The organism is Bacillus sp. FSL L8-0167, from assembly GCF_038630295.1.
Lineage (GTDB): Bacteria > Bacillota > Bacilli > Bacillales > Bacillaceae > Bacillus > Bacillus safensis.
Window position 1 is genome coordinate 3,281,990 of the sequence record NZ_CP152027.1, and the last position, 57,671, is coordinate 3,339,660.

64 protein-coding genes and 1 pseudogene (2 of these 65 running past the window's edge) are annotated in these 57,671 nt (G+C 41.7%); 19 read left to right on the forward strand and 46 right to left on the reverse strand.

What is annotated here, in order from left to right; genetic code table 11:
* Window positions 1-451 carry the end of a tetratricopeptide repeat protein gene (locus tag MHB66_RS16960; RefSeq protein WP_046313003.1) on the forward strand. Its footprint begins 605 nt before the window's first position, so only the last 451 of its 1,056 coding nucleotides appear in the window; the start codon falls outside the window, past its left edge; it ends in the stop codon at window positions 449-451.
* A 14-nt stretch (window positions 452-465) separates the two neighbouring features.
* Here the strand turns inward: MHB66_RS16960 and MHB66_RS16965 are convergent, their stop codons facing one another.
* The 4 genes from MHB66_RS16965 to spoIIID all read right to left on the reverse strand — a co-directional run bounded on the left by MHB66_RS16965 (window position 466) and on the right by spoIIID (window position 3,743).
* Entirely contained in the window at window positions 466-1,284 is an 819-nt protein-coding gene (locus MHB66_RS16965; protein ID WP_034281197.1) for a flagellar hook-basal body protein, read from the reverse strand.
* Between the two features lie 30 nt (window positions 1,285-1,314).
* Window positions 1,315-2,154, reverse strand: coding sequence for a flagellar hook-basal body protein (locus tag MHB66_RS16970; protein WP_034281198.1), 840 nt, complete (start codon window positions 2,152-2,154; stop codon window positions 1,315-1,317).
* Between the two features lie 124 nt (window positions 2,155-2,278).
* Entirely contained in the window at window positions 2,279-3,280 is a 1,002-nt protein-coding gene (gene mbl, locus MHB66_RS16975; RefSeq protein WP_007497573.1) for a cell shape-determining protein Mbl, read from the reverse strand.
* A gap of 184 nt (window positions 3,281-3,464) precedes the next feature.
* Window positions 3,465-3,743 (reverse strand): sporulation transcriptional regulator SpoIIID, encoded by a 279-nt coding sequence (spoIIID, locus tag MHB66_RS16980; RefSeq protein WP_008343327.1) that lies wholly within the window; start codon window positions 3,741-3,743, stop codon window positions 3,465-3,467.
* A 347-nt stretch (window positions 3,744-4,090) separates the two neighbouring features.
* Between spoIIID and MHB66_RS16985 the strand changes: the two genes are divergently transcribed.
* From MHB66_RS16985 to MHB66_RS16995, 3 genes are all read left to right on the forward strand, one after another.
* On the forward strand, window positions 4,091-4,504 hold the full coding sequence (locus tag MHB66_RS16985) for a MarR family transcriptional regulator (protein ID WP_024423697.1): 414 nt from the start codon (window positions 4,091-4,093) through the stop codon (window positions 4,502-4,504).
* A 15-nt stretch (window positions 4,505-4,519) separates the two neighbouring features.
* The gene (locus tag MHB66_RS16990) at window positions 4,520-5,707 is read left to right on the forward strand and encodes an MFS transporter (protein ID WP_041115530.1); all 1,188 of its coding nucleotides are present in this window, start codon (window positions 4,520-4,522) and stop codon (window positions 5,705-5,707) included.
* Window positions 5,708-5,821: 114 nt separating this feature from the next.
* Window positions 5,822-6,421, forward strand: coding sequence for an undecaprenyl-diphosphatase (locus MHB66_RS16995; protein WP_041115529.1), 600 nt, complete (start codon window positions 5,822-5,824; stop codon window positions 6,419-6,421).
* A gap of 38 nt (window positions 6,422-6,459) precedes the next feature.
* On the opposite strand, the gene MHB66_RS17000 is transcribed toward MHB66_RS16995, so the two are convergent.
* On the reverse strand, window positions 6,460-7,848 hold the full coding sequence (locus tag MHB66_RS17000; protein ID WP_046313000.1) for an MFS transporter: 1,389 nt from the start codon (window positions 7,846-7,848) through the stop codon (window positions 6,460-6,462).
* A 157-nt stretch (window positions 7,849-8,005) separates the two neighbouring features.
* On the opposite strand from MHB66_RS17000, the gene MHB66_RS17005 reads away from it, so the two are divergent.
* The 5 genes from MHB66_RS17005 (at window position 8,006) to MHB66_RS17025 (ending at window position 12,130) form a co-directional block, all read left to right on the forward strand.
* Window positions 8,006-8,893, forward strand: a complete 888-nt coding sequence (locus MHB66_RS17005; RefSeq protein ID WP_046312998.1) for a transporter substrate-binding domain-containing protein — start codon at window positions 8,006-8,008, stop codon at window positions 8,891-8,893.
* 42 nt (window positions 8,894-8,935) lie between these two features.
* Window positions 8,936-9,613 carry an amino acid ABC transporter permease gene (locus MHB66_RS17010; protein WP_080943481.1) on the forward strand — a complete coding sequence of 226 codons (678 nt, stop codon included), beginning with the start codon at window positions 8,936-8,938 and terminating at the stop codon, window positions 9,611-9,613.
* A gap of 10 nt (window positions 9,614-9,623) precedes the next feature.
* Window positions 9,624-10,364: an amino acid ABC transporter ATP-binding protein gene (locus MHB66_RS17015; RefSeq protein ID WP_046312994.1), complete on the forward strand. Its 741-nt coding sequence runs from the start codon at window positions 9,624-9,626 to the stop codon at window positions 10,362-10,364.
* 191 nt (window positions 10,365-10,555) lie between these two features.
* A complete protein-coding gene (locus MHB66_RS17020) occupies window positions 10,556-11,764 on the forward strand; it encodes an ammonium transporter (protein WP_024426325.1) in 1,209 nt (402 codons plus the stop codon).
* Window positions 11,765-11,782: 18 nt separating this feature from the next.
* Window positions 11,783-12,130, forward strand: a complete 348-nt coding sequence (locus tag MHB66_RS17025) for a P-II family nitrogen regulator (RefSeq protein ID WP_024423704.1) — start codon at window positions 11,783-11,785, stop codon at window positions 12,128-12,130.
* Window positions 12,131-12,214: 84 nt separating this feature from the next.
* On the opposite strand, the gene MHB66_RS17030 is transcribed toward MHB66_RS17025, so the two are convergent.
* Window positions 12,215-13,111: a peptidoglycan DD-metalloendopeptidase family protein gene (locus tag MHB66_RS17030; RefSeq protein ID WP_034281210.1), complete on the reverse strand. Its 897-nt coding sequence runs from the start codon at window positions 13,109-13,111 to the stop codon at window positions 12,215-12,217.
* Window positions 13,112-13,228: 117 nt separating this feature from the next.
* Between MHB66_RS17030 and MHB66_RS17035 the strand changes: the two genes are divergently transcribed.
* The 5 genes and pseudogenes from MHB66_RS17035 to rpsN all read left to right on the forward strand — a co-directional run bounded on the left by MHB66_RS17035 (window position 13,229) and on the right by rpsN (window position 16,183).
* Window positions 13,229-13,738 carry a GNAT family N-acetyltransferase gene (locus MHB66_RS17035; RefSeq protein ID WP_029706351.1) on the forward strand — a complete coding sequence of 170 codons (510 nt, stop codon included), beginning with the start codon at window positions 13,229-13,231 and terminating at the stop codon, window positions 13,736-13,738.
* A gap of 164 nt (window positions 13,739-13,902) precedes the next feature.
* Complete coding sequence (locus tag MHB66_RS17040; protein WP_046312992.1) at window positions 13,903-14,325, forward strand: hypothetical protein; 423 nt, start codon at window positions 13,903-13,905, stop codon at window positions 14,323-14,325.
* A 144-nt stretch (window positions 14,326-14,469) separates the two neighbouring features.
* Window positions 14,470-14,619, forward strand: a complete 150-nt coding sequence (gene rpmG, locus MHB66_RS17045) for a 50S ribosomal protein L33 (protein WP_024423713.1) — start codon at window positions 14,470-14,472, stop codon at window positions 14,617-14,619.
* An 82-nt stretch (window positions 14,620-14,701) separates the two neighbouring features.
* A complete protein-coding gene (locus MHB66_RS17050) occupies window positions 14,702-15,898 on the forward strand; it encodes a GTP-binding protein (protein WP_046312989.1) in 1,197 nt (398 codons plus the stop codon).
* 16 nt (window positions 15,899-15,914) lie between these two features.
* Window positions 15,915-16,183: pseudogene (gene rpsN / locus MHB66_RS17055) on the forward strand (30S ribosomal protein S14).
* Between the two features lie 254 nt (window positions 16,184-16,437).
* On the opposite strand, the gene moaA reads toward rpsN, so the two are convergent.
* Window positions 16,438-17,445, reverse strand: a complete 1,008-nt coding sequence (gene moaA / locus MHB66_RS17060) for a GTP 3',8-cyclase MoaA (RefSeq protein ID WP_046312984.1) — start codon at window positions 17,443-17,445, stop codon at window positions 16,438-16,440.
* Between the two features lie 10 nt (window positions 17,446-17,455).
* Window positions 17,456-18,244 carry a formate dehydrogenase accessory sulfurtransferase FdhD gene (gene fdhD, locus MHB66_RS17065; protein ID WP_034281213.1) on the reverse strand — a complete coding sequence of 263 codons (789 nt, stop codon included), beginning with the start codon at window positions 18,242-18,244 and terminating at the stop codon, window positions 17,456-17,458.
* Between the two features lie 134 nt (window positions 18,245-18,378).
* On the opposite strand from fdhD, the gene MHB66_RS17070 reads away from it, so the two are divergent.
* On the forward strand, window positions 18,379-19,644 hold the full coding sequence (locus MHB66_RS17070) for an OFA family MFS transporter (protein ID WP_046312982.1): 1,266 nt from the start codon (window positions 18,379-18,381) through the stop codon (window positions 19,642-19,644).
* A gap of 82 nt (window positions 19,645-19,726) precedes the next feature.
* Complete coding sequence (locus MHB66_RS17075) at window positions 19,727-22,075, forward strand: FdhF/YdeP family oxidoreductase (RefSeq protein ID WP_046312980.1); 2,349 nt, start codon at window positions 19,727-19,729, stop codon at window positions 22,073-22,075.
* Between the two features lie 51 nt (window positions 22,076-22,126).
* On the opposite strand, the gene MHB66_RS17080 is transcribed toward MHB66_RS17075, so the two are convergent.
* From MHB66_RS17080 to MHB66_RS17105, 6 genes are all read right to left on the reverse strand, one after another.
* Window positions 22,127-22,804: a VWA domain-containing protein gene (locus MHB66_RS17080; RefSeq protein ID WP_034281216.1), complete on the reverse strand. Its 678-nt coding sequence runs from the start codon at window positions 22,802-22,804 to the stop codon at window positions 22,127-22,129.
* 83 nt (window positions 22,805-22,887) lie between these two features.
* Window positions 22,888-23,586, reverse strand: a complete 699-nt coding sequence (locus MHB66_RS17085; protein ID WP_046312978.1) for a VWA domain-containing protein — start codon at window positions 23,584-23,586, stop codon at window positions 22,888-22,890.
* Window positions 23,587-23,908: 322 nt separating this feature from the next.
* Entirely contained in the window at window positions 23,909-24,934 is a 1,026-nt protein-coding gene (gene spoIID / locus MHB66_RS17090) for a stage II sporulation protein D (RefSeq protein ID WP_041115518.1), read from the reverse strand.
* A gap of 258 nt (window positions 24,935-25,192) precedes the next feature.
* Window positions 25,193-26,500, reverse strand: a complete 1,308-nt coding sequence (gene murA / locus MHB66_RS17095; RefSeq protein ID WP_024423722.1) for a UDP-N-acetylglucosamine 1-carboxyvinyltransferase — start codon at window positions 26,498-26,500, stop codon at window positions 25,193-25,195.
* 32 nt (window positions 26,501-26,532) lie between these two features.
* A complete protein-coding gene (locus MHB66_RS17100; protein WP_024423723.1) occupies window positions 26,533-27,267 on the reverse strand; it encodes a YwmB family TATA-box binding protein in 735 nt (244 codons plus the stop codon).
* Between the two features lie 129 nt (window positions 27,268-27,396).
* On the reverse strand, window positions 27,397-27,627 hold the full coding sequence (locus tag MHB66_RS17105) for a DUF1146 family protein (RefSeq protein WP_024423724.1): 231 nt from the start codon (window positions 27,625-27,627) through the stop codon (window positions 27,397-27,399).
* A 170-nt stretch (window positions 27,628-27,797) separates the two neighbouring features.
* On the opposite strand from MHB66_RS17105, the gene MHB66_RS17110 reads away from it, so the two are divergent.
* Window positions 27,798-28,274 carry a hypothetical protein gene (locus tag MHB66_RS17110; RefSeq protein ID WP_024426339.1) on the forward strand — a complete coding sequence of 159 codons (477 nt, stop codon included), beginning with the start codon at window positions 27,798-27,800 and terminating at the stop codon, window positions 28,272-28,274.
* 42 nt (window positions 28,275-28,316) lie between these two features.
* On the opposite strand, the gene MHB66_RS17115 is transcribed toward MHB66_RS17110, so the two are convergent.
* From MHB66_RS17115 to prfA, 21 genes are all read right to left on the reverse strand, one after another.
* Window positions 28,317-28,712, reverse strand: coding sequence for a F0F1 ATP synthase subunit epsilon (locus MHB66_RS17115; RefSeq protein WP_003214592.1), 396 nt, complete (start codon window positions 28,710-28,712; stop codon window positions 28,317-28,319).
* Window positions 28,713-28,736: 24 nt separating this feature from the next.
* Entirely contained in the window at window positions 28,737-30,158 is a 1,422-nt protein-coding gene (gene atpD, locus MHB66_RS17120) for a F0F1 ATP synthase subunit beta (protein ID WP_024423726.1), read from the reverse strand.
* A gap of 24 nt (window positions 30,159-30,182) precedes the next feature.
* On the reverse strand, window positions 30,183-31,049 hold the full coding sequence (locus MHB66_RS17125; RefSeq protein WP_024423727.1) for a F0F1 ATP synthase subunit gamma: 867 nt from the start codon (window positions 31,047-31,049) through the stop codon (window positions 30,183-30,185).
* Window positions 31,050-31,137: 88 nt separating this feature from the next.
* Window positions 31,138-32,646, reverse strand: a complete 1,509-nt coding sequence (gene atpA / locus MHB66_RS17130) for a F0F1 ATP synthase subunit alpha (protein WP_034281219.1) — start codon at window positions 32,644-32,646, stop codon at window positions 31,138-31,140.
* Window positions 32,647-32,662: 16 nt separating this feature from the next.
* Entirely contained in the window at window positions 32,663-33,208 is a 546-nt protein-coding gene (locus MHB66_RS17135) for a F0F1 ATP synthase subunit delta (protein WP_024426340.1), read from the reverse strand.
* Complete coding sequence (gene atpF / locus MHB66_RS17140) at window positions 33,205-33,726, reverse strand: F0F1 ATP synthase subunit B (RefSeq protein ID WP_034281220.1); 522 nt, start codon at window positions 33,724-33,726, stop codon at window positions 33,205-33,207. Before atpF ends, MHB66_RS17135 begins: the two co-directional genes overlap by 4 nt.
* Window positions 33,727-33,846: 120 nt before the next feature.
* The gene (atpE, locus tag MHB66_RS17145; RefSeq protein ID WP_003214968.1) at window positions 33,847-34,059 is read right to left on the reverse strand and encodes a F0F1 ATP synthase subunit C; all 213 of its coding nucleotides are present in this window, start codon (window positions 34,057-34,059) and stop codon (window positions 33,847-33,849) included.
* Window positions 34,060-34,107: 48 nt separating this feature from the next.
* Window positions 34,108-34,842 (reverse strand): F0F1 ATP synthase subunit A, encoded by a 735-nt coding sequence (gene atpB, locus MHB66_RS17150; protein ID WP_024423730.1) that lies wholly within the window; start codon window positions 34,840-34,842, stop codon window positions 34,108-34,110.
* A gap of 7 nt (window positions 34,843-34,849) precedes the next feature.
* Entirely contained in the window at window positions 34,850-35,233 is a 384-nt protein-coding gene (locus tag MHB66_RS17155) for an ATP synthase subunit I (protein WP_024423731.1), read from the reverse strand.
* Between the two features lie 497 nt (window positions 35,234-35,730).
* Window positions 35,731-36,360, reverse strand: coding sequence for a uracil phosphoribosyltransferase (gene upp / locus MHB66_RS17160; RefSeq protein WP_003214553.1), 630 nt, complete (start codon window positions 36,358-36,360; stop codon window positions 35,731-35,733).
* 146 nt (window positions 36,361-36,506) lie between these two features.
* Window positions 36,507-37,754: a serine hydroxymethyltransferase gene (glyA, locus tag MHB66_RS17165; protein ID WP_034281450.1), complete on the reverse strand. Its 1,248-nt coding sequence runs from the start codon at window positions 37,752-37,754 to the stop codon at window positions 36,507-36,509.
* 177 nt (window positions 37,755-37,931) lie between these two features.
* Window positions 37,932-38,471: a TIGR01440 family protein gene (locus MHB66_RS17170; protein WP_046312974.1), complete on the reverse strand. Its 540-nt coding sequence runs from the start codon at window positions 38,469-38,471 to the stop codon at window positions 37,932-37,934.
* A gap of 12 nt (window positions 38,472-38,483) precedes the next feature.
* Window positions 38,484-38,933: a ribose 5-phosphate isomerase B gene (gene rpiB / locus MHB66_RS17175; protein WP_003214714.1), complete on the reverse strand. Its 450-nt coding sequence runs from the start codon at window positions 38,931-38,933 to the stop codon at window positions 38,484-38,486.
* Window positions 38,934-39,066: 133 nt separating this feature from the next.
* Window positions 39,067-39,525, reverse strand: a complete 459-nt coding sequence (locus tag MHB66_RS17180; protein ID WP_024423734.1) for a low molecular weight protein arginine phosphatase — start codon at window positions 39,523-39,525, stop codon at window positions 39,067-39,069.
* A 63-nt stretch (window positions 39,526-39,588) separates the two neighbouring features.
* Window positions 39,589-40,143, reverse strand: a complete 555-nt coding sequence (locus MHB66_RS17185) for a manganese efflux pump (protein WP_024423735.1) — start codon at window positions 40,141-40,143, stop codon at window positions 39,589-39,591.
* A 60-nt stretch (window positions 40,144-40,203) separates the two neighbouring features.
* On the reverse strand, window positions 40,204-41,256 hold the full coding sequence (locus tag MHB66_RS17190; RefSeq protein WP_080943480.1) for an L-threonylcarbamoyladenylate synthase: 1,053 nt from the start codon (window positions 41,254-41,256) through the stop codon (window positions 40,204-40,206).
* A 162-nt stretch (window positions 41,257-41,418) separates the two neighbouring features.
* Window positions 41,419-41,862, reverse strand: a complete 444-nt coding sequence (locus tag MHB66_RS17195; RefSeq protein ID WP_046312969.1) for a general stress acyl- n-acyltransferase — start codon at window positions 41,860-41,862, stop codon at window positions 41,419-41,421.
* Between the two features lie 63 nt (window positions 41,863-41,925).
* A complete protein-coding gene (spoIIR, locus tag MHB66_RS17200; protein ID WP_046312968.1) occupies window positions 41,926-42,582 on the reverse strand; it encodes a stage II sporulation protein R in 657 nt (218 codons plus the stop codon).
* 120 nt (window positions 42,583-42,702) lie between these two features.
* Window positions 42,703-43,182, reverse strand: coding sequence for a hypothetical protein (locus tag MHB66_RS17205; protein ID WP_024423739.1), 480 nt, complete (start codon window positions 43,180-43,182; stop codon window positions 42,703-42,705).
* 141 nt (window positions 43,183-43,323) lie between these two features.
* Entirely contained in the window at window positions 43,324-44,208 is an 885-nt protein-coding gene (gene prmC / locus MHB66_RS17210) for a peptide chain release factor N(5)-glutamine methyltransferase (RefSeq protein ID WP_046312951.1), read from the reverse strand.
* A complete protein-coding gene (prfA, locus tag MHB66_RS17215; RefSeq protein WP_034281226.1) occupies window positions 44,198-45,265 on the reverse strand; it encodes a peptide chain release factor 1 in 1,068 nt (355 codons plus the stop codon). The genes prmC and prfA overlap by 11 nt, the downstream gene beginning before the upstream one ends.
* A 210-nt stretch (window positions 45,266-45,475) precedes the next feature.
* Here prfA and racA point away from each other — a divergent pair, with 210 nt between their 5' ends.
* A complete protein-coding gene (racA, locus tag MHB66_RS17220; protein WP_046312948.1) occupies window positions 45,476-46,024 on the forward strand; it encodes a chromosome-anchoring protein RacA in 549 nt (182 codons plus the stop codon).
* A gap of 35 nt (window positions 46,025-46,059) precedes the next feature.
* Here the strand turns inward: racA and MHB66_RS17225 are convergent, their stop codons facing one another.
* The 10 genes from MHB66_RS17225 to MHB66_RS17270 all read right to left on the reverse strand — a co-directional run bounded on the left by MHB66_RS17225 (window position 46,060) and on the right by MHB66_RS17270 (window position 56,453).
* Window positions 46,060-47,016, reverse strand: coding sequence for an AEC family transporter (locus MHB66_RS17225; RefSeq protein ID WP_024423743.1), 957 nt, complete (start codon window positions 47,014-47,016; stop codon window positions 46,060-46,062).
* 91 nt (window positions 47,017-47,107) lie between these two features.
* Window positions 47,108-48,808: an oxaloacetate-decarboxylating malate dehydrogenase gene (gene malS, locus MHB66_RS17230; RefSeq protein ID WP_046312945.1), complete on the reverse strand. Its 1,701-nt coding sequence runs from the start codon at window positions 48,806-48,808 to the stop codon at window positions 47,108-47,110.
* A 278-nt stretch (window positions 48,809-49,086) separates the two neighbouring features.
* The gene (locus MHB66_RS17235; RefSeq protein WP_024423745.1) at window positions 49,087-49,689 is read right to left on the reverse strand and encodes a thymidine kinase; all 603 of its coding nucleotides are present in this window, start codon (window positions 49,687-49,689) and stop codon (window positions 49,087-49,089) included.
* Window positions 49,690-49,776: 87 nt separating this feature from the next.
* On the reverse strand, window positions 49,777-49,977 hold the full coding sequence (gene rpmE, locus MHB66_RS17240; RefSeq protein WP_003215407.1) for a 50S ribosomal protein L31: 201 nt from the start codon (window positions 49,975-49,977) through the stop codon (window positions 49,777-49,779).
* 132 nt (window positions 49,978-50,109) lie between these two features.
* Window positions 50,110-51,393, reverse strand: a complete 1,284-nt coding sequence (gene rho / locus MHB66_RS17245; protein ID WP_008354975.1) for a transcription termination factor Rho — start codon at window positions 51,391-51,393, stop codon at window positions 50,110-50,112.
* Window positions 51,394-51,758: 365 nt separating this feature from the next.
* Window positions 51,759-52,724 (reverse strand): class II fructose-bisphosphatase, encoded by a 966-nt coding sequence (gene glpX, locus MHB66_RS17250; RefSeq protein ID WP_012011567.1) that lies wholly within the window; start codon window positions 52,722-52,724, stop codon window positions 51,759-51,761.
* A gap of 32 nt (window positions 52,725-52,756) precedes the next feature.
* A complete protein-coding gene (locus MHB66_RS17255; protein ID WP_024423746.1) occupies window positions 52,757-54,046 on the reverse strand; it encodes a UDP-N-acetylglucosamine 1-carboxyvinyltransferase in 1,290 nt (429 codons plus the stop codon).
* 246 nt (window positions 54,047-54,292) lie between these two features.
* Window positions 54,293-54,931, reverse strand: coding sequence for a fructose-6-phosphate aldolase (gene fsa / locus MHB66_RS17260; protein ID WP_024426351.1), 639 nt, complete (start codon window positions 54,929-54,931; stop codon window positions 54,293-54,295).
* 111 nt (window positions 54,932-55,042) lie between these two features.
* Window positions 55,043-55,900 (reverse strand): class II fructose-bisphosphate aldolase, encoded by an 858-nt coding sequence (locus MHB66_RS17265; protein ID WP_024423748.1) that lies wholly within the window; start codon window positions 55,898-55,900, stop codon window positions 55,043-55,045.
* Between the two features lie 178 nt (window positions 55,901-56,078).
* Window positions 56,079-56,453 carry a response regulator gene (locus tag MHB66_RS17270; RefSeq protein WP_003214681.1) on the reverse strand — a complete coding sequence of 125 codons (375 nt, stop codon included), beginning with the start codon at window positions 56,451-56,453 and terminating at the stop codon, window positions 56,079-56,081.
* A gap of 180 nt (window positions 56,454-56,633) precedes the next feature.
* Here MHB66_RS17270 and MHB66_RS17275 point away from each other — a divergent pair, with 180 nt between their 5' ends.
* Window positions 56,634-57,164 carry a DUF2529 domain-containing protein gene (locus MHB66_RS17275; RefSeq protein ID WP_046312941.1) on the forward strand — a complete coding sequence of 177 codons (531 nt, stop codon included), beginning with the start codon at window positions 56,634-56,636 and terminating at the stop codon, window positions 57,162-57,164.
* A 40-nt stretch (window positions 57,165-57,204) separates the two neighbouring features.
* On the opposite strand, the gene pyrG is transcribed toward MHB66_RS17275, so the two are convergent.
* Window positions 57,205-57,671, reverse strand: the end of a protein-coding gene (pyrG, locus tag MHB66_RS17280; protein ID WP_034281230.1) for a CTP synthase (glutamine hydrolyzing). Its footprint extends 1,141 nt past the window's final position; the window shows 467 of its 1,608 coding nt (coding positions 1,142-1,608); the start codon falls outside the window, past its right edge; its stop codon occupies window positions 57,205-57,207.

Here is a 57,671-nt window from a genome sequence, read left to right on the forward strand (position 1 = left end):
TGATGATCAAGAGCTGCTCGGTATCGTTTATTATGATGCTGGCTTTATTCAGTCAAGACAAAACCGTCATAAGGAAGCGCTGGAATACTTCAAAAAAGCGCTTCGTCTTCCAGCATACCGAAAGTCAGCACACTCCTATGTATCGTGCCTATACGAAACTGTGCGTTCCTGTTTTAAAGAAAATTTAACCGATGAAGGGATGAAGTATATTCAAAAAGGTCTGAAAGAAGCTGTTGCTTCCCAGTTTGATATATTAAGAATGAAGTTTCAAATCTTATCTCTTCTCTACAGCCAAACGCCAAAGGCAGATGAGCAGATCGCCACGCTCGTCACATGTCTTGAACGAAAAGAAGCCTGGATTGATCTTGAGGATCTTCTTGCTGATGTCTCAGATTTTTATAAAAAAAAGGGCGACTTTGAGCGAGCCGCCTTTTTTATCATGAGAGGCTGATACCAGCCTGCTGATTATCGAATTGTATTAATTAATCCCAGCATTTGATCGCCCATCGTAATTGTTCTTGAATTCATCTGATAGGAACGCTGTGTTGTCATGAGGTCTGTTAATTCTTTCGACATGTCCACATTTGATGTTTCCAGTGCACCTTGCTGAAGCTGAATCGCCTCTCGGTTTGCTCCATTTAGTGCTGTTAATGCACCTTGATAGGTTCCATCGACTGAGAACAAATTATCTCCTTCAGAGACAAGTGCTGACGAATTATTGACTTGTACAACGCCCAGATTCACTTGCTGATTGGGTTGATTGTCTCTTGAAATCGCCGTAAGCCGCCCATTTTTATCGATTGAAATATCACGGAAATTTGCATTTAAGACGATCGCATTTCCGTTTTCATCAAGAATCGGATAGCCTTCGCTCGTGACAAGCTGCACTTGATTACGATTATTGCCCGGCTGCAAGTAAAGTGAACCATCTCTTGTATAACGGATATTACCGCCGGCGTTGACCTGCAAATACTGCGACGGCGCTCCGAAGGCAACATCAAGATCACGTCCTGTTTCTTTAATAGAGCCTTGCAGCGAGTTAATGGAGGCATTAACCATTGTCCCCGTGCCAAGCCTTAACCCAGCAGGTGTCAGACGACTGTTTGCCACCTGCTCATTTTTTTCATCTACCTGATTAAACTGCTGTCTGATCAGCTCTGAGAAACGGGTGTTTTTCGCGCGGTACCCTGTTGTTTCACTGTTCGCGATGTTATTGCTGATGATGTCAAGCTGCTTTTGCACTTCATTCATCGATACAGCTGCGTTTATCATCGTTCTAAGCATGAGAATCCTCCTTTCTTTTTCATTTCTTGATTAGTACACTCTGCCAATTTCATTCACTGCTTTTTCTAAGCTTTTATCATACGCCTGAACCACTTTTTGATTTGTTTCAAATGCTCGGTAAGCCGTTGTCATATCTGTATATGATTTCGTCACATCCACGTTCGAGAGCTCCGATACGCCTTGGCTTAACGTATAGGACATTTGACCGTTATTGACTGCACTTGGCAGGGGCTGGTTATCAGCTGTACGGTATAAATCATTTCCTTCACGCGCTAGGTTTCTTGTATCCATCGCAACACGTACATCGATTTGACCAAGATTTTGCCCATTTTCAGACACAGTACCATCTGCATTCACTTTGAAATTCTCACTCTGAACCGTAATCGGCTGACCCGTCACGGAAAGAAGAGCACGGCCATTAATCGTCAATTGATTTTGTGCGTTCAATGTAATGGAGCTGCTTTTCGTATAACGAACGCCTTCTGGTGTGTTGACCGCATAAAATAGCGCTGATTTCTGATTGGTCTCTGGATTGATCGGCACATTATTTTCAACTAGTGCTATGTCTGTTGTTTGATCTGTTGTTTTTAAAGTTCCCTGTGTAAATTGAGGGATTAATTCCTGCATATATGTCCCGGTATTGATTCCACCAATCGGCGATTGCAGTGGAACGCTAAAGCCTTTGCCTGAGGATGTTTGGAAACGTCCTGATTCCATTCGGCTCAGCAGCATTTCTGGAAATGCACGCATTGCCCCTTCATCCGCTTTATAGCCTGGGGTATTCGCATTTGCGATATTATTTGAAAGCATTTCTGTCCGCCGCTCTTGAGCGATCATGGCAGATGTTGCGGTGTATAGTCCTTTTAACACGTGCTCACCTCATTCAAATTCTTTCACATGACCTAAACACAATCTTCTATGAAATATATCGGCTGATTAGCAGGGTTCTTTAATAAAAATCCCCCATTCTTTCTAAAAAGAATGAGGGAAATCATTAGCTGAGTTTACGCTTTGGCAGCTTGTCCATATTATCAAGCATCACGCCAGTACCAACTGCTACACAGTCCATTGGATTTTCAGCAACGAAAACTGGTACTTTCAGCTCTTCTGCAAGCAATTGATCAAGCCCGTTTAGAAGAGCTCCGCCACCTGTAATGATGACGCCGCGATCGATAATATCAGCTGATAATTCAGGCGGTGTTCTCTCAAGAACTTGCTTCGCAGCCTGAACAATCGCAGATACAGATTCACGCAATGCTTCTTCTACTTCTTTGCTTGTGACGGTAATCGTTCTTGGTAATCCTGTCACCATGTCTCGTCCACGAATCGAAATCTCTTCGTGACGTGCGTCTGGGAATACCGTTGCAACTTGGATCTTAATATCCTCAGCCGTGCGCTCACCGATCAACAGCTTGTACTCTTTTTTAATGTAGTTTAGAATTTCCAGATCAAATTTGTCTCCAGCCATTTTAATAGAAGAGGCGGTTACAATGTCACCCATTGAGATGACAGCGATATCTGTCGTTCCGCCTCCAATATCTACGACCATGTTTCCACTTGGCTGAAAAATATCCATACCAGCACCAATCGCTGCTACTTTTGGCTCTTCTTCAAGAAATACATGCTTACCACCGCTTTTTTCAGCAGCTTCCTTGATCGCCTTCTGCTCAACAGATGTAATATTTGTCGGGCAGCAGATGAGCATACGCGGCTTAGAGAACAGCCCTTTCACATTTAATTTGTTAATAAAATGCTTGAGCATCGCTTCAGTTACTTCAAAATCAGCGATTACGCCGTCTTTTAATGGACGAATCGCAACAATATTCCCAGGCGTACGTCCAACCATACGTCTAGCCTCTTCTCCAACAGCCAAAACTTTTCCGCTGTTTTTGTCAAGAGCTACCACAGATGGTTCATTTAACACAATTCCTTTTCCTTTGACATGAATCAGTACATTGGCAGTACCAAGATCAATTCCAATATCCCTAGCAAACATCTATATATATCCTCCTTGAAAATCTGTTTCCATAGCAAATACCACATTCTGCCCTAATTATATATTCTATCATAATTTGCAGAAAAAAAGATATTTCTTTACAAAAGTCTTTACAAAATTTGTGGTTAGAAACTACCGATATGAGGAAGATATATATATCATGTTTATGAACAAAGAACTAAGCTTACTGTTTCACAGGTTCGCCTTCTAAAATTTCTTCTTTTTTATACTTTAACTTGGTGGCTTCTCCTCCTCGCAAGTGGCGGATTGATTTATGATAATCCAGTATCTCCTTTACTTCATTAGCCAGATCTGGATTAATTTCTGGCAGTCTTTCTGTTAGATCCTTGTGTACAGTACTTTTAGAGACTCCAAATTCTTTCGCAATAACACGAACGGTTTTCTTTGTCTCCACGATATACTTTCCTATCTTGATTGTTCGCTCTTTGATGTAATCGTGCACACCACTCGACCTCCCTAAAATGGATGTGAGAAGTGTGAAATGAGATCCGTATGAAGATTATCCATTTTCAGCGGCGCTTGTTCGTCGTAATTTCTCATCCATTAGGTAGTAAATGCCAAACACGATCCCTCACCTCAAACACTCTCTTTGTCAGGTTTGTAACAGTGTATTAGCATTGAATAGGGAATATGCTAAAAATGAAGATGGGACAAGGGATTTATCAGAAAAGGCAAAACAAAAAATCATTTCGGGGCGCGAAAATTTTCACTTTACAAGAAAGAGTTCAGCACGTAAAATAGAAAAGGTGAATTTATTTACCTAGCTAAATATTTAAAAAAGGTGAGCATATGGATACGTTAAATAGAGAGTGTTTACATCAAATACATCAAGGCGCACGGCTGCTGTCTAAAAAGGCGAACGAAGCGCTTGCTGCTTATGACTTGTACATGTCCCAGTGGACTGTGCTTTTTTGTTTGGATACATTCGGCCCGAAAACCCAAAAAGACATCTGGACATATTTGAACGTCGAAGCACCGACCATCACCAGAACCGTCACCCGTTTAGAAGCAAACGGCTGGGTGAAACGTGTACAAGGAAAAGACAAACGTGAGAATCTGATCGTGATGACAGATGATGCAAAAGCCCGATTTGAAGAAATCAAACGCACGATGGAACAATTTGAAGAAGAATGTCTTTCAGATTTTACCTACGAAGAAAAACAACTCCTCCATACACTTTTACACAAATTATCAACTGAATAGGAAGTGACATACATCATGAACGAACGCATATGGACAAAAGACTTTATCATGATTGTCCTGGTGAATTTATTTACGTTCACCTCTTTTTATGCCCTTTTGACATTACTGCCCATTTACACAATGGATGAACTAAATGGAACAGAATCACAGGGCGGTCTCCTTGTGACGGTCTTCTTATTATCTGCTATTGTGACAAGACCGTTTTCTGGCGCCATTATTGAGAAATTTGGCAAAAAACGGATGGCGATTTTCTCTTCTACGGCCTTTGCCTTACTCACTTATTTATACATCCCGATTGATCAATTCCAAACGCTTCTTATGCTGCGTTTCGTACAAGGGATCTTTTTTAGTATTTTGACGACAGTCGCCAGTGCCATTGCGGCTGATATGATCCCGAAACATAAACGCGGGGAAGGACTCGGATACTTTGTGATGTCTATGAACCTCGCTGTTGTCATCGGTCCGTTTATCGCACTGAATCAAGTAGGAAAAATAGGATTTCATTCATTATTTCTTCTCTTTTCCATTATCGTGACCATCGGAGCCGCTTTTACGATGCTGATTAGACAGCCAGAGCCTGAAAACGGTGGAAGCATTGTCTTCCGATTCACGTTTTCTCACCTGTTTGAAAAAGGCGCATTAAAAACAGCGGCCGTCGGCATTATTATTTCCTTCTGTTATTCGCCGATTATTTCATTTATTTCAGTTTATGCCAATTCACTTCATTTAATGGGTGCAAGTAGTTATTTCTTTATTGTATTTGCGGCCGCAATGCTTGGATCACGTCCATTTACAGGCAGACTTTTTGACCGGGTTGGAGCTCACGTTGTGATCTATCCTTCGATTGCCCTTTTTGCCATTGGTTTATGGATGCTGACAGCGACACATTCAGCTACAATGCTTCTTCTATCAGGCGCTGTGATTGGACTTGGCTACGGTTCGCTCGTGCCATGTTTACAAACACTTGCGATTCAGCACTCACCAGCTCATCGTACGGGATATGCGACGGCTACTTTCTTCACCCTGTATGATACAGGTATTGCTGCCGGCTCATTTGTCTTTGGACTCCTTGTCAGTTTCACAGACTTTTCAAATGTGTACCTCATTGCGGGTATTGTGGTCTTACTGAGTATGGGCGTTTTTTATTGGAGCGAACGAAAACCTCAGGAAGCAAAAGCACAAAAGGTCTCCCTTTCAGAGTAAAAGGGTACTATTTTAAACTTCGCCGGAAACATGCTAAAATATAGGATATTCCAAATAGAGCATACAGGCTTTGTTGAAAAATAGTTAGCATTAAGCGAAAGTATAGGTGATGTTTTGAATTACGAATTGTTTAAAGTCATACACGGGATGGCTCACCATTCTGAGTTTTTAGATCAGGCCATGATCTTTATTACGAAAAAGGCCATTCTTGTGTACGCCCTTGTCTTATTGATTTGCTGGTTTTTAGGGAATCACAAATTTAAGAAGCATGTCTTCTTTTCCGGTGTAACAGGCATTGCAGCACTTATCGTCAACTTTGCCATTACATTGTTTCATTATGAAGAGCGGCCGTTTGTGGCGCATAAAGTCGACACACTCATCCCGCACTCAGCAGATGCTTCCTTCCCAAGTGACCATACAACAGGTGCATTGGCTCTTTCATTAGCCATTCGATCCCGTAATAAAAGGCTTGGCAACATCTTGCTCGTCTTTGGATTACTTACAGGATTCTCCCGCATCTGGGTCGGTCATCATTATCCATTTGATGTTTTAGGCAGCTTGGTCGTATCGATTGTGGTTGTCTTTATCATGAATAAATTATGGAAGTTCTTTGACTCTCCTATTGATCGTATCGTGACATTTTACGAGACAATTGTAGGGAAAATTTTCAGAAGGAAGACAAAGGATCAGGGCTCAGACCTGTCCAACTCTTAAGCGGACTTGCGATAACGTGATGAAGATTCTCCTTCCACTTATCGCGCCGCTTTTTTTATTGGCTTTCCCCCTCTAACCACACTCGAAAAATAAAGACTGACACCAATGCCAATAAGAGAAATGATGATCAATGTCCAGCCTAATTGCGCAAAGTGAGCACCAGCAATTTCATCCCCAAACAGCATACCAAGCACAGCAGACGACAGAATAGAACCAAGGTAGCGGCATGTTTGAAAAAGTCCAGAGGACGTGCCAATCATGTGCTGAGGACTTGCCTTGAGCATCGCAGCTTGGAGCGCAACACTCCCAATCCCATAACTGAGCCCAAGCAGAGCTAGAACCAATCCTTTCCCCCATAATGGCGCAGGAATAAAAAAGAAAGTCATGGCAGACGCTCCAGCCAGCATCAATACAGCACTCGCTAAAACTGGATGGCGTTCATCCCCGCGATCCACCCACTTTCCAGTCAGCGGTGACACAATAATACTCACCCCTGACATACACAGCATAAAAAGACCCGTCATCTCCACACGCCAGCCTAACTCATCCTGAAAATAACTCGGCAAACCAAAAAAGAGACAATAGAAAAAGATATTTAAAATGATAAATTGCACATACACAAGTGACAGCCGCTGCTTCTCCCTGAACATCCGTATTTGAATAAACGGTTCATCCACCTGATACTCCCACCAGATAAAAGCGCCTGCACTCAGGAGACAAAGAATACCTTGAACATATTGAATGCCATCACCCAGTGATAATAAAAATGAAAGCAGGAGAACAATGCAGACGGTAAAAAGAAGCATCCCTGGCAAATCGAGTGTTCGCACAGTTTCGCCTATGCGGAGCTTTTTCTTCTTCTGCTCCTTCGGAAACAAAAATAGGCCGAGAAAGAAACTGATCAAAATAAAAGGCAGATTCACTAAAAAGACAGCCGGCCAGCCGCCAATGGTCATCAAAAATCCGCCAAGCGTCGGCCCAAGCGCCGTCATCGCTGAAGCAAAAATGGATAATACCGCTAACGCCGAAGCCTGTCTTTCTTGAATATGATCCCGAATGAGTCCGACCCCAGAAGGATAAATGGCACTGCTTCCCATCGCCTGTAACAAACGGATCACAATCAGCACCGCAAACGTTGGGGCAAACGGCGCGCAAATGGCTGAGACTGCGACAAGAACCAGACCGAATAAAAATAAGGTTCTCCGGCTCATGACATGATCCCCAATCCGGCCGCTCACCGGCTGCGTCACTGCACTGGCTAAATAAAAAGAAGAAATAAGCCAAGATACGGTCGTAAACGACAAACCGAATTCATGCTGAATTTGATGCAAGGCCAAAGAAATCATTGATGAATTCAGTGGATTCAACATCGTTCCAAAGGCAATAGCGGTTAAAAAAACTTTTCGGTTGTCTCTCCACTTGTTCATACACTCACCTCCTTTTTGCAATCCTTTCGTTATTATGAGATTCATTTCCCTTTTTTACCCTAATCAATTCAAGTTCTCTCTTAGAAAAGCAAGACATACATTCTAAAAAGGACGATTGTTGGAATAACACATATAAAATTGAGAATATGAGGAACAAATGGTAAGATGCTACACATATTTAAAAGCCTACTTTCTCCTGATATGGAGAACGGCTGAAAAGGAGGAGAAGCTTATTATTAAAAAAAGACGGTTTTGGGTCCCAGCCCTTTTCTCGGTTGCAGTATTACTTCTGTCTTCGTGCGGTTCAAATGAAACAAATGGGAACGGAGATAAACGTAATTCTACAGCGAAAGGGTCGCCAATTTTGGAGGATGGAAAATTTATTTTTGCAGCATCAGGTGAATTTCATCCGTTTAGTTACATGGATGGAAATCAGATGTCCGGCTTTGATATCGACGTAGGCAATGCGATTAGTGACAAACTAGGTCTCGAACCTATACAGAAAAAATATAAATTCGCAGGCATCGTCGAAGGCGTGAAAGCAGGTAAATTTGATGCGGCAGTTGCAAGTCATACCATCAATGAGGAACGAAAAAAACACGTCCTTTTTTCTAAACCCTATTACTATTCTGGTCCGCAAATTTTCACAAGACCCGGATCAGACATTCAACATGCGGATGACTTAAAAGACAAAGAAATTGCTGTATCCAAAGGGTCGTCCTACGCTGATATTGCCAAGGAACATAGCGGGCAAGAACCAAAGTATTATGATAGTGATGTCGTCGCCTTAGAAGCACTGGCCAACGGAAAACACGATGCAGTCGTGACAGATTTCGCCACAGGCGCAGAAGCGATGAAGAAAAAATTGAAAATCACAGCGCAGGAAAGACTCGGACAAAGTGAGCAGGCAATTGCTGTTTCAAAAGAAAATGAACAGCTCATAAAAGAGATCAACGATGCGATTGACGCACTAAAAAAAGACGGAACATTAAAACAAATTAGCAAAAAGTACTTTGATGAAGACATCACGGTCAAACAAGATTAAAACCACGATTGTGCGCCCCTTTTATAGGCGCACTTTCTTCAAATGGAGATGATTGTTTTGCCTACCCTATCACACTTTTTTCAGACACTCATTGATTCAAGAAGTATTTTCTTAGAAGGAATGCTGATCACCTTACAGCTGACGGTGATCAGCATCTTCATCGGTATGTTCATCGGGCTTTTTTTTGCTTTATTGAAAATATCCCGCATAGCCGTTTTCGGTTATATCGCCAATGCTTATATCTTTCTTGTACGCGGAACACCACTTATTGTTCAGATTTTCATCCTATATTTCGGCCTCACAGAATTGAATATACCCGACTTCTGGGCTGCTTCCATTGCGCTCGCCTTTCATAATGGCGCCTATATAGCCGAAATATTCAGAGGCGCCATCCAATCCATCGATCAGGGGCAAAAAGAGGCAGGACGCTCTCTTGGTATGGGTCGTTTTTTAACAATGAGGCGTATCATTCTCCCTCAAGCGATGCGGCGTGCTCTTCCCCCTCTTGGCAACCAGTTCATTATCGGCTTAAAAGATTCATCACTCGCCGCCTTTATCAGTGTCAATGAACTATTTAACGTCGCCACCACGCAAGGCTCCAACAGCTTTGACAATATGACGTATTTACTTGTTGTAGCCGTCTATTACTTAGTTCTTGTCCTGCTGTTAACATTCGCTGTCCAAACCTTTGAGAAGAAACTATCAGCCAGTGACCAATAGGAGGAGAAGCATGACAGAATCAAAGGAAATCATTCGTGTTGAAAAACTCAATAAATACTTTGGAGAGCTTCATGTTTTAAAAGATATCGATCTCACCGTATATGAAAATGATGTGGTCGTCTTAATTGGTGCAAGCGGTTCTGGAAAAAGCACCTTGCTCCGCTGTATGAACTTTTTAGAAATAAAAAATGATGGAGATATTATCATTGATGGCAGCCCTGTTCATCCAAAGCGAGATCAATTAAACGAAATGAGACAAAAAATAGGAATGGTGTTTCAGCATTTTAATCTTTTCCCGCACAAAACTGTGCTTGAAAATATCATCGAAGCGCCTGTTATGGTGAAAAAAACAAAGAAAGCGCAAGCCATCGCTGAAGCCAGCACCTTGCTAGAAAAAGTCGGACTTGCGGATAAAGCCAACGTATATCCTTCTAAACTATCAGGCGGCCAAAAACAGCGTGTAGCCATAGCCAGATCTCTCGCCATGAAGCCTGATGTCATGTTATTTGACGAACCTACGTCTGCCCTTGACCCAGAACTTGTAGGCGAGGTGCTGCAAACGATGAAAAGCCTCGCAAAAGAAGGCATGACCATGGTCATTGTCACACACGAAATGGGCTTTGCGAAAGAAGTTGCCGATCGTGTCGTCTACATGCACGAAGGCCGCATCGTCGAAGAAGGCGTCCCTTCGGACTTGTTTGATTCTCCTAGGGAGGAACGTACAAAACTGTTTCTCAGCTCCATTTTATAGGTCAAACGCCCTTCATTTTTAGTGCTTAACTTACGTTTTTGCTCATTTTTTACGAACTTTTCATCCATTTATATTGAACTTAACCAAAAACCATGTCAGATAAACTTACACGTATATGTTATATATGACTTTTCTCTCTATAATGAAGAATTAAGAAAACAATAATTCTGAATGATTCGGGGGAATGCAGCATGCAAATGGGTGATACAGTATTTATGTTCTTCTGCGCACTACTCGTGTGGTTAATGACACCGGGTTTAGCTTTATTCTACGGAGGACTCGTGAGAAGTAAAAACGTGTTAAGCACAACCATGCACAGCTTAACGTCACTAGCGATCGTTTCAATCGTATGGATCGTATTCGGTTATTCCTTAGCTTTTGCACCAGGCAATGCATGGATTGGAGGATTAGACTGGGTGGGCCTGAAAGGCGTAGGCTTTGAGCCTGGTTCCTATAGTGAGACCATTCCACATTCATTGTTCATGATGTTTCAAATGACCTTTGCCGTCTTAACAACAGCCATCATCTCAGGGGCCTTTGCTGAACGGATTCGCTACTCAGCAGTCGTTGTATTTACACTCCTTTGGGTCACATTTGTATACGCTCCAGTCGCACACTGGGTATGGGGCGGCGGTTGGATTGGCGAGATGGGTGCGCTTGACTTCGCAGGCGGAAACGTGGTTCACATCTCATCCGGTGTTGCAGGTCTTGTCGTGGCAATTGTGCTCGGGAAGCGTAAAGAAGCAGCAAGCTCTTCTCCGCATAACTTGATCTACACCCTTCTTGGCGGAGCTGTCATCTGGTTTGGCTGGTTTGGTTTTAACGTGGGTAGTGCTCTTACATTAGACAGCGTGGCCATGTTTGCCTTTATTAACACCAATACAGCTGCTGCTGCAGGAATCATCGGCTGGCTGTTAGTAGAGTGGATGATCAACAAAAAACCGACCATGCTCGGCGCGATCTCTGGAGCCATCGCAGGTCTTGTCGCCATTACACCTGCCGCAGGCTTTGTTACACCGTTTGCTTCTATTATAATAGGAATCATTGGCGGGATCGTCTGTTTCTGGGGAGTCTTTTCACTCAAAGCCAAATTTGGCTATGATGACGCACTAGATGCATTCGGCCTTCACGGAATTGGCGGTACTTGGGGAGGAATTGCAACAGGACTTTTCGCCACAACTTCTGTCAATGACGGTGGAGCCAATGGCTTATTTTACGGAGATCCCAGCTTACTTTGGAAGCAAGTGGTCGCGATTGTTGCCACGTACGCTTTTGTTGCCGTTGTGACATACGTAATCATCAAAGTGGTCAATGTCTTCTTCAAAATTCGTGCAACCGAAGAAGAAGAATCAGTGGGTCTTGATTTAACCATGCACGGTGAAAAAGCTTATCAAGATTAAAGAAAAAGGGGTGTCTCTATGAGCAAAATGTATAAAGTGGAGATTGTCACACGTCCAGCTAATTTTGAAACATTAAAGGTGGAGCTTGGAAAGATTGGTGTCACCTCGATTACCTTTTCAAATGTACACGGCTGCGGCTTACAAAAGGGACATACAGAGCTATACCGCGGCGTCAAAAAGGAAAGCAACGTGTACGAACGATTAAAGATCGAAATCGTCCTAAGCAAAGTACCTGTCGAACAGGTCGTTGAAACAGCTCAAAAGGTACTTCGTACAGGCGAACCAGGGGATGGGAAAATTTTTATATATGAGGTAGCGAATACAATCAACATCCGGACAGGTGAAGAAGGACCTGCCGCCCTATAGTGTATCCTCCGCCGAGTGGCGGAGGATCTTTTTAAGCAGAAAAAACCTCTGCATATTTATATACACAGAGGACCTTGTAAAACATTAAGATTGTTTTGTTTCTTCTGACTGACTGCTGTCTTTAGAGGAATCAGAAGACTTTTCTTGATCAGAGGATTTCCCCTTCTCATCAGACTTTTCTTCAGATTTTTCTCCAGCTGGCTCTTTGGCTTTATCTTCAGCAGCAGGTTCCTTCGTTTTTTCCTCAGTCTTTGGCTGAGCAGGTTCTTTTGCTTGTTCCGTCACTTCTTGCGCTGCTTTTTCAATTGTAGAAACAGGCTTGTCAATGAAGCTAAGCGGATTAAGCGCTAAACCTTCCATACGAATTTCAAAATGTACATGGTTGCCGCTTTCAGCACCATATAGATTTTTACCAGAAGCACCAATGACATCATTCTGCTTGACTTCATCGCCTTCTTTGACACTCACTTGTGACAACGATTGATAAACAGTCGATAATCCATCTTCATGTTCAATTTCAACAACGTGACCGAGGACTGGATCTTTTTTCGCTTGAACCACTGTTCCACTAAGAGCAGCTGTGACATCAAACACTTTGCCATCTTTATCTGCAAGATCAATACCTTTGCTCAAGGTATAGGTGTTATTATAGTTTACAAGTGCTGCTTCTTTTTCTTTTTGGTCAGCATCTGCTTCATAGAACTTTTTCACGACAGAAACATTATCAGAATTCTGGACCGGCATTGCGACATTTTCAATTGGCTTTCCAACTTCAACGGCATCATCGCGCTGTTCTTGCCCTGTTTGATTTCCATCAGATAGTTGGTCTTTCACATCTTTTGATACAGCTTGATACCAAAGAACGGCTGTTAACACGACCGCTGCGCTGACCAAGTAAATAGCAGGGAATACCCAGCGCTTACGGAAAAATTGCTGAACTTTTGTGATTTTGGAAGTACGTTTCTTTTCTTCCTCTCTCATTTTTCATCACCTCAGCAACATTCTGAACACTTTTCAAAAAATATATACACACGAAATCATTTTTCTTTTTATTTTGCGCAATCGCATCAATAATATGTATGATAAATGAAAAAAAAGATGGGGGACTTAATTGTGAAAACTTTCAACCGTATAGCAACAGAAGATGACCTCAAAGCCATCGTTGATATCTACAATTCAACCATTGCTTCAAGAGAAGTGACCGCTGATACAGAACCAGTTTCTGTCGAGGACCGCCGGCAATGGTTTTTGAATCATTCCGAGAAAAGACCTCTCTATGTGAAAACAGATGAGGATGGAAATATCTACGGCTGGCTGAGCTTTGAAACGTTTTACGGAAGGCCTGCATACAACGGGACCGTTGAAATGAGTATCTATTTAAACCAAGACTATCGAGGAAAAGGCTTAGGATCACTTTTCTTGCAAGAAGCCATTGATTTAGCACCCTCATTAGGCATTCGAACGTTACTTGCCTTTATTTTCGGGCACAACGAAGCCAGCATTCGACTATTTAAAAAGCACGGCTTTGAGACATGGGGCCACCTGCCACGCATCGCAGAAATGGACGGCAGCAGATACGATTTAGATATCCTAGGAAAAGAATTATAAAACGAGCGTCTCCCTGAAAAAGAGACGCTTTTTATGACGCAAGTAACAGCTGTAAAAAAAGTGAAGTGAAGTGAGAAACAATTGAATCAATCAACATTCACTCTTCCTAAAGCACTACTTACTCAAGTATGATAAAGAGTGAATACATAAAGGAGTGAACACCATTGCAACAAACTGAGAAAATCATTCAATCTCTTCATTCAATCGTAAAGTGGGGAAAGGTTGGTAGTATCTTTCTCTATATTTCAGGCGGTCTGGCTATTCTTATTGGTTTTTGGCTTGTTCTTCCTGCAGCCCTTGGCGTCTTCCTCATTATGATGGGGATCCATGGACAAAAATCTGTAAAAGCAGCTGAACACTTGATTCAGGCTCCAGATACTTCTTACGAAGAATTATTAGAACAGTACGCTAAGATGATGAAAATGCAAACACTGTTTGCCATTTCAAGTATTGCCGCAGTTATTCTTTCATTCATTGCCATCGTTTTGATACTTATACTAGGCGGGTTAGCCTTCCTCCAAGAAATTCCTTATGATGTCCAGCAGTATGAGGGTGATTACGAACAAGAACTCGGTGACTTTTATTAATGGGGAGGGGTATCAATAGTCATTCGATACCCCTTTTGTTTTTATCATTTGACTTGGATCATTCTCCTATGCTTGACATTCAGTCTTGATCATTTTAAAATACAAATCGTAACTATTACGAATTAAAGGAGGATCCTATTACTTATGCGCGTGAATATTACGTTGGCCTGTACTGAAACAGGTGACAGAAACTACATCACAACAAAAAATAAAAGAACGAATCCTGACCGATTGGAGTTAAAAAAATATTCTCCTCGATTAAAGAAATATACCCTTCATAGAGAAACAAAATAAATTTTTTAGATCATAAATCGTAATGATTACTTTTTAAGTGAGGCGGAAAACAAAATGATCGTTTTCAAAAGGACAAAAACAAATGAATAAGCGTATACCTGTTACAGTATTAAGCGGCTTTTTAGGAGCAGGAAAAACAACGATATTAAATCATGTTCTTCAAAATCGCAAAGGATTAAAAGTGGCTGTGATCGTCAATGACATGAGCGAAATTAATATTGATGCAGAACTAGTCAAACAAGGCGGCGAGCTTTCTCGATCAGATGAGAAACTCATTGAATTATCTAACGGCTGTATTTGCTGCACTTTGAGAGAAGATTTGTTAATCGAAGTAGAACGCCTTTGTAAGGCGGGTAATATCGATTATATTGTCATTGAATCAACCGGTATTAGTGAACCAATTCCCGTCGCTCAAACGTTTTCTTATATTGATGAAGAAATGAACATAGATTTGACCCGCTTTTGCCGGCTAGATACGATGGTCACAGTAGTAGATGCAAATCGTTTCTGGACTGATTTCCAGTCAGGAGAGAGTTTATTAGATCGTAAAGAAGCGGTTTCCGATGACGACGTGCGAGAAATTTCCGATTTACTCATTGATCAAATTGAATTTTGTGACGTGCTTATTATCAATAAATGTGATCTAGTATCTCCCTCTGAATTAGATCGACTTGAGCATGTGCTGAACAAACTACAACCAGAAGCATCTATCATCAGAACCTCAAAAGGTATAGTACAGCCAGATGACATTTTGAATACTGGTTTATTCGACTTTGAAAAATCAAGTGCTTCTGCTGGGTGGATCAAAGAAATCAACGCAGGACATGGTCAGCATACACCGGAAACAGAGGAATACCAAATTTCATCTTTTGTTTACGAAAGAAGACTCCCTTTTCATACTGGCAGACTGAATGCTTGGTTAGATCAAATGCCTGAGCAGATCGTTCGTGCGAAAGGTTTTACTTGGCTTGCCACACATCATGATTTAACCATTTTAATTTCACAAGCTGGGAAATCTGTTGCGATTGAACCAATTGCATACTGGATTGCTGCTTTGCCTGAACAAGAAAAAGCACGGATATTAAATCAGGAACCAGAGCTTCTAGATGAGTGGGACGCAGAGTTTGGTGATCGCCATACAAAACTTGTGTTTATCGGTGTAGATTTACCTAAAGCAGAAATCATTCGTACTCTTGATCAATGCTTGCTTACACCTGAGGAATTTGATCAAGATTGGACTACATTTGAGGACCCCTTTCAATGGAAAATACAAAATTAGGCCAGGAGGGTTTTAATTGACAAAGAAATCTAAGATTGCTAAAGAAAAAAAACGACAGCAGCTTGTATTGAAATATGCAGAATTAAGAAAAGAGTTAATAGAAAAAGGTGACTATGAAGCTTTACGAAAATTACCTAGAGACTCTTCCCCTACCCGCTTAAAAAACCGCTGTGAATTAACGGCCGTCCCAGAGGTTATTTACGAAAATTCAAAATGTCTAGGATTGCTTTTCGTGAGCTTGCCTATAAGGGTCATATCCCTGGAGTGAAAAAGTCGAGCTGGTAAAGAATGATTTGATCTTATCACAGCACTCGTAAAAGTAAAGCCGCACACAATGAGGGAAAATCTATTTTCCAATCTTATCTCAATCTTTTTGAGGTGCAAAATAGCAATTTAAAAACCAGCAGAGATTCTGCTGGTTTTTTATAGTGACTGAGTTCATAAGATAAAAAGACCTGTTTTCAAGAAAGGATTTTCAACAACGATTATGACATTTTCTCTTCTTTTCAAAAATACAAGATCATGATACTTTATTGTCATTACCCACCGATGTATGACATCTCAACCTTTTTCTGATCTTTTTTCTGCTCTCTCTCGGCCGAATATTGGTCATGTCTGTTCGACCATAATTCCTTTAACCTGTTTGTTAATTCTTCATTATTTTTTGTCGTACGAATCATCTGTTTCAGATCAAAACCCGATGAAGCAAACAGACATGTAAACAATTCCCCCCGTGCAGACAGCCTTGCTCTGTTACATGTGCCACAAAAAGCATCTGAAACGGAAGAAATAATACCTATCTCTCCTGAACCATCTTTGTAAAAAAATCGTTTGGCTACTTCACCTGTATATTGAGGAGGTTCTGGTTTGATAGGATATGTTGAATCAATTAATTCAATTATTTCTTTCTTTGTCATGACATGTTCTAGATTCCATTTATTCGTATTACCGACATCCATAAATTCAATAAATCTGAGAACGTGTCCTTCTTTTTTGAAGTAAGCTGCCATTGGTAAGACATCCTGATCATTCACACCTTTTTGAACAACCATATTAATCTTGATAGCAAGTCCAGCCTTTTTTGCAGCCTCAATACCATCAAACACTTTTTGGATAGAAATATGCCTTCCGTTCATTTGCTTAAAACGGTCGGGATTTAATGAATCTAAACTAATGGTGACTCTATTGAGACCAGCTCTCTTCAACTGATCAGCATATAAAGGTAAAAGTGTTCCGTTGGTTGTCATCGCAATGTCTTCAATCCCTGGAATGTTTGTGAGCTTTTCTATTAAGACAGGCAGATCCTTCCGCATTAACGGTTCTCCGCCCGTGATGCGTATTTTTACCACACCTAGGTTCTTTACAAAAAGGGTAGCAAGTCGTTCAATTTCTTCGAAACTAAGCAGTTCTTCTTTTTTCAAGAAAGGATAATCCGGCCCAAAAATTTCAGCAGGCATACAGTACGTACATCTAAAGTTACAGCGATCAGTTACTGATATTCTTAAATCGCGCAATGGTCGATGTCTTTTATCTAAAATACTGACCATACTTTGCCTCCTATTCTGTAATACGATGAGGATGCGTGTAAATGTTAAAGGATTTTCCTCTGACGAATCCAACTGTCGTAATATTTAATTCTTCTGCCATTTTAAGCGCCAGCTCAGTAGGTGCTGATTTTGAAATGACGATAGACACTCCTAGTTTTGCTGCCTTCAATAGAACTTCTGACGATATCCGGCCGCTAAAAACAAGGATTTTATCTCTAAGTGGAATTCGCTGAAGTAAACAGTATCCATAAATTTTATCTAAAGCATTATGTCTTCCTATATCAGTTCTAGTGATGAATAGCTTCTCTGTGTCACACAGTCCAGCATTATGCACTCCGCCAGTATGTTGAAATAATTGGCTTTCTTCTTGCAAACACTTCATGAGATGCATACAGGTTTCAGCAGAAATACTGATTCGATCAATGGCTGTTTTTGCCGTCTTCACATCTTGAAGGAAATAAAAGTGTCTTCCTTTCCCGCAGCATGAACCAATCACTCGTTTTGTAAAATCTGATGAATCAAATCCACTTGAGTGAACTAAATCAACATAGGCAAAACCCATACTTTCATCTATTGTAAACCTTTTAATCTCTTTTTCAAATCGAATGACCCCTTCTGAAGCCAAAAAGCCGATAACCAATTCTTTCAAGTGCTCTGGTGAACAAACAAGGGTCACAAATTCTTCTCCATTTACCATCACAGTTAAAGGATATTCTTCTACAATTTCATCAGTTTTGCAGGTAAACTGGCCTTCATTGTATTGGTGTATGACTCGTTTCTTTTTAACAGAAGGATTCATTGTATGATCTTCCTTTCAATGCAAATTTAGTTATATGATCCAATCAAATTGTGATATTATTTTAAAAAGTCATAAAAATGTAACATATTTCTATCTTATCAAACTTCTTGACTGCTTTATATGGGGGGAACAAAATGAACAAATCGAAAAATCGCTGGCTCATCGCAGCAAGTGCTGTAGGAATTCATTTATCTATTGGGTCTGTTTATGCTTGGAGTGTTTTTACGAATCCTTTACATGAAGCCTTTCAGTGGTCATTAACAGAAATAAGTCTCACCTTCAGTATTGCTATTTTATTTTTAGGTTTATCTGCTGCTTTTATGGGACATTTTGTTGAAAGGTATGGTCCAAGGGCATCGGGGCTCTTCTCAGCTATTTTCTTCGGCATCGGAATGACTGGGTCAGGATTCGCTGTCCACATGTCATCACTGCCTCTCCTCTATTTATTTTATGGTGTACTCGCTGGAATAGGGTTAGGGGTAGGCTATATTGCACCTGTATCAACTCTAGTCAAATGGTTTCCGGATCGAAGAGGTCTTGCAACCGGCTTAGCCATTATGGGGTTTGGGTTTGCTTCTCTTATTTGCAGCCCAATTATTCAATATCTCATTGAAAAAGTGAATATCGCAAATACTTTTTATATTCTTGGAATCTCCTATTTTATTATCATGGTGATCTCATCTCTTTATTTATCACCACCAACACCTGATGACGTCAAACAATTTGATGTATTCAAAACAAAGAAAAGAAAAATCCCTCAAGATTTATCACAGCTTACAGCAAATGAAGCGATCAAAACAAGACGTTTTTATTATTTGTGGCTTATGCTTTTTATTAATATCACATGCGGAATCGCTATTATTTCAGTAGCGTCACCTCTTGCTCAAGAAAGTGTTGGGTTCACTGCAGGTGCTGCAGCTACTCTTGTGGGCATTTTAGGTGCTTTTAATGGTTTAGGACGCATTGGCTGGGCATCGTTTTCAGATTATATAGGAAGACCGAATACGTATACGATTTTTTTCAGTATCCAGCTCATTGCTTTTCCTTTACTCCCCTATTTAAAAGAACCGTTCATCTTTTCAATCGTCATGGCGATCATTTATACGTGCTATGGAGGAGGATTTGCTTCAATTCCAGCCTATATTGGGGATTTGTTTGGTACAAAGCAGCTTGGTGCCATACATGGTTATATTTTGACTGCTTGGGCCGCTGCGGGATTAGCAGGACCACTATTTTCATCCTTCATCCGAGATATAACAGGTAATTACACACAAAGCCTTATGGTGTTCTCTGGCTTATTTTTCATTGCTTTTATCATATCACTTCTGATTCGAAAGGATATTCAGCAGCTAAGAGAAAAAAACCTATCTGCTGCTTCCTCTGTCTCAGCCCGATCTTAATTTGAATTTGACAGAATCACAATCTAAAGGTAATTTTTAGATATGAAAACGCTTTACAAAGTATTAGGAGGGTGATGATCTCATGGGGAAAACAAAACATAAGGGGCCTGTTAAACTCAATAAAAAACCCTCACCAAAGCTATGGGCGTCTTTTGTACCAATGGGGCTTGGCAAAGTGAAACCGAAACACATTCGAGATACGATGAAAGTGGCATGGGAGAACAAAGATAACCTTCCCTACGCGTACCGTATTTTAACGCAGGGTGTTTGTGACGGCTGTGCCCTTGGCGTCTCAGGACTGTATGATCAAACGCTCGCAGGACCTCATATATGCACCACAAGACTAAATGTGCTTCGTCTTAACACAATGCCAGCTATTGATCCAAAATGGTTTGAAGATATTCATCAGCTAAAGCAAATGGACAGCACCTCTCTTCGCAAGCTTGGGCGGATTCCTTATCCATTGATTCGAAAAAAAGGTGACAATGCCTTTACACGTATTTCTTGGGATGATGCACTAGATCAAATCGCAGCTAAAATCCAATCAATTGATAAACGGCAGCTTGCTTTCTATTTAACCGCCAGAGGAATTACAAATGAAGTTTATTATACGGCTGCAAAGGCTGCTCGATTTATAGGGACGAATCATATTGATAATGCTTCTCGCATTTGCCATTCACCAAGTAAAACCGCTCTTAAACGGTCCCTTGGCATCGGTGCTTCCAGCTGTAATTACAGTGATTGGATTGGAACGGATGTATTAATTTTTTGGGGATCTGTCGCAGCAAACAATCAGCCTGTTTCCACTAAATATATGTACGCTGCTAAAAAGAAGGGAACAAAAATTATCGTCATCAATCCGTATAAAGAGCCTGCTATGGAAAAGTATTGGGTTCCTTCTATTCCAGAGAGTGCTTTATTCGGTACAAAAATTGCAGATGATTTTTACCAAGTCAATATAGGCGGAGATATTGCGTTTATGAACGGCGTCATCAAGCATTGGTTTGACATGGAGCAGCATGCTCCCCATTCGGCTCTTGATCACGAATTTATTCAAAGACATACAACAGGCATACAGGATTTAAAGCAGCATGTCGCACAATTGAAGTGGGAGGACCTAGAAGCATCATCAGGTTTATCAAAAGAAAGAATGAAGGAATTTGCGACACTGCTTGCCAATGCTAATTCAGGCGTTTTTATTTGGAGTATGGGCCTTACTCAGCACCGCTTTGCAACTGATAATATATCACAGGTTGCCAACCTTGCCATGCTGCGCGGATTTATCGGCAGAAAACATTGTGGTGTCATGCCAATTCGGGGGCATAGCGGCGTCCAAGGTTCTGGTGAAATGGGTGCTGATCCATTCGTTTTGCCGGGTAGTGATTTTGATGACGAGAATATTGAAAGAATCGAACGTATATGGGGGTTTGACATTCCTAAATGGCATGGTGACACCATTGGGCAATCCTTTGAGAAGATGGCTCTCCCAAAAGACCATCCACAAAAACTCAAAGTGCTGTTTACGAGTGGCGGAAACTTTTTAGAAACGATGCCAAATCCGGAAGCGATCGAAAAAGCATTATCTGAACTTGAACTCCGTGTTCACCAAGATATTATTTTGAATACCTCTACGCTGGTAGACGCTGAAGAGGCGGTGATTGTGCTGCCTGCTATGACAAGGTATGAACAACCAGGCGGCGGCACATCAACCAGTACGGAACGCATGGTATATTTCAGTCCAGAAATTGAAGGACCTCGTATTGAGGAAGCCAGAGCGGAATGGGACATTTATGTTGATCTTGCGAAAAGAGTCCGGCCAGAAGATGCCGAGCTGATACATTTTGAAACAGCTGAAGACATTCGTCGTGAGATTGCGGTCGCCAACCGAAATTATGATGGCATCCAGCATTTACGTCACAAGGGAGACGTTTTTCAATGGGGAGGCGCATGGCTTTGTGAAGATGGCGTGTGTCCAACACCAGACGGCAAGGGACATCTTCTTCCTGCCCAGCTGCCTCAATATCGAAAAACCGAAGGACATTTCAATATCACGACAAGAAGAGGAAAGCAATTCAACTCCATGATCTACAGTGAAAAGGATGCCTTTAATGGTGGAAAACGTCATTCTATCCTAATGAATGAAGAAGATGCAAAAGAGCTTTACGTCCAAGAAGGTGATCCAGTTGTTCTCTTTAATCAATATGGATCCTATCAAGGAGTGGCTCAATTCGGAGAGTTGAGACGCGGCAATATCGCAGTTTATTGGCCGGAAGGGAACGTTTTAATTCCTAAAGGTGTGTATGAGAGCTACTCACAGATTCCCGAGTATAATACGGCTGCCATATTAGAAAAAGCCGAAACCTTCCATGCAAGAAAGGATCAGCATTATGTGGAGAAACGAATTGATGAATTAGAAACGACTTTGAATTAATCATCAACTTAAAAACAGCTGGGGTTGTTTTCCCCAGCTGCCATTCACTCTCTACCGACCAAAAGCGCTCGCTTCCTGTTGAAGAATATGGTTCAATTCTTCGGCATTTGCAGCCGGTTGATATTGTCCTCCACCCGCTTTTGCAACAGATTTAAGACTTTTTGCTTCCTTTTCATTCACATCGAAGCCAATGATATTGACGATTGTATCTATTCCGTCTTCATGTAATTCCTTTGCTGCTTGTGAAGGGCTTCCACCACAAGTTTCTTCACCATCACTGACAACATAGACAATATTTTTCCCTTCAGCTTGGTGATCTTCAAAATCTTGTTTCGTATCCGTTAATGCTTTTGCAAGTGGTGTCCAGCCAGTTGGCTTATACACATTCAGTGCTTGCTGAAAGGTTGATGGCTCATATGATCCAAATCCGTAAACAGCTTCAGAACTTGAACAAGAAACAGCTTTCCCTGCATTTTTATTGGTTCCTTCATGACCAAACACACGAAGCAGAACTTGTGTATCTTCTGATAAAATGCTTGCAAAGCTTTGAATAGACCGTTTGGCGATTTCAATTTTCTTTTCACCTTCAACTGATTGTGCCATGCTCCCGCTTAAATCGAGTAATATCACCACATGCGCAGGCGGCTCCTGTTTTGTTACAGCATGAGCTGGTGAAGAAAGAAGCAGGACAAGACTAGCCAAAATGGTTAATACGATGTTTTTTTTCATCAATAAAAACCTCCCTTTTTTACTTTTGGACAGAAAAAGAGAAACGAAAGCATGAATCAATCGTTTCCCTTTTGTTCAGCAAGTTATTCGTGTAGTTTTAATGATTCTGCTGAAAAGATAGAACCCATTTCTTTACCAGTGCTTGCTTGGTAGTAATGGCCTTTACCAGCTTTGGCTACTTGCTTCAATTGACCTTCATAGCCATCGTTAAAGTCTAATCCGATCACATTTACAACAGTTGATCCTTTTGAGTTATGCAATTCTTTTGCTACTTTTACTGGATCTCCGCCACAAGTTTCCTCACCATCAGTGATTAAGTACACAATATGCTTTGTTCCTGCAGTAAGCTGCTCATCCGCTTGCTTTGCATTTTCAAGTGCACGTGCAATCGGTGTCCAGCCAGTTGGCCCAAGTCCGTTTAAAGAGTTTTCGAAGCTGTCCTTTTCATAAGGCTGTACGCCGTAAACGCCTCTAATGACTTCACATGATTGAGCTTTACCTGAATTTTTGTTGTTTCCTTCAGAACCAAACAAGCTCATTCGAATTTTAGCGTCTTTTGGAAGTGACTGAGCAAATTTAAATACCTCTTGTTTAGCGAGATCAAATTTGCGCTCTCCCTCTACTTTTCTTGCCATGCTTCCGCTTGCATCAAGTAAGATTGTCACTCTTACATCTTTATTATGTTTTTTGACTGTAGATGCTTCTGCAAATACTGGTGAAGAGATTGACATAGATAATGTCAATACAGCTAAGGTTACGAGTGAGATTACTTTTTTCAACATAATTTTCCTTCCTCCTTATGTATTTGATTGAAACATCTTAATCGTAAATTATTCTGTCTTGGAATGGTATAGGACTCGGTCCCTTTTTCTCTTTCATCAAAATCACTAAAATTCTGTCAGATGTCTAGATATTTTCACCTAACACACCCATTATTCTCTCGTTTTCTCTGTCTTTCGAGGGACTTTGTATCGGCCATCAGTTCTTGTCAGGACATAAATGTTTAAGATTTCCTGATCTGCGTCTTAAGTCGCGATTTGACACATTCTGTTCAAATCTCTTTGAACACACAAAAAAATGCCTCATTTCTGAGGCACCTTTGCTTTATTTTTTAGCCATATACGTGTTGAGAAAACGATCGGCTGATTCGATTTGAATTCCTTTATAATAATGCTTCACGATGGCATCTACTTTTTTGCCTGCCTGCGCCATATAATGCGCACCATATTGACTCATGCCTACACCATGACCATATCCTTTTGTTGTAATGACAATCTGCTGGCCTTGGCGTTCCCATGTGAAGTCCGCTGAATGAAGGCCTAGTGATTCTCGAATGTCTCGGCCTGACATTGTTTTTCCGTTGATCACGGCTTTCGCTACCTGATTTCCTGGTGTCCGTTCTACAATCTGTCCGACCTGAGCCTGCTGAGTGAGCGTCACACCTAATTTTTGCTGAAATTCACTGACCGAGATGGTTTTCTTATTTTGAAATTTTGGCGATTTTTCGTCCCATTTACTTGAGACACTTTTCAAATAAGGGATTTCGTTTTTCCAATAGGCTTCGGCATTTTCCGTTTTTCCGTTACTTGTTGAAAAGAATGAAGCATCAATTGGTTTCTCGTCATAAGTCAGCACTTTTCCTTGTGTGCTGGCGACAGCTTCCGTGACCTTTTTTAATTTCCAATTGTACGCTTTCCCCCAAATTTTCTTGAGTTCCTGTTTGTTTTTGTAAACTTGGAACATTTGGGTATCATCTACAAGAGAGCCCTTAGGTGATTTGACAGTCTTATCACTGATCATTTGTCTGACGATATACGTTCTTGCTGCGAGCGCCTGTGCCTTGAGTGCTTCCATTTCAAAATCAGCTGGCATTTCAGATGCTACGACACCGATCACATACTCTTCTAAGGGGATGTTTTCTACCTGCTGATGAGCTGAGCGATAGACGGGGATAGCGACGGGTGATTGCTTCAATTTGACTGAACCCTTCACTTCTTTTTTAACTGATGGTTCTGCTGCTACGTGCTGGCTGGCCGCCGGCTTCCCTTGGAACGTCGGCAACACAAGTAATGTTGGAATCATTAAAATGATGATGCATATTCCTGCGATTGTCCATATCATTGGTTTCATATTTGGCTGCCCCCATTTGTCATTGAATCTCTTTTATCCTATGGGCAGGGACAAGCTAATATGACAGCTTCTTTCATTTAGTGGACAAGTCTTTTATGAAGTTATGGGCCTGTTCTTAGAATGGATTTTACTGTTCGTCTGTATGAATAAAATTTAAGATGGTTGGATACACTAATGATAAGCTTCGTGAAATGAGGCATTCTATGATTCTAAAAAAAAATCAGCATGCCCCAATGGACACACTGATTTCTTTCATGATTAAGCGTTCAGATCTGATACAACTTGTTCTTGTGTCACATCTGCTGATTCATCGTTTACTCTTTCAATATCTGCACCGATTGCTGCAAGCTTTTGGTGGAAGTTCACATAACCACGGTCAATATGCTTCAACTCAGTGACACGTGTATGACCTTCTGCCACTAATCCAGCAAGTACAAGTGCTGCTCCTGCTCTTAAATCAGTCGCTGCCACTTCAGCACCTTGAAGTTGAACCGGCCCATTGATAATGACAGAGCGACCCTCAATTTTAATATCGCCATTCATGCGGCGGAATTCTTCAGCATGCATAAAGCGGTTTTCAAACACCGTTTCTGTGATCATGCTTGTTCCGTTCGCACGAAGCAATAGCGCCATCATCTGAGATTGCATATCCGTTGGGAACCCAGGATGCGGCATTGTTTTTAGATCGATTGGCTTGAGCTCAGATGGTCCAATGACTCTTAAACCTTCTTCTTCTTCAATGATCTGAATACCCATTTCTTCCATTTTTGCCACAAGTGATGTCATGTGCTCTGGCACTGCGCCTTTTACAAGAACATTTCCTTCTGTAATGGCTGCTGCCACCATGAAAGTACCTGCTTCAATTCTGTCAGGGATGATGTTGTGTTTTGCACCGTGAAGTGTTTCCACACCTTCGATTTTGATTGTACCAGTACCAGCACCGCGAACCTTACCGCCCATGGCATTGATGTAGTTTGCTAAATCAACAATTTCAGGTTCTTTTGCTACGTTTTCTAAAATCGTTGTTCCTTCAGCTAATGCTGCTGCCATGATGATGTTTTCAGTTGCCCCTACACTTGGGAAATCCAAATAGATTTTTGCACCTTTTAAACGGCCTTTTACTTCAGCCTCGATGAAACCATTACCTACTTGAATTTTAGCTCCCATTGCTTCAAAGCCTTTTAAATGCTGATCAATTGGTCTTGAACCAATCGCACAGCCTCCAGGTAATGCAACTCTTGCATGACCTGTTCTTGCTAAAAGTGGTCCCATGACAAGCACGGATGCTCGCATTTTACGGACATACTCAAACGGAGCCTCAGTTTCTAGTGCATGAGATGCATCAACTGATACTTCGTTATTTTCAAAATGTACTTCTGCTCCTAAATGACGTAACACTTCATTGATTGTATATACATCGGAGAGCGTAGGTACATCACAAATTACGCTTTTTTCTGTACTTGCTAACAAAGATGCAGCGATAACTGGTAAAACGGCATTTTTTGCGCCTTCTACTTTAACTGTGCCGTTTAACTTTTGACCGCCGCGGACGATGATTTTTTCCAAGGTCTTCCCCTCCGCGTCCCAAATTCTCTATATTAATATTCAGTCGTTACGATTGGTGTGCCAACCGTAATCGTATGATTTTCGTTCATTTCCGAACTTCTGATGGCAATTTGAACATTCATTTTATCATTTGAAGTCATAATGAACTGTTCCCACTTATCTGTGTAAGCGGAAAGCGACACAAAATTAGACTCAACGAGATACTCAACTGGTTTTGCTTGAAATTCATTTGCTAACATTTCAGCTTTTTTTTGCAAAACAACATCCATCATACCATTTACATGACCATCGAGACAAGTAAAAATTACAATTTTCTCTTGTAATATGCTTTTTGCATGACGTACGAACTGATCATATGTATGCTCCCAGGTATTCAGTGGGCGAGCACCTTTTTGCTCATATAATAAATACGACTTTTGATTGGATTTTGTGTCGGTCTTCACGAGTAAAATTTTCGATTCTGTATCATTTTTTTCATCTTTGTAAATTCCTGTGACTTTGGTGACATGTTGTTCTTTTTTTTCGGTCCACTCATACTGTCGTAGTTCGTCTTTCAAACGTTTCACTTTTTTTGAAAATTGTTCGGATGAAATATCTACATTTGTCTTGGCATGAAGGGTCCATCCATCGACTTCAATTTGCTGGTTTTTTAGACCTTCTGCTATTTGAGCGAGCGGGGAAGATTCTTCCGCACGAACACCTTGAATCATCAGAACAAAAAAAAGAATAAACGCAAATAATGGCCAACCTTTCAAATACTTTCTCACTTGTCATTCCCCCTTGCTACAAGTGTTGCCGCAAGGAGGTCAATGCATACGTGGAAAAGTCAACAAAAGGCGAGCCTTTTGACCCTTCTTTTTACGTTCCCGCAGAAGGCCGTGACCAAACCTTTTATGTTAGAACATATAAGGAATTTGTCTCGAGAAATTTAAGTAATCAAGGAAGAAATTGCTGACTGCAGATGCGATAGCAATGGTAATGAGCATCATCAGCAGCCTTGCTTGAACGATTTTCCCTTTTTTAATGAGTGGATCAATATTTACAGCAAGCAGTGCCCACCATGTAACCGCGATAAAAAATAGGTGGATCACAATGCCCACGATTGCTTGTTGTCCTACGTCTTCCATACAGTTGAATCCTCCTTTTATTTATTTCTGTAAAGGAAAACTCCCTTTCATTATATCCTCGAAAATCGGAAAGATGAATCATTTGGAAAAAAGAGCTACATTTAGTGTGAATCCCCTCTTATCCTGATGCCAAGGAGATGATATACTGCGTGTGGAAGGAGCTGAACACATTGAAAGATTCTTTTCCTGACTTTGTTGATTTGTACGGAGAATTGGTTCCCTCATTTGATCATGAATGGGAGGCCATTGCTTTCTACTTTGATTATAGACAGACACAGCTAGAAGAATTAGCACAATTGTGTCATTTTCATAACATTTCTTTGGATTACTCTGAGGAAAGCTTGTATCAGTTAGAATCACTATACTTTGATGCATTGACCAAGCAGCTGTTCGCTGAGTGGAAAATGCCGATAGATGCATTAGAAGCGATGATGAGTGTGTATATAGGAGAGGTTGTCATCCGTCATCATTCAGATGCTGACTGGGTGGTGCGGCCTTATATGGATTCTCCGCACAAATATACGCTTGGCTTACGCAGAAATAATAAAACATGGCATTGCAGTACGCAATTTTGCGAGCACTTATATCTAGAAAAGCAAGCATCTCATCCTTATGTGTCGATGTATCAATCTCTCATGTCATCCTAAAAAAAATCCTTCTTATCACAGTGATAAGAAGGATTTTCTGTTTTATTTCCCTGCTACATTTAAACGGTTTAACGCCCGTTTTAATGCGAGTTCCGCCCGGCGTACATCACTTTCATTCGGGTGGTTCAAATGCTCTTCAGCACGCTGCTTCGCTGATTTAGCACGATCGACATCAACTTTATCTGATGTTTCAGCGGCCTGAGCAAGAATCGTTACTTGTTCAGGGCGGACTTCAACAAATCCGCCACTTACTGCAACCAATTCAGTTGATCCACTATGTTTTAAGCGAACTGCACCGATTTTTAGCGGAGCAACCATTGGAACGTGGCCAGCTAAAATACCAAGCTCACCGCTTTCTGCTCTTACACTGACCATTTCCACATCCGCTTGATACACTGGGCCGTCGGGAGTAACGATATTGACTTGAACGGTCTTCATGCTTTTACCCTCCTAAGGACCAGATTAGGCCTCTACACCCATCTCTTTGGCTTTTTCAATCACTTCTTCAATGCGTCCAACTAAGCGGAATGCATCTTCTGGAAGGTGATCGTATTTACCAGACAAGATTTCCTTGAAGCCTTTAACAGTTTCTTTCAATGGCACATAAGAACCCTTTTGGCCAGTGAACTGCTCTGCTACGTGGAAGTTTTGAGATAGGAAGAATTGAATACGACGCGCTCTGTGTACCACAAGCTTATCGTCCTCAGATAATTCATCCATACCTAAAATGGCAATAATATCTTGAAGCTCTTTATAACGCTGCAATGTTTGCTGCACTTCACGCGCAATCGCATAATGCTCTTCACCAACGATCTCAGGTGCAAGTGCACGAGATGTTGAAGCAAGAGGATCAACCGCTGGGTAAATACCCATTTCAGTCAGCTTACGCTCAAGGTTTGTCGTTGCATCAAGGTGAGCGAATGTTGTTGCTGGAGCTGGATCCGTATAGTCATCCGCAGGTACATAGATCGCTTGAATCGATGTAACCGATCCTACGTTTGTAGACGTGATACGCTCTTGCAGCTGACCCATCTCTGTTGCAAGTGTTGGCTGATAACCTACCGCTGAAGGCATACGTCCAAGAAGGGCTGATACTTCAGAACCTGCTTGTGTAAAGCGATAGATATTATCGATGAAGAACAATACGTCTTGACCTTGTTCATCACGGAAATGCTCTGCCATTGTCAAACCAGTTAGGGCAACACGCATACGTGCACCTGGCGGCTCGTTCATTTGACCGAAGACCATGGCTGTTTTTTCGATAACGCCAGAATCTTTCATTTCGTAGTAAAGGTCGTTTCCTTCACGTGTACGCTCTCCAACACCAGCGAATACAGAAATACCGCCGTGTTCTTGTGCGATGTTGTTGATCAATTCTTGAATCAGAACGGTTTTACCTACACCAGCTCCACCGAATAGACCGATCTTTCCACCTTTGATGTAAGGAGCAAGCAGGTCAACAACTTTGATACCTGTTTCAAGAATTTCAACTTCTGTAGAAAGTTGATCAAAAGAAGGCGCTTGTCTGTGGATTGGATCTCTTTGAGCTTCCACACCAAGTGGCTCATCTAAGTCAATGTTATCTCCCAGTACGTTGAATACACGTCCAAGTGTTACGTTACCAACTGGTACTGAAATTGGTTTTCCAAGGTCTACAGCTTCCATACCGCGCTTCACACCGTCTGTTGATGCCATTGCGATGGTTCTCACTGTATCGTCACCTAAATGTAGTGCTACTTCTAAAGTTAAGTCGATATCAACTTCACTTTCGCTTTCCGCTTTATGCGAAACTTTGATCGCATTATAAATCTCAGGCAAGTGACCGTCTTCAAAACGAACGTCTACGACTGGTCCCATGATCTGACTGATGCGTCCTGTTTTCATTGCATTCCCTCCTGACAATTATTTCTATTCTAAGGCAGCTGCTCCGCCGACAATTTCTGTAATCTCTTGTGTAATCGCTGCTTGACGAGCACGGTTGTAAGAGAGTGTCAGGCTGTCGATCAATTCTTTTGCGTTGTCTGTTGCACTCTTCATTGCTGTCATTCTTGCAGCATGTTCACTTGCTTTGCTGTCAAGAAGCGCACCGAAAATCAAACTCTCTGCATATTGAGGAAGGAGAACTTCAAGAATTTCTTCTTCAGAAGGCTCAAACTCATAAGATGCGGAACGTTTATTTGGTGTCGCTGCGGCCGAAAGGTCCGTTAGCGGCAATAATTTCTTCTCTGTTACTTCTTGTGAAATCGCACTGACAAAGTGGTTGTAGAACATATAAAGTTCGTCAAACGCTTCATCAGAGAACATTTGAACTGTACTGCTTGCTAATTCTTTAATATCAGCAAACGCTACTTCGTCTCCAAGCCCTGTTACTTCAGAAATAACTGGAATACCACGCTTTTTGAAGAAGTCGCGTCCGATTTTACCAATGACAATCACCGCATATTCATCAGCGGATTGATGACGAGATTGAATGGTTTGGTAAGCGGCACGCAAAATCGAGCTGTTAAAAGGTCCTGCAAGCCCTCGATCAGATGTAATGACGAGATACCCTGTTTTCTTGACAGGTCTTGAAAGAAGCATTGGGTGCTTAGCACTTGTTCCAGTTGCGATTGCAGCAACCACTTCCTGGATTTTCTCCATGTAAGGAACAAAAGACTTCGCATTGTTTTCAGCACGATTCAGTTTCGCAGCTGATACCATTTGCATCGCTTTTGTGATCTGACTCGATTTTTTCGTTGACGTGATCCTTGACTTTATATCGCGTAATGAGGCCAAAGATTTCACCACCTTTTTTCAGGAATCCGTGTTCATTTACGTGAAAAGAGAGAAAAAGAGAATCTTTTTCTCTCGGAAAGATTACTAATTAGTTGCTTGGTGCAAACGTACGTTTAAAGCCTTCGATTGCTGTCTTCCACTCTTCATCAGCAGGCATATTTCCTGTTTGAGAGATTGTGTCAAACAAGCCTTTATGGTTTTCTTCAATGTACAAGAATAACTCAGCTTCAAAACGTTTAACATCAGCAATGGCTACATCGTCTAAATATCCTCTTGTTAGTGCGTAAAGAATCGCTACTTGTTTTTCAACTTTAAGCGGTTTGTTCAAGTCTTGTTTTAAGACTTCAACTGTTCTTGCACCACGGTTTAATTTCGCTTGAGTGGCTTGGTCTAGATCAGATCCAAACTGAGCGAATGCTTCAAGCTCACGATAAGAAGCAAGATCCAGACGAAGTGTACCTGCTACCTTTTTCATCGCTTTGATTTGTGCAGAACCACCTACACGGGATACAGACAATCCTGCGTTTACCGCTGGACGTACGCCTGAGAAGAAGAGGTCAGATTGTAAGAAAATCTGTCCATCTGTGATTGAAATAACGTTTGTTGGGATATATGCAGAGATATCGCCAGCCTGCGTTTCTACGAAAGGCAATGCTGTGATAGAACCGCCACCCTTTGCGTCACTAAGCTTCGCTGCACGTTCTAATAAACGAGAGTGAAGATAGAAAACATCACCAGGGAATGCCTCACGACCTGGAGGACGACGAAGCAATAATGAAAGCTCACGGTAAGCTGCCGCTTGTTTAGAAAGGTCATCATAGACAACAAGTACATGCTTGCCGTTATACATGAATTCCTCACCCATCGTTACACCTGCATAAGGAGCAAGGTAAAGAAGTGGAGCCGGCTGTGATGCAGAAGCTGTGACAACGATTGTGTAGTCAAGCGCACCATGCTTACGAAGTGTTTCAACAACACCACGAACCGTAGATTCTTTTTGTCCGATAGCTACATAAATACAGATCATGTCTTGATCTTTTTGGTTTAGAATTGTATCGATTGCAACAGATGTTTTACCTGTTTGACGGTCACCAATGATCAATTCACGCTGTCCGCGGCCGATTGGAATCAAGGCATCAATTGCTTTAATTCCTGTTTGAAGCGGCTCATGTACAGATTTACGATCCATAACGCCAGGTGCTTCACTTTCGATTGGACGTGTTTTGCTTGTTAAGATTGGACCTAGTCCATCAACAGGCTGACCAAGCGGGTTCACAATACGTCCGATTAACTCTTCACCTACTGGAACCTCCATGATACGACCTGTACGTTTTACGTCGTCACCTTCGCGGATATCTTTGTAAGGTCCTAAAATAACGATACCTACGTTAGACTCCTCAAGGTTTTGAGCCATACCCATTACACCGTTAGAGAACTCAACCAGCTCTCCTGCCATAATGTTGTCAAGGCCATGTACACGCGCGATACCGTCCCCTACTTGAATGACTGTACCGACATCTTTTACTTCAATTTCTGATTGATAGTTTTGGATTTGCTGCTTTATCAGCGCGCTAATCTCTTCAGCTTTGATACTCACTAAGGTTTCACCCCTTCTAACGATTTTCGCCTGCAAGCTGACGTTCAATGCGGGAAAGCTTTCCGCTGACACTGCCGTCATAAATGCGGTTTCCGATACGGATTTTCACTCCGCCTATTAGATCCTTGTCAATCACATTTTCAACACGCAGTGATGTGACTCCGGCTTTTTTGGCAAATACTTCAGATAAAGATTGAATTTCAGCACCGCTCAGCGGCTTCACTGAATACACGACCGCATCGTCAATTTGTTTCGTGCGGTTTGCAAGTTTCACAAACTCAGACGTCATTTCAGAGAAAATATTCGTGCGTCCGCGGTCAATCAGTAAATACATTGTGTGCAATACATAAGTAGAAACACCTTTGAAAGCTTCTGCAATCAACTGTTTCTTTTTGTCTGCCGTAATCTTTGGATGAACAAGGAAGTCATTAAGTTCTTGATCAGCCTTTAGAACTTTTTTGATCTCATTCAGCTCTTTTTCAGTTTCGTCTACTGCCGAAGAAGCAAGAACGATGTCAAAAAGAGCAGAAGCGTAACGCTTAGAGACAATAGTTACGCTCATCGGCTTTCGCCTGCCTCTTTAAGGTACTCTTGAATCAATTTCTCTTGTGCCTGCTCATCAAGTTCTTTTTCAATCACTTTAGATGCAATCAGCACAGATAGTGATGCAACCTGCTCACGCAGTGCAGCCACAGCTTGTTCTTTTTCTTTCACGATTTCAGTTCTAGCAGACTCTTTCAAGCGCTCTGATTCTTGACGTGCTGCTTGAATGATCTCTTCTTTTTGTTTCTCACCAATCTTTTTCGCATTTTCGATGAGTGTATGTGATTCTTCGCGTGCTTCTTTCAATAAAACACGTTGTTCTTCAAGAAGCTTTTCAGCTTGAACGTGCTTTTCTTCAGCACTTGAAATTTCATTTCCTATATAATCTTCACGCTGTTTCATAATCCCTAATAAAGGCTTAAGCGCAAATTTCTTTAAAAGTGCAAGCAAGATGAGCATAGCGATAAGCTGGAATAACATATCACCGGCGTTGAAGCTTAAGCCCCCTGCTCCTAAAACCACTGGTAACTGAGACATTTAGTACGGCAACTCCCTTCTTTAAATAATATGTTAAGAAACAAAACATAAAGGAATGGCGAAGTTTCGAACTAATCTGATCTTCGCCATTAAAATTCATATTAGAACGCTTCTCACATATTAACCAAAGAATGCCAAGAATGCGATAACGACAGCGATAATTGGAAGTGCCTCAACTAAAGCGACCCCGATGAACATAAGTGTTCTTAGTTCTCTACCAGCTTCTGGCTGACGAGCGATTCCTTCAACTGTTTTAGATACGATTAGACCGTTACCAATACCTGCTCCTAGTGCTCCTAAACCGATTGCAATTGCTGCTGCTATTAAATTCATTAAAAAGCTCCTCCTTTAAAATAACGTCCTTTTTGGACTCTCAATTTTTTAGTGTTCGTCGCTGACTTTATGGGAAATGTACACCATTGTCAGCATGGTGAAGATAAATGCCTGGATTGTTCCGACAAACAAACTGAATGCCTGCCATACAATCATCGGCACGATGGCACCTAATGTACCAACGATACCAAGCGCAATATTTTGCGTGTAGAAATTGGTCGCAAGTCCTGCAAGTAACCCAAGAAGAATCTCTCCAGCGAAAATATTTCCGTAAAGACGCAAACCAAGTGTTAGCGTGTTTGCAAATTCTTCAATGATTTTCAGCGGCACTAAATATGGGATTGGCTTGAAGAAGTCTTTCGTATATTCCTTGACTCCTTTTGCCTTGACACCGTAGAAGTGTGTAAGTCCCATGACCATAATTGCTAGTGTCATTGTGATTGCAGGATCAGCAGTTGGTGATTTCCACCACAAGTTGTGATCGACCGTAATCGAGAACGGCAGTCCAAGCATGTTTGAAACAAATATGTACATGAGTAATGTAACGCCAAGCGCTAGAAATGGGGCTCCTGTTTTCATGTCCATCGAACTACCTATGATATTTCGAACAAAATCAACGATCCATTCCATGAAGTTCTGCGCCTTAGTCGGACGAATAGACAGAACACGAGTAGTCAGCACCGCTATGAGAAGAACGATGATACTAGCAATCGTAATCATGAGAACATTGGATAAGTTGAACGTTAACCCTAAAAATTCTGTAGTTTTTGAACTGTGACCCAAAGAGTATTCACCTCTCTTCCATAGTAGAACGTTTAAGTTGAATGAAGGAATCTATCATAATGACAGGATATATTGTCATTAATCCTATAACAACACCTGCCAGATGAACTTCATTAGGGTAACGCCAAGCAATCGCTACTGCGAGAATCGCGTTGGCCCACCTGGCTGTACTTCCCATTGAACGAATGGATTTTCCTTTTTTAACCGCTCGATCAAAAGCGTGCATTCTCCGTATAAGTAGGAATAAATTAAAGAAAGCAAAAATTGTGCCGATAATGAAACCAAGAAACAGTGGTTTAAAACCAGGCATGGCATAGCCAAACACAAAAATTGCCAATAGATAGAACATGTATTTACTCTGTCTGCGGAAAATCGCGTTTGGATCGTTCATTCATCTGACTCCCGATGAAAAGTATTGTAAAAAAGGTGATAAATGGTGATGAAAACTGCGTAGAAGACGCTTATGATAAGCCGTCCTATTCGAAAAAAATCAATCACCCATCGGTCTAATTGCACAATCAGACTTGAAATCTTTAGATCTATGGGATGCTGCTTCATTCGTTGATACAAACCCTGATTATTAAAGGGTTCACAATGAGGATTAGTAGAGTGCTATAGGCTATGAAAACCTTACCATAATACCCTCGTTTAGCATACAATAGCGTCTATGATGTGTCAATCGGTTGAAAGTTAAAAAACTTTTCTATAGTGATAGAGCACACAAAATGTTCACAATTTCATCAAACTTTAGGAGAGATGTGACAATCATTGAAAAAAACAGCCAATGTTCAGTATACATTGATTTTTCTAAGAACGGTATCAACCGTTTGTCATATATTTCAAAAAGCCCACATGCACGTTTGCATGTGGGCTTTTATTAAGACTTTCTTATTTCGTTCCGTACATACGGTCACCAGCATCACCAAGACCTGGGATGATGTAACCTTTTTCGTTTAGTTTCTCATCTAATGCTGCAATGTAGATATCAACATCTGGATGATGCTTTTGCATTTCCTCTACACCTTCAGGGGCAGCAATCAGACACATAAAGCGAATGTTTTTCGCACCGCGTTTTTTCAAGCTGTTTAACGCTTCGACTGCAGAGCCGCCAGTTGCAAGCATTGGGTCTACTACGATAAATTCACGTTCTTCCACATCAGATGGAAGCTTCACATAATATTCAACAGGCTTTAATGTTTTCGGATCACGGTATAAACCAACATGTCCCACTTTAGCAGCTGGAATGAGTTTCAAAATCCCGTCTACCATTCCAAGACCTGCTCTTAAAATTGGCACAACACCGAGTTTCTTCCCTGAGATCACGTTTGATTTCGCTACTTGTACAGGTGTTTCTACATCTACCTCTTCAAGCGGTAAATCTCTTGTGATTTCAAATGCCATTAATGTTGCAACTTCATCCACTAGCTCTCTAAATTCTTTAGTTCCTGTATGAACGTCACGAATATATGTAAGTTTGTGCTGAATAAGCGGGTGATCAAATACATAAACCTTTGCCATTGCTTGCTACAACTCCTTTTCTGTCATCTTCCGGTGAACTTTGCACACTTCCTACAATTCTACATAAAAAGACATCATCTTTCAATATGATTCGCAAATCCTACAAAAAAACCCACATGCCAAATATAGGCAAATGGGTCTGTTTTTTAATAATCTAATTCGTTATATAGAGGGAAACGGGCCGTAAGATCAGATACACGCTTTTTCGCCTCTTCTAATTTCGCTTCATCTTCATGATGTTTTAGCGCAAGTGCAATAATGGAACCGACTTCTTTCATCGCTTCTTGATCAAAACCGCGGCTTGTTACTGCTGCTGTACCTACACGTACACCACTTGTGACAAATGGTTTCTCTGGATCATAAGGAATTGCATTTTTGTTCACTGTAATACCGATTTCATCAAGAACGTTTTCTGCAATTTTTCCTGTGATGCCAAGAGAACGCAAGTCGATGAGAACAAGATGGTTATCTGTTCCGCCAGATACAAGCTGAATATCTTCAGATAAAAGAGTTTCAGCTAGTTGTTTTGCATTATCAATGACGTTTTGTGCATATGTTTTGAAATCTCCGTTCAATACTTCACCGAAAGAAACAGCTTTTGCAGAGATGACATGCATCAGTGGTCCACCTTGAATACCAGGGAAAATCGATTTGTCGATCTTTTTACCAAACTCTTCACGGCATAGAATCATTCCGCCGCGAGGTCCGCGTAATGTTTTGTGAGTTGTCGTTGTCACAAAATCTGCGTAAGGAACTGGATTTGGATGAAGACCTGCTGCAACAAGACCAGCAATGTGAGCCATGTCGACCATAAAGTAAGCACCGACTTCATCAGCAATCTCACGGAACTTTTTGAAATCAATTTGACGTGGGTATGCACTTGCACCCGCAACGATAAGTTTCGGCTTATGTTCACGTGCTTTTTCAAGTACATCTTGATAGTCGATATGCTGAGTTTCTTTATCTACACCATATTCTACAAAGTTGTACTGTACACCACTAAAGTTTACAGGGCTTCCGTGTGTTAAATGCCCGCCATGTGATAAGTTCATGCCCAGTACTGTATCGCCATGCTCAAGAATTGTAAAGTATACGGCCATGTTCGCTTGAGCACCTGAGTGAGGCTGTACGTTCACATACTCAGCGCCAAAAATTTCTTTTGCGCGGTCACGTGCGATATCTTCCACAACGTCTACATGTTCACAGCCGCCATAGTAGCGTTTACCAGGATAGCCCTCAGCGTATTTGTTAGTTAATACAGAGCCCTGTGCTTCCATGACTGCTTCGCTTACGAAGTTTTCTGATGCAATTAATTCGATTTTGTCCTGCTGGCGTTTCCGCTCTAGTTGAATTGCTTTGAATACTTGTGCGTCTTGCTCAGGTAAATGTTTCATCAGCGAAATCCTCTCCAATCTATTTCCATTCGATGTTTTCACCATCTCATTGTACACGGTTTTTGAGTAAAATGTAAAAGTTTTTTTTGGAAAATCGACTTCTTTTTTATGAAAACCCGAATATTCAAGTGGTAAAGCGTCTTCATCATTCAACATTATATTAGAAATATATCGAAGCTATGATCTTGTATAAACGGCTCGTTCTCCGCCAATCAGCTTCGGACGCGTTTTCGCAAAAGTCACATGTGCATGTCCTAATCGATGACGACTGAGGCGGACAGGTACAGCGACTCTCTTTAAGTGCATCCCAATTAACGTATCGCCGATATCAATTCCAGCATGTGCCTCAATGCATTCGACCAATACAGGATGTTCCATTTGCTGATACGCATGAGCCGCCATCGAACCACCTGCCTTACGGACAGGTACTGCAGCTACGATCTCCAGGTTAAAACGGAAAGCCGCTTCTTCTTCAACAACAAGGGCACGATTTAGATGTTCACAGCATTGAAAGGCGAGCTCGATGCCGGTCTCTCGTCTTAACTGATCCAATTCTTGATAGATAGAGGCAGCAATTTGCTCACTTCCTGCAGTACCAATATGCTCACCAGCCACTTCTGACGTACTGCAGCCAATGACTAAGATTTGCCCGGCATGCAATTCAACTGTTTGATGAAACTCTTTTAACATTTCAAGCCAATCTTGACCAATGTTCATGTTAAGCGCTCCTTATAGGTGCTTTTCTTCGTAATCAGCAATTTTGCCAATCCGCACAGCATGGCGTCCTGCTGTAAACTCTGTCGTCAGCCAAATGTGCGCAATCTCACGTGCTAATCCTGGTCCAATCACTCGCTCTCCCATTGCAAGAACGTTCGTATCATTATGTTCTCTCGTTGCTTTCGCACTAAATGTATCATGAGCCAATGCACAGCGAATTCCTTTTACTTTATTTGCTGAGATGCTCATGCCGATGCCTGTCCCACAAATTAAAATGCCGCGGTCGACTTCTCCGTTTGCCACCATATTGGCTACAGGAAAAGCATAATCTGGGTAGTCTACAGAACCTGATCCGCATTCACAACCCATATCAATGTATTCAATCTTCAATTCATCCATCAGTTGTTTGATTTCTTCACGAATATTCGTTCCGCCGTGATCGGATGCAATGGCTACTTTCATCGGGCAATTCCTCCTAAGGGTGAGTTGATCTGTTATGTCTTACATTCATTCTTTATTTACAGTTATATTTTAACCTCTGCCTAGTGATTTGCAAACAATAGCAGAAAAACCGTTGAGGCAACGGTTTTACAAGTTATCTATTATGATGATCTTTTTTCAGCTTCTCAGCGAGCTGATACAGCAAGGCTTCTAGTTCATCTCGAGTTTCCTGATAAACAGAAAGACTTCCTCCAAACGGATCGGATACATCGCCTTCTGTTCCTGTCGCAAATTCCTTTAAAGTGAAGACCTTGCCTTTTGCATGCGCATATTGCTCTGCAATCAACTGTTTATGCTGCATCGTCATCGTGAAGACGTAATGAGCTTCGCGCAGAAGATCCTCTGTCAATTTTGATGATGAGTGATTTAGTGGAATGCTTTTCTCAAATAATGCTTCGATCGCTTGAGGAGAAGCCTTCCCTTCATCGGAGGCAAAAATGCCCGCTGATTTTACAGTGACCTCTAAACCTTTTTCATCTGCAATGGAAGCAAAAAGGGCTTGAGCCATTGGACTTCTGCATGTATTACCCGTACAAACAAATAAGATTTTCATCTTTCGCCCTCCTTTTCTTCTATTATATAGCATTTCATTCTACATGTTATGTAAGGAGATTGGCTAGAGCGGAAATAATAATTTGATACCAAAGGCTAGTAAAATGATTCCGCCAAGCGCGCCGCTATATGAACCAACCCATGACCGAACCTGTTTACCGAGTAATAATCCGAGCCATGTGAGGAGCATACTAAAAAAACCAAACAATAATATAGTCATCCACACCTGGGAACCGTAAATCCCAAGACTTAAACCAACGGAGAAGCTGTCTAGGCTTACACTTGTAGCAAAAAGAACGAGACCAGCCCCAACAGGTGCGATAAAGGGCTTATCCTCTTTGCGGATAGAAGCAACAATCATTTGCAGTCCCAGCACCAAAAGCAGCGCCCCGCCGATATAGGTGGCAAGTAGACCGAGCCATCCGGATAAGAGCTGACCTGTCAGCATGCCAAAAAGCGGCATAAACATATGAAATATCCCAATGACAAGTCCTATATAAATGATCTGGCGGAACCTCAGCTGAATCATCCCCATACCAAGTCCAACCGAAAAAGCATCCATCCCAAGTGCAAAAGCCATGATGCTGAGTGTCAGCAATTCGCCAGCTAGTTCGTTCATGTAAATCCCCCTTGGACACACATTCTTCTTTAACCTATGTTTGTCCAAGAAAGGTTAGAACTATTGGAACGAAGGGAGTGTACGCCCTCCTGCGGCTTTTTGCAGACGGTTCATAATGGCAGAACCAACTCCCTGCTCTGAAAAGGCTTCTGAAATAATCAAGTCTACATCTGTTTCATCAAATTGTCTCAGTACACGATAGAGGTTTGCAGCAACCGTTTCAGGTTTTTCTCTATATCCACAGCTGTACACAACATCTGCCGCAAACAGCGATTTCTTTTCTTCTGTTGTCAGCACTCCGACTTTTAGACCTTCAGCTTTGTATTTCTGAATGTGACGCTGCATTTCTTCATCACTTCCATGAAAGATATACATCTGGGCTTCAGGTGCATAATGTGTGTATTTCATTCCCGGCGATACAGGCGCTTCGTCCTTTTTTGTCAGCCCTGGGTCCACACTCACCGTCCCCACGACCTCTTCTAATGCTTCTTTTGTAATTCCGCCTGGTCTTAAAATCACTGGGGTCTCACCTGCACAGGATACAACCGTTGACTCAACGCCAATTCCAGTTGAACCGCCATCCACAATCCCAGCGATTCTCCCTTCGAGATCACTCGCTACATGGTCAGCTTGTGTTGGTGAAGGTTTTCCCGAACGATTGGCACTTGGTGCAGCAATTGGCAGACCAGCTGCTCGAATCAGCTCAAGCGCAATGGGATGGTCAGGCATTCTCACACCTACTGTGGATAAACCTGCTGTAACCTGCTTTGATAAAGTGCCCGGCTTACACGGAAGAACGATGGTTAAGGCGCCCGGCCAAAAGGCATCCATCAGCGCCTTCGCTTTTTCGCTTTCTATTTGTGCAAATTCGTGAAGCTGCTGAACCTCCGCAATGTGAACAATCAACGGATTATCACTCGGACGCCCTTTCGCTTCATAAATTTTCATAACGGCTTCTGTCTCTTTCGCATTTGCCCCGAGTCCGTAAACGGTCTCTGTCGGGAACGCAACCACTTCATTTTGCTGCAGCAGATCGGCCGCCTGTTTAATTTGTGGATAGTATGTGGATAAATCCTTTTCTACATCCACAGACCACCTTTTTGTATTTAACATCATACAAACTCCTTTTAAAAAAAGATAAAACTGTTGATATATCTCAATTATCCTTTTGAAAGTATAAAAGATGATGATCAATAAAACAAGCGTTGTCCACAATTTGTGGATAACGCTTGTTTAGTAGTGGATAAGTATGTGTATAAGTCCATCATTTTGTGATTAACTGCCTTTTTTTTGCAGGACCACAGCCTGTTCTTCCCCCAATGTCTCTTTTGCATGTGCTGAGCTCCATATGCTTTCTGGAATTTCCTCTAAAGGCGTAAAGCCCATTAATGCCAAAAAATCATGGGAAGAGGAATGGTTTGCGACGACATAAAAAGTATCCACACCCATCTTTTCACCGAGCGTTTGAACACTTTGGAACAAAGAGACAATGTGTCCCTGACCGAGCTTATCTGATATGACAAGAGACCGCAGCAATCCCTCTTGTTCATTGAGCTGTTCAAGACCTAAGCAGCCTGCCAGCTGACCATCCGCATCTTCCATCACTACAAATGCCGTTCGCTCCGCAAGCGTTACTCCGCCTTTTGCTTGTCCCTTTTCAAGAAAAGCATTGATCGCCGGGACATCTTGTTCTGTGGCTATTCTTAATTGATAATACATGCTTTCACCTCTTTTTGTTCTCTTACTTCAACTCTATGAGGCAAAAACCGATTTATACCTTTTTTAAGAGAAAAGACTAGAGACCCATTCAAACAAAAAGAACTTCACTTCACCTGTCTCTTCTTCCTCTTCTTTCACCACTTCATTAACAGACTCTTTCGTTTGCTGCGCTGTCACTTGTTTATCATCCTCCCCTTCTGGTGAGGCGATGGCTTCTCCGTTTGAAAAATCGATAAAGCAGAGCGGCGGAAATAACACACACCACCAGTTGGCTCCGTCTCCTTCTCCAAGCGTAATTAAAATGGCTTCATATTTCCCAGCAGGGTAGACGAAATTTCCATAGAGCTTTGTTGGAAATGAAGCTTTTTGAAAACTGACCGATACGGATTGATCTATGTGCTGTTCCTTCAATTTCGCTTTGGCGATACGATTGATTTCTGGCAGCTTTGATCGAATGACACGTCTTGCATCTTCAATGGATGTGAGGTCTTTGACCCACTCTGTCATACTCGCATTGACCTCGTCACGAATACTTCTTTTCACATCCTGATCCGCTGAACGATCACTATTTGCTAAAATGCGTAATCGAATCGCTTCATCTGGTATGACAACGGGCTGATTTGCAGAAGCAGCCGCTGTCTCCTCTCTGCCAAGATTTGCAAAAGCACCGCATAATAATAGAAACATATAAAGACAAATCATCGTTTTACTTTTTAACATTGTGTGTTCCCCCCACTTTTTCTCTTCGCTACAAACATTGTGTCCAGGAAACCCATCTCATAAACAGTCAACATGTTTTTTTTAATAGATTATGAGTCAAAAACAAAAAAGCCGTTCTCATTAAGAACGACTTTTGAGTGAGGATTGGTAGTCAGAAGGGTATAGTCTCCCATCCCAATCTCTGCTGATTTTTAAACCAGATTCTGTTTTGATGACAGTCATGGCTCCTTTTTTCTCGATTTCTTTTTTGACTTTTCCTTTTTGATCGATAAATTGGATCACCATTTCATAATTAAATTCAATTCTGTCATCGCTTTCATCTGAAGGCGTAAACATAATTTTCTTCAGCTTGATTTGACAATCTTGATCCTTTGCCGCTTCTAATATGCTCGGGAACATGCTGTCTTGTGTATATTCTTGATATTCATGTTCGGTTAAATAAACCTTCAGCTTCTCTTTCATGTCAGATAGGTCATCCGTTCGATTCACTGTGTATTGTGCTTTTTTATAGCTTTCTCCAAATGCTGCTGCCTCTTTTTTAAAGCTCGGTTTACCACAAGCACTCACAATCAATAGTACACTGACGATGACCAACACCATCGCATACCTTTTGTTCACACCATTCGCTCCTTCAAAACAAATTTATGTAAAAAATCATGATCAGAATGTTCATTCTTCTATATATACGTTTCTCTTTTACCATAAGTTTCATCTTTACATAATAAAATAGTCCGGCTTTCTTCAGCCGGACTTTCCGTTTTGAATGTGTGCACAAACAGCTCGATCTTTTCCGTTAATATCTTTGACGATACAGACATCCGCTTTAGGAAATGCCTGCTCAAGAAGCGCTGTGACATCTTGACCTTGCGTATGTCCAATTTCAAAGACAACAACTGCCTGATCACTCAGCACGCTGGGAAGATCATGAACGAGACGCTGATAAAACCACAAGCCATCACGTCCGTCCGTCAGCGCATTCACCGGCTCATGCTTCGTCACAACCTCAGATAGACTATCCATTTCTTCCGCCGCAATATAAGGTGGATTGGAAATAAATACATCTACTTTAATGCCTTGAGCTATAACCGGTTCAAGCAAATCTCCATGTAAAAAATGAACGTCTGCACCGAGCGCTTGTTGATTCCGTTTTGCTACCGCAAGCGCTTCTTGCGAGATATCAGTCGCTGTGACAGATAGTGATTTTTTTTCAAGAGCCAGCGTAATCGCAATGGCCCCGCTTCCTGTGCCAACGTCAACTGCTTTGAGCGGCTGATCGGGCGGGAAAACGTCACCTACTAAATGGAGCGCCGCCAAAACAACTTCTTCTGTTTCAGGACGAGGGATGAGAACATGCTTGTTCACCTCGAAAGGACGTCCGTAAAAGAATTCAACTCCCGTTAAATGCTGAATAGGAACACCAGCCTTGTGCTGCGTCACAAATTTGCTGAACAGGTGATCTTGCTCCTCAGGCAGCGAATCATGAAAACGTGCAAGAAGCTCACTTCTGCTCCAGCCAAGTACATGCATCAAAAGAAGCTCTGCTGCATTTTGGTCTCTTCCAGCTTCCGTTAACAAAGAAGAAGCCCATTTAAGGGCTTCAAAAATTGTTCGCTCTTTATTTTGCATTTTGAAGCTTTCTTGCTTGGTCTTCCATAATTAATGCATCAATGACCTCGTCAAGTTTTCCTTCTAAAATTTGATCAAGCTTTTGAATCGTCAACCCGATACGGTGATCTGTTACACGGTTTTGCGGGAAGTTGTACGTACGGATACGCTCTGAACGATCCCCTGTTCCAACCGCAGATTTACGCGTTTGATCATATTCAGCCTGTGCTTCACGCTGGAATTTATCATAAATTCTCGCACGCAGTACTTTCATGGCTTTTTCTTTGTTTTTGATTTGCGACTTCTCATCCTGACAGGATACAACCACACCTGTTGGAAGGTGAGTTAATCGAACTGCAGACATGGTCGTATTGACACTTTGTCCGCCAGGTCCGCTAGATGTGAAAGTATCTACACGGATGTCTTTTTCATGGATATCAATTTCTACTTCTTCAGCCTCAGGCAATACAGCAACTGTCGCTGTTGATGTATGAATTCGTCCGCCTGATTCCGTTTCCGGAACACGCTGCACGCGGTGTGCGCCGTTTTCAAATTTCAGTTTGGAGTACGCGCCTTTCCCGCTGATCATAAAGATAATCTCTTTATAACCGCCTGTGCCTGTGACACTCGCTTCCATCACTTCCGTTTTCCAGCCTTGCATTTCAGCATAACGACTGTACATGCGGTAAAGGTTTCCGGCAAAAAGAGCAGCTTCTTCTCCACCCGCTGCACCACGAACCTCCACAATAACGTTTTTGTTGTCATTCGGATCTTTCGGGATCAGCAAGATTTTCAGCTCGTCTTCTAAACGTTCCGTTTCCTCTGTGAGCTCTGAAATTTCTTCTTTGACCATGTCGCGCATCTCGGCATCCAGCTTCTCTTCCAGCATTGCTTTCGCGTCATTCAGCTGGTCGTATGCCGCACGATATTGTCTATATACCTCAACAGTTTCTTGAATATCGGATTGCTCCTTTGAATATTCACGAAGCTTCGTAGGGTCGTTCACCACTTCAGGGTCACTTAAATATTCATTTAGCTTTTCATAGCGTTCTTCAATTGATTTTAAACGGTCTAACATGGTCTTCACCTCTGTTTTGTGCGTAACAGTCTAATTATAGTATAGCGGGGTATGACAGTCAAAAAAATTTCCAAAACAATTGATTTCCTGCAATTTTTCGCTAGAAAACACGATCTTTGGCGATTGGTTACTTGTTTTGTCTAACGTGAAGGAACAGGTCCTCCTTAAAGAGAATGGTACTTGTAATTGAAAAAAGGGAGGGCATTTGGTTTGAATACAAATGAGGTTGCAAAGGAAATTGGTGTTTCTTCAAAGACGATTCAGCGTTGGGTCAAACAGCTCAACATCCCTGTCGCCCGGAATGAACTTGGACATTATGAATTTCATGAAGACATTGTACAGCTGCTCAAAGAGGTCAAACACCAGATGAGTGAAGGTGTAATCCTCCAAGACATTCAACTGCCAATCCATAAGGAAACCGTCCGTCAATCAGCACCTGCTGCCCAAACTGATGTCTCCATACAACGGATTGAAGCATTAGAAAAACAGGTGAAAGAGCTTATTCAGCAGCAATTACACGTCAATGATGCAGAAGACCGCCTGCAAGAGCTTGAACGGAAATTGGCTAAAAAAGCAGATGAAGGTGTATCGTATCAGCTGCTTCAGCACCGCAGAGAAATTGAAGATTTATCCACTAAATTTGACCGCCTCACCGCAACCTTGAAACAACCATCACAAGTAGAAGAAAAAAAGGAAATCGCACACCCTGACATCAAAAAAAAGCGTGTACTCTTCCCTCTGTTTCATTCATTTCGTTAAGAAAGGCTGCCTCGATAGGCAGCCTTTCTACTATATTATACGGTAAGTGCAATAATGATCGGTAATGTGATGAGTGACATGATGGCACTGATCACAAATGCGGATGCAGTTTCCGCCTCTTGTTTTTCAAATCGTGTTGCGATCATCGCTGCAACAGCTGAACCTGGGAAGGCAACAAGTAATACAGCTTTTGTAATTTCATCAGCTGAAAGACCCATAAGAACGGCAATAAAATACATAAGTAATGGTTGTACAGCTACTTTTAGCAATGCAATACTGAAGGCTGGCAAGCTTAATTTAATTTTTCGGATACCAACAGTGACACCGACTGCAAATAGCGCAACCCCTGATGTAACGCTGCCAATTTCCTCTAACATTTCATGTCCGATTGCAGGAAGTTTAAATCCTAAAAGAACAAGAATGATACTGGCTAACGGCGCAAGTGCAAGCGGCTCTGATAAACCGTGCAAAATTGCTTTTGTCGTCATTTTTAGGAAACTTTCGCCTTCTTTGGCTTTTCCTTTTGTTTTTTCACCGACAGTTGACACAATAATAGCAATTGGATCAAGCAATGCATTTACAACTATTCCGGTAATCGCAATCGGAATTGCGACTTCTTGAGCCCCAAATAAACTGCCCAAGACCGGAATCCCCATAAATGCAAAGGTCGGTTGTGCTGAGTTTAATGAGAAAACAGAAGAATCTGTTAAATCATATTTAAAAGCAAATTTTGTAACTAAAAGGATAATGATATAAAAACCAACGATTCCGAAAATCAATGCAACGAAAAATGGAATTTGACTATAGAATTTATCTTTTGGTGTTGACAGAATACTGGCGATAAAGTGCGCTGGTAAAGCATACTTTGTAACAAGTGTACTTACACCTTTTGCAGATTTAGCGTCATAGCTGCCGAAGTTCCCTGCGAACCAACCCAGCGCGATAACGAAAAAAATCGGTGCTAGGAGGATCAAAATATTTAAAAAGTCCACCTTACTCTTCCTCCTTAAATCCTTTACGTGTTTCTTTTTTTATTGCGGCATTGCTTAAATTACCCGAAGCAATGCCGCGTTACACATTTTATTATGCTCTTACAATTTTTTTATATTCAGGAATCCACATTGCGTCTTTCACAGCTTGTTCGATGTTATCAGGTGTTCTTCTAGCGACACCATCTTTAATTGCTGCTTTCGCTACTTCAACAGCCACATGAATTGACACTTCTTGCAATTTATCAATACTTGGAAGAAGACCAGCACCTGGTTTCTCATGATCAACCATTTCAGCAATTGCATTCGCAGAAGCAACGAACATGCCTTTTGTGATGATTTTTGATTCTGTTACGATTGAACCAAGACCAAGTCCAGGGAAAACGAACGCATTGTTGGATTGTCCGATTTCATGTTCAATTCCGTTATACTCAACGTTTTCGAACGGGCTTCCTGTTGCAACAAGCGCACGGCCGTCAGTCCATTTGAATAGATCCTCTGGCACAGCTTCAGCAAGCGGTGTTGGGTTAGACATTGGCATGATCACTGGACGCTCTGTATGAGCTGCCATTTCTTTAATGATTTCTTCAGTGAATGCGCCGCCTTGACCTGATGTACCGATAAGGATTGTCGGCTTCACCCTGCGAACAGTTTCAGCAAATGAGATTTGTCCTTTTTCATCGCGTGCCCAGCCTTCTACTTCATCAGAAGTACGAAGGTATGGTTTTTGGAAATCAAGAACTTCATCCTCAAATTGATCTGTTAGCAATCCTCTGTAGTCTAATGTCCAGAATGCATTGTTTGCTTCTTCTTCTGTTAGACCTTCAAGAACCATTGTGTCACGCATTTGATCTGCAATTCCGATACCAGCTGATCCAGCTCCGAAGATGACAACACGGTGATCTTTCAATTGAGTACCAGTTTTCTTGACAGCTGCAAGAACACCCGCTAAAGTAATGGCACCAGTACCTTGAATATCATCGTTGAACGTTAAGATGTTATCGTTGTATTTTTTCATGATGTTACGCGCATTTTTGTTTCCAAGGTCTTCCCAGTGAAGCAATGCTTTCGGGAAGAATTTAAGTGCTGCTTTCACATAAGCATCAATGAATTCTTCGTATTTTTCACCTTGTACACGTTTGTGATGGTTCCCGATGTATAATGGATCATTCAATAATTTTTCATTGTTTGTTCCAACATCTAATACAACTGGAATCACGCGGCTAGGATCAATACCTGCTGCAGCCGTGTAAACAGCTAATTTACCGATTGCGATATTGATACCACCAACACCCCAGTCACCAATTCCAAGAATACTCTCAGAGTCAGTTGCAACGATGAGGTCAATATCTCCAGCAGTTGCGTGCAAGTTTTCAAATGCTTTCTCGATTCCGTCAATATCGTCGATTGAAAGATAGACACCATGAGGTCTTCTGTATTCATGGCTGTATTCTTGAATCGCTTCACCAACAGTTGGTGTGTACACAACTGGAAGCATTTCACGAAGCTTTTCTGTTAGAAGCTTGTAGAACAATACTTCGTTACGGTTTTGTAAATCACTTAAGTATACGTTTTGACGAAGACGATCCGGCTGAGCTAGAAACTGCTTGTACGCTCTTTCCGCTTGCTGTTCTAAAGTTAGAACCGTTGGAGGTAGTAAGCCTTCTAGTCCAAGCTCTTGTCTTTCTTCTTCAGAGAAAGCAACGCCTTTGTTCAACGTTGGAATCGATAATACATCTTTACCTGTCAAAGTGGTTTCGAGGTACCCTTCTTTTGTTTTCTTCACGTTGTTCATCAAAAACTACCCTCTTTCTAAAATATAAATAAAGTGAACTATTAATCCAAAGAACGATTAAGGAGAAAAATCCTTAATCAAAAAAATTATGACAAGAAATCGAACTTTTCGTTTAAATGCTTTACACTACAGTTAGTCATTTTATGCCTGCTTATGACAAAACGCAAGCGTTGAAAATTAGATAATTTAATCGTAGTGTTATTTAATTTATTTAAGTACAAATGATGGGTGTTCAGCCAAAATCTCGAAAAACGAAACACAGCGGCATTTGCTATTTTTTATTTGTCAAGTGTTGTACCAACATCAAGTCTTGGTACTTCATGGTGATGTCTGCATCGTGCTTCGTATGATTCCTGCGCACCTACTAAAATAATAGGATCATCATAGGATGCGGGTTTACCGTCGATCAAGCGTTGTGTTCTACTCGCTGGGGAGCCGCATACCGAACAAACTGCTTGAAGTTTTGTTACAAGCTCTGCACATGCCATTAAATGCGGAACAACACCAAATGGCTCTCCTCTGAAGTCTTGATCCAGGCCTGCAACAATGACTCGGTAGCCTTGGTCAGCCAATTGAGTGACAATGTCAATGATTGTCTCATCAAAAAATTGCACCTCATCAATGCCAATGACATCGGTTCTTTCTGATATGTGCGTTATTATGTCTTTTGGTGAGGCTACTGCAATCCCATCTAATGATGAACCGTTATGTGACACAACTGAGCTTGTACTATATCGGTTATCAATTGCTGGTTTGAATATTTTTACTTCTTGTTTGGCAAAGGTGGCCCTTTTGGCTCTCCGAATCAATTCTTCCGACTTTCCAGAAAACATACTGCCGCAGATGACTTCAAGCCAACCGCTTTGTTTCATCACATACATAAGGTCTTCTCCCCCGTTTTAAAGTTCCATCAATCCACGTAAAAAAACAGGCAAGAACGGATTCCTGCCTGTTTATTGTATCTATTATTACTTAAGACCGTATTTTTTGTTAAAGCGGTCAACACGTCCATCAGCAGAAGCGAATTTTTGACGGCCTGTATAGAAAGGATGGCACTCAGAGCAAATCTCGATGCGTACCTCTTCTTTTACTGATCCAGTTTCAAACTCATTTCCACAAGCGCATTTGACTGTAGCTTTTTTGTAGTTAGGATGAATTCCTGTTTTCATCTACTGTCATCTCCTTCCGCCCTGAATCCAATTCGGAAACAGAGTTAATATCTCAGAAATAAATTCTGAAACGCACATGATAAAATTATAACAGTGTGAGTCTATGATTGCAAATGTATTTTTTCAGGGAAGCTATCTTCTTGATGCAGACATATTGGCTTGTTTCCATTCTTGCGTTAAAATATCGAAAAATTCTTGGTTTGTCTTTGTTTTTCTCATTTTGCGCATGAACTTCTCAGCGAAGTCAGGTGTATCTGACATCGATTTTCTCATCGCCCATAAACGATCAAGATGCTCTTTTGGCACAAGCAGTTCTTCTTTTCTCGTACCAGAACGGCGAATGTCGATCGCAGGGAAAATTCTTCTTTCGGCCAAAGAACGGTCCAAATGAAGCTCCATGTTTCCAGTTCCTTTAAACTCCTCATAAATCACGTCATCCATACGTGATCCTGTATCAACAAGTGCAGTGGCTAAAATCGTCAAGCTTCCGCCTTCTTCAATGTTACGCGCAGCACCAAAGAAGCGTTTTGGACGATGGAAAGCCGCAGGATCAATACCGCCTGAAAGCGTTCGGCCGCTTGGCGGAATCACAAGGTTGTATGCACGAGCAAGCCTTGTGATGCTGTCCATTAAGATGATGACATCTTTCTTATGTTCAACAAGACGCATCGCACGCTCTAAGACAAGCTCTGCTACTTTAATGTGGTTTTCCGGTACTTCGTCAAAGGTTGAACTAACAACATCCCCTGCAACAGAACGTTCGATATCTGTTACTTCTTCTGGGCGTTCGTCAATCAAAAGGACAATCAGCTCTGCCTCTGGGTGATTTTCAGAAATGCTGTTGGCAATTTCTTTAAGCAAAATGGTTTTTCCAGCCTTAGGCGGTGCAACGATTAAACCACGCTGTCCAAATCCAACTGGCGCCATCATGTCCATAATTCTAGTAGACAGGTGATTAGGCTGTGTTTCAAGAATCATTTGGCGGTCAGGAAATAGCGGTGTGAGTGCAGGAAAGTGAACACGTTCCTTTGCTGATTCTGGGTCGTCCCCATTTACCGCTTCTACATGAAGGAGGCCATAGTAGCGTTCATTTTCTTTTGGAGGTCTTACCTTTCCAGACACTTTATCTCCATTTCGTAAATCAAAGCGTCTGATTTGTGAAGCTGAAATATAAATGTCTTCAGAACTTGGGGAGTAGTTAATCGGTCTTAAGAAACCAAATCCCTCAGACTGAATAATTTCAAGAACCCCTTCCATAAATAAGAGATCCTCTTGCTCAGCGTTCGCCTTTAAGATGGCAAAAATTAATTCTTTTTTTGTTAGTTTGCTGTAATAAGAGATTTTGTATCGCTTTGCTAACTCATACAGCTCTTTTAATTTCATATTTTCCAAAGATGAAATCGAAACATCTTTCAATATGGACACCACACTTTTCTAGTCAATGTATTTCTTTACAAATGCATGACCATTGTATTTGATTAGCTTTTAATTCCGTTGTTGTTGGAATGACCTCGCTCTGATGGTAACGCTCCCACTCGTTTTATCGTGAAAGATAGGAACAATGTGAAATAGAGCATTGTCAACATAGAGAAGGATAATGAGTATATCGTCATGATGCGGCAGTATTTAAACTTGTTGAAGCTTAAAAGAAGTAAATTCGCAGAAAATTTCGCAGCACTCTTTAGTTTTACCTCATTTGCAGAGAATATTCAACTTTTAAAAGAAAATGATATACATTTGACACCTATATGAAAAGCGGGTAATGAATACCCGCTTTCAGATTACGGACGAATGACAAGATTCGGTTTTTTCTTTAAGCTGTGTCTGCCGTCTACGAAACGAACCGTACCTGATTTCGCACGCATGACAACACTATGTGTTGTTCCAACAGAGCCTTTGAATTGAACACCTTTAAGTAATTCGCCGTCCGTTACACCTGTCGCTGCAAAAATGGCATCATCTCCTTTTACGAGATCTTCCATTCTGAGGACTTTCCCAACATCCAGCCCCATTTTCTCACAGCGTCTGAGTTCTTCTTCACTTTGAGGAAGAAGCTTACCATGAATTTCGCCACCAAGTGCCTTTAACGCAACAGCAGAAAGGACACCCTCAGGCGCTCCGCCTGAACCAAATAGAATATCAACACCTGTGTGATCAAATGCTGTATTAATGGCTCCTGCAACGTCACCATCGTCGATCAGTTTAATTCTTGCTCCTGCTTCTCTCAGTTCAGCAATAATTTTCTCATGTCGATCTCTGTTTAAAATCGTTGCAACCACATCTTCAATATCTTTGTTTTTTGCTTTTGCAACAGCGCGAAGATTATCAATGACAGGCGCTTCAATGTCGATGCAGCCTACCGCTTCTGGACCTACTGCGATCTTATCCATGTACATATCAGGTGCATTCAGCAGATTGCCATGATCTGCAACTGCAATGACAGCTAAGGCATTCCAGCCGCCGCTTGCCACAATGTTTGTTCCTTCTAATGGATCAACAGCGACATCCACGCGAGGTCCATATCCGTTCCCAAGCTTTTCCCCAATATAAAGCATTGGTGCTTCGTCCATTTCTCCTTCGCCAATGACCACTGTTCCCTTCATCGGAATGGTGTCAAATACATCACGCATTGCACTTGTTGCAGCATCATCCGCTTCGTCTTTTAATCCTCTTCCCATCCAACGGGCAGATTTTAATGCAGCTGCTTCTGTCACCCGTACTAGTTCCATCGATAAACTTCTTTCCATTTTTGTCCAAATCTCCTCTCACAGTCAAAGCCTTATGAATTTTGAAGTTCTTCTATTTCTTGGTCATTCAGCTTTTCACGCCAGATGGTTGCACCCAAGCCTTCAAGCTTCTTCTCAAGCAAACTATATCCTCTGTCTATATGTTCAAGCCCTGTGATTTCGGTCACACCGTCTGCCATTAACCCTGCGACAACAAGACAAGCGCCTGCACGCAGATCACTTGCTTTGACCTTTGCTCCTTGGAGCTGCGTTTGTCCGGTAATAATAGCAGATCTTCCTTCGACCTTCATGTTTGCACCCATTCGACGCAATTCGTCAATGTGCTTAAAGCGTGCTGAGTAGATCGTATCTGTGACCACACTCGTGCCTTTCGCTTTTGTTAACAGCGCCGTCATCGGCTGCTGAAGGTCAGTCGGAAAGCCCGGATACACAAGGGTTTTGATATCGACAGGCTTGAGTCCTTCGTTTCTGCCAACGATCAGCATCTGATCGTTGCTCGTTTCAATGGTGAACCCCATTTCTCTAAGTTTCGCCGTAATTGATTCTAAATGAGTTGGGATCACATTATCAAGTACAACTTCATCCCCCATCGCTGCACCAGCTATTAAAAATGTTCCTGCTTCGATGCGGTCAGGGATGATTGAATGCTTACAGCCATGAAGAGATTCTACACCTTCGATTCGAATGACATCGGTACCCGCACCTTTGATTTTAGCCCCCATGCTTGCAAGCAGTGTCGCTACATCAATAATTTCGGGTTCCTTTGCAGCATTTTCAATCACGGTTTTTCCTTCAGCCAGTACGGCTGCCAGCATGATGTTGATCGTCGCACCTACACTGACAACATCAAGATAAATCCGGGCTCCGACTAATTTTTCAGCACGCAAATAAATTGCTCCCTGCTCGTTTGTCACCTCGGCTCCAAGTGCTTCAAAGCCTTTGATATGCTGATCGATCGGCCTAGGCCCTAAGTGGCATCCTCCTGGCAGTCCGATGACAGCCTGCTTAAATCTGCCCAGCATGGCGCCCATTAAATAATAGGATGCACGCAGTTTCTTCACTTTTCCATTAGGAAGCGGCATACTAATCATGGAAACAGGATTAACAACCATTTCACCTTTTTCAAAAGTGACCTTTCCGCCAATTTCTTCTAACAGATCCCGTAATGTGTCGATATCTGATATATGCGGAAGGCCTTCAATGGTTACTGGAGAATCAGCGAGAATCGTGGCAGGAATCAGTGCTACAGCACTATTTTTCGCACCACTAATATGTACGGTCCCGCGCAAGGGATCACCGCCGGCAATGTTTAACTTTTCCATATTTGTCTCCCTTCTTAAAGAAGATCACTGTTGGAGTTATACTGTTTGTGGATGTCGCGCTTTAAAAGGTCTTGTCCAAAATTTAGCCAATATCAAGAGAAAGAATACAGGTTAAACGAAATTTGTCGGAAGAAAAATAATCGAAGCTTTGCGAGGCTGTGATGTTCTCTTCTTTGCACAAAACATTTCTTAGCGTTTATAAGGAAAACTGCGGCAAACGAGAGACAATCCCGCCTGCCACAACATTTATTTATTCCAGTCTGCTAAAAATTGCTCAATGCCTGCATCCGTTAATGGGTGTTTCGTCAGCTGCTTGATGACTTTCAGCGGCATTGTGCCGATATGAGCACCTCTAAGCGCAGCTTCTGTCACATGCTGCGGATGACGAATAGATGCAGCAATGATTTGTGTATCTAATCCATGAACATCAAAAATAGTTTTCACTTCGCTGATGAGATCAAGACCATTTTGGCCAATGTCATCTAAGCGGCCAAGGAATGGAGAGACATACGTCGCACCAGCTCTAGCTGCAAGAAGTGCCTGATTTGCACTAAAAATCAATGTGACGTTTGTTTTAATTCCAAGGTCTGTTAATGCTTTGACAGCTTTAAGGCCATCTGTAGTCATTGGAATTTTGACCGTAATATTTGGTGCGATGGCAGCAAGCTCTTTTCCTTCTTCAATCATTTCCTCTGCTTTTAGGGAAATCACTTCTGCACTGACAGAACCTGATACCACGTCAGTGATTTCGCGAAGGCGGTCGTGGAATGATACGTCCTTTTCTTTCGCTACTAAACTAGGGTTTGTTGTGACGCCTGCTAAAATGCCAAGCTCGTGCGCCTCTTTGATGTCCTCAATATTCGCTGTATCTACGAAAAATAACATAACTGTGCCACTCTCCTATCAATAAATTGTCTGAAATGTAAATTTGATTGCGCTTTCTCAAGATATGGAGAAAACCGCCTGTGACTCAGGCGGCTTTCGGTTCTCATCAAATTATGCTTGGTTAGAAGAACCAAATTCGCGCATTTTGCCGATAACAGTCGCTTTAATTGCGTCACGAGCTGGTCCAAGATATTTACGTGGATCATACTCTTCTGTTTTTGCAGCAAGTGTTTCGCGTACTGCTTTCGCAGAAGCAATTTGGTTTTCAGTGTTTACATTGATTTTTGCTGTACCAAGTGAAATTGCACGCTTGATGTCAGCAGTTGGGATACCTGTTCCGCCGTGAAGAACAAGTGGAAGACCAGTTGTTTTACCGATTTCTTCCATTTCAGCGAAACCAAGGTTTGGTTCACCTTTGTACGGACCATGTACTGAACCTAATGCAGGTGCAAGGCAGTCAATACCAGTGCGTTCTACAAGCTCTTGGCACTCTTTTGGATCAGCATAAATAACGCCTTCAGCGATGACGTCATCTTCTTGCCCACCAACAGTTCCAAGTTCAGCTTCTACAGACACACCATGGAAATGTGCAAGTTCAACGACTTTCGCAGTTGTTTCCACATTCTCATCGAATGGGTGGTGAGAAGCATCGATCATGACAGAAGTAAATCCTGCATGAATCGCTTTTGCACAAGATTCAAAGCTTGAACCGTGATCTAAATGAATCGCAACAGGAACTGTTACATTATATTCTTCGATTAACGCTTTAACCATTGCGACAACTGTTTTGAAGCCGCCCATGTAGCGTCCTGCTCCTTCAGATACTCCTAAGATAACAGGAGATTTCTCTTCTTCAGCAGCTTGTAAAATCGCTTGCGTGAATTCTAAGTTATTTAAGTTAAACTGTCCAACAGCGTAACCTTTTTCCTTTGCGTCTTTCAACATTTCTGTCATTGAAACTAAAGGCATGATGAAAAATCCTCCCTATGTAGCTAATTTGCTTGCTAAAAAAAGCTCTCCACCCTAGCATGACCAGAATTTCTCGCCATATGTAAACTTTCAAAGTCAGATCGCTTTCTTCTTCCTTTCTAGGATACCAATTATTCGACAAATCGGCAACAGAATGACTCGATTCAATCATTTCCATCTAGCCATTTGTTTCAAGCGGCAGGTATTCTTTGACAGCATCTCGGATTTCATCAATATCAAAAGGTTTAGCGAAGTGCGTCAATGCACCGAGTTCTTTGGATTCTTGGATCATATCTAATTCGCCATAGGCTGTCATAATAATGACACGGATGTCTTCATCAATTAATTTCATCCGTTTTAAAATTTCGATACCATCCATTCCGGGGATTTTCATATCAAGCAGGACAAGGTTCGGTCTATGGTTTTTCACAATATCTAATGCCTGTAGTCCATTGGCAGCTTGGAAGGTTTGATAGCCTTCTTTATGAAACACTTCATTCAATAATATTCTAATACCGTACTGATCATCGACAATTAAAATTTTCTCATTCATCTGTTACACCCCATTGCTTTCATTTTTCGCCATAAAAAGAGCTGTTGTTAAATAATTCTGTTTGATTTTCACATTTCCTTTAATTATAATAGTTTACTTTACGACATTTTCTGAGCATTTTTCCTAATATTCTCTTTATATTCTATTATAAAATGATCTGACCGAAGGAGGAAATGAGTCTTGTTAAAAATTTTTACGACCCAGTTATCAGGTATTTTTTCACGTATTGGAGAAAAACAGGCTGAAGCGATTGAGGACGGTGCACGCCTTCTTGCACAGGCTGTTGTCAGTGGACATGCCGTTTATTTTCACGGAAAGAATGAACTGGCTGCTGTCGCCCTAGAGGCATCTGAAAGCAAGGAGCCGTTTCCCGGTGCGAAGGTGCTGCCGCTCGATCAAAAGGAGCGCAGCTTACTTCATCCAAGTGACAGGGTGCTGCTATTTTATTCAGACCCAGAAGATCAAGAAATTCAATCTCTTGCAAAAGAACTGCACGAACAAGGTACGCCCGTTGTTGGTGTAGGGCCGGCACAAAAGGAGCCGTCTACGATTGAAGAGCATTGTGATGTCCACATTGATTTCCAGCTCAAGAAACCGCTTGTGCCCGCTGAAGATGGGACAAGGTTTGGTTATCCTGCTTTAATGACCTGCTTATACGTCTACCACGCTCTATCGTTTACTGTGAAGGAAATCGTCGAGGAATATGAATAAAAAAACTGCCGAGAAGTGATATTCCCGGCAGTTTTTTGTTTTATTTTGATTCAGATGCTTGAAGTGAAGCACCAACGAAATCTCTAAATAATGGCTGTGGTCTTGTCGGTCTTGAAACGAATTCTGGGTGGAACTGAGAAGCAAGGAACCAAGGGTGATCCTTCAGCTCGATAATTTCAACAAGACGACCATCTGGGCTTGTACCAGAGAAGACAAAGCCTGCTGCTTCCATTTGCTGTCTGTATTCGTTATTAAACTCGTAGCGATGGCGGTGGCGTTCGTAGACCACTTCGTCATTGTATGCAGCAAATGCTTTTGAGTCTTCATTTAATTTACAAGGATATAGACCGAGACGAAGTGTTCCGCCTAGATCATCTACATCCTTCTGTTCTGGAAGAAGGTCAATGATTGGGAATGCTGTTTCAGGATCAATTTCCGCTGAATGAGCTCCCTCAAGGCCTAATACGTTTCTCGCGTATTCGATAGATGCCACTTGCATTCCTAAGC

Coding starts and splice junctions, on each gene's coding strand:
- upp (WP_003214553.1), bottom strand. CDS start 36,360: ATGGCAAAGGTTTATGTATTTGATCACCCGCTTATTCAGCACAAACTT.
- MHB66_RS17195 (WP_046312969.1), bottom strand. CDS start 41,862: ATGTATTATCAATTAAGAATAGCCACAGAACAAGATGTCCCGGCGATC.
- MHB66_RS17265 (WP_024423748.1), bottom strand. CDS start 55,900: ATGCCTTTAGTTTCAATGACAGAAATGTTGAAAGACGCAAAGGAAAAA.
- MHB66_RS17035 (WP_029706351.1), top strand. CDS start 13,229: ATGGGGGACTTAATTGTGAAAACTTTCAACCGTATAGCAACAGAAGAT.
- MHB66_RS17270 (WP_003214681.1), bottom strand. CDS start 56,453: ATGAATGAGAAAATTTTAATTGTCGATGATCAGTACGGTATTAGAATA.
- fdhD (WP_034281213.1), bottom strand. CDS start 18,244: ATGAATCCTTCTGTTAAAAAGAAACGAGTCATACACCAATACAATGAA.
- prmC (WP_046312951.1), bottom strand. CDS start 44,208: ATGCAAAATAAAGAGCGAACAATTTTTGAAGCCCTTAAATGGGCTTCT.
- rpiB (WP_003214714.1), bottom strand. CDS start 38,933: ATGAAAGTAGCCATTGCATCCGATCACGGCGGAACGAATATTCGTGAA.
- rpmG (WP_024423713.1), top strand. CDS start 14,470: ATGCGCGTGAATATTACGTTGGCCTGTACTGAAACAGGTGACAGAAAC.
- atpF (WP_034281220.1), bottom strand. CDS start 33,726: ATGTCTCAGTTACCAGTGGTTTTAGGAGCAGGGGGCTTAAGCTTCAAC.
- MHB66_RS17205 (WP_024423739.1), bottom strand. CDS start 43,182: ATGGTGTTGGTCATCGTCAGTGTACTATTGATTGTGAGTGCTTGTGGT.
- malS (WP_046312945.1), bottom strand. CDS start 48,808: ATGAACAACGTGAAGAAAACAAAAGAAGGGTACCTCGAAACCACTTTG.
- MHB66_RS17185 (WP_024423735.1), bottom strand. CDS start 40,143: ATGAACGAACTAGCTGGCGAATTGCTGACACTCAGCATCATGGCTTTT.
- MHB66_RS17025 (WP_024423704.1), top strand. CDS start 11,783: ATGAGCAAAATGTATAAAGTGGAGATTGTCACACGTCCAGCTAATTTT.
- spoIIR (WP_046312968.1), bottom strand. CDS start 42,582: ATGTTAAAAAGTAAAACGATGATTTGTCTTTATATGTTTCTATTATTA.
- MHB66_RS17135 (WP_024426340.1), bottom strand. CDS start 33,208: ATGAGCGTAACTATTGTCTCTAAGCGTTACGCTTCTGCTCTTTTTGAC.
- MHB66_RS17070 (WP_046312982.1), top strand. CDS start 18,379: ATGAACAAATCGAAAAATCGCTGGCTCATCGCAGCAAGTGCTGTAGGA.
- mbl (WP_007497573.1), bottom strand. CDS start 3,280: ATGTTTGCTAGGGATATTGGAATTGATCTTGGTACTGCCAATGTACTG.
- MHB66_RS17015 (WP_046312994.1), top strand. CDS start 9,624: ATGACAGAATCAAAGGAAATCATTCGTGTTGAAAAACTCAATAAATAC.
- MHB66_RS17030 (WP_034281210.1), bottom strand. CDS start 13,111: ATGAGAGAGGAAGAAAAGAAACGTACTTCCAAAATCACAAAAGTTCAG.
- MHB66_RS17020 (WP_024426325.1), top strand. CDS start 10,556: ATGCAAATGGGTGATACAGTATTTATGTTCTTCTGCGCACTACTCGTG.
- glyA (WP_034281450.1), bottom strand. CDS start 37,754: ATGAAACATTTACCTGAGCAAGACGCACAAGTATTCAAAGCAATTCAA.
- prfA (WP_034281226.1), bottom strand. CDS start 45,265: ATGTTAGACCGTTTAAAATCAATTGAAGAACGCTATGAAAAGCTAAAT.
- MHB66_RS17155 (WP_024423731.1), bottom strand. CDS start 35,233: ATGAACGATCCAAACGCGATTTTCCGCAGACAGAGTAAATACATGTTC.
- MHB66_RS17010 (WP_080943481.1), top strand. CDS start 8,936: ATGGAGATGATTGTTTTGCCTACCCTATCACACTTTTTTCAGACACTC.
- MHB66_RS17170 (WP_046312974.1), bottom strand. CDS start 38,471: ATGAACATTGGTCAAGATTGGCTTGAAATGTTAAAAGAGTTTCATCAA.
- MHB66_RS16985 (WP_024423697.1), top strand. CDS start 4,091: ATGGATACGTTAAATAGAGAGTGTTTACATCAAATACATCAAGGCGCA.
- MHB66_RS17255 (WP_024423746.1), bottom strand. CDS start 54,046: ATGGAAAAGTTAAACATTGCCGGCGGTGATCCCTTGCGCGGGACCGTA.
- MHB66_RS17075 (WP_046312980.1), top strand. CDS start 19,727: ATGGGGAAAACAAAACATAAGGGGCCTGTTAAACTCAATAAAAAACCC.
- glpX (WP_012011567.1), bottom strand. CDS start 52,724: ATGGAAAGAAGTTTATCGATGGAACTAGTACGGGTGACAGAAGCAGCT.
- MHB66_RS17005 (WP_046312998.1), top strand. CDS start 8,006: ATGGTAAGATGCTACACATATTTAAAAGCCTACTTTCTCCTGATATGG.
- MHB66_RS17000 (WP_046313000.1), bottom strand. CDS start 7,848: ATGAACAAGTGGAGAGACAACCGAAAAGTTTTTTTAACCGCTATTGCC.
- MHB66_RS17105 (WP_024423724.1), bottom strand. CDS start 27,627: ATGGAAGACGTAGGACAACAAGCAATCGTGGGCATTGTGATCCACCTA.
- moaA (WP_046312984.1), bottom strand. CDS start 17,445: ATGGTCAGTATTTTAGATAAAAGACATCGACCATTGCGCGATTTAAGA.
- fsa (WP_024426351.1), bottom strand. CDS start 54,931: ATGTTATTTTTCGTAGATACAGCGAATATTGAGGACATCAAAGAGGCG.
- MHB66_RS17085 (WP_046312978.1), bottom strand. CDS start 23,586: ATGTTGAAAAAAGTAATCTCACTCGTAACCTTAGCTGTATTGACATTA.
- MHB66_RS17180 (WP_024423734.1), bottom strand. CDS start 39,525: ATGAAAATCTTATTTGTTTGTACGGGTAATACATGCAGAAGTCCAATG.
- MHB66_RS17235 (WP_024423745.1), bottom strand. CDS start 49,689: ATGTATGTGATGAAACAAAGCGGTTGGCTTGAAGTCATCTGCGGCAGT.
- atpD (WP_024423726.1), bottom strand. CDS start 30,158: ATGAAAACAGGACGCATCAGTCAGATCATGGGACCAGTCGTAGACGTT.
- MHB66_RS17080 (WP_034281216.1), bottom strand. CDS start 22,804: ATGAAAAAAAACATCGTATTAACCATTTTGGCTAGTCTTGTCCTGCTT.
- atpE (WP_003214968.1), bottom strand. CDS start 34,059: ATGAATTTAATAGCAGCAGCAATTGCAATCGGTTTAGGAGCACTAGGA.
- rpmE (WP_003215407.1), bottom strand. CDS start 49,977: ATGAAAACAGGAATTCATCCTAACTACAAAAAAGCTACAGTCAAATGC.
- MHB66_RS17050 (WP_046312989.1), top strand. CDS start 14,702: ATGAATAAGCGTATACCTGTTACAGTATTAAGCGGCTTTTTAGGAGCA.
- spoIID (WP_041115518.1), bottom strand. CDS start 24,934: ATGAAACCAATGATATGGACAATCGCAGGAATATGCATCATCATTTTA.
- MHB66_RS17190 (WP_080943480.1), bottom strand. CDS start 41,256: ATGTTAAATACAAAAAGGTGGTCTGTGGATGTAGAAAAGGATTTATCC.
- MHB66_RS17115 (WP_003214592.1), bottom strand. CDS start 28,712: ATGAAGACCGTTCAAGTCAATATCGTTACTCCCGACGGCCCAGTGTAT.
- MHB66_RS16990 (WP_041115530.1), top strand. CDS start 4,520: ATGAACGAACGCATATGGACAAAAGACTTTATCATGATTGTCCTGGTG.
- MHB66_RS16965 (WP_034281197.1), bottom strand. CDS start 1,284: ATGCTTAGAACGATGATAAACGCAGCTGTATCGATGAATGAAGTGCAA.